The 56,203-nt window shown below is 55.6% G+C and carries 55 protein-coding genes, 1 tRNA gene and 4 pseudogenes (1 of these 60 cut by a window edge); 39 read left to right on the forward strand and 21 right to left on the reverse strand.

Annotation, left to right across the window (positions count from 1 at the left end):
• Positions 1-60 precede the first annotated feature (60 nt).
• Positions 61-749: pseudogene (locus AB1287_RS18980) on the forward strand (IS1 family transposase).
• Here AB1287_RS18980 and AB1287_RS18985 read toward each other — a convergent pair.
• Entirely contained in the window at positions 740-1,108 is a 369-nt protein-coding gene (locus AB1287_RS18985; protein WP_435618764.1) for a hypothetical protein, read from the reverse strand. The pseudogene AB1287_RS18980 and the gene AB1287_RS18985 sit on opposite strands and share 10 nt — an antisense overlap.
• Positions 1,109-1,297: 189 nt before the next feature.
• Here AB1287_RS18985 and AB1287_RS18990 point away from each other — a divergent pair, with 189 nt between their 5' ends.
• The 19 genes and pseudogenes from AB1287_RS18990 (at position 1,298) to AB1287_RS19080 (ending at position 21,085) form a co-directional block, all read left to right on the forward strand.
• Positions 1,298-1,627 (forward strand): RAQPRD family integrative conjugative element protein, encoded by a 330-nt coding sequence (locus AB1287_RS18990; protein WP_435618765.1) that lies wholly within the window; start codon positions 1,298-1,300, stop codon positions 1,625-1,627.
• Complete coding sequence (locus AB1287_RS18995; protein ID WP_435618766.1) at positions 1,627-1,869, forward strand: TIGR03758 family integrating conjugative element protein; 243 nt, start codon at positions 1,627-1,629, stop codon at positions 1,867-1,869. Before AB1287_RS18990 ends, AB1287_RS18995 begins: the two co-directional genes overlap by 1 nt.
• Positions 1,870-1,932: 63 nt before the next feature.
• Positions 1,933-2,298: a TIGR03745 family integrating conjugative element membrane protein gene (locus tag AB1287_RS19000; RefSeq protein ID WP_435618767.1), complete on the forward strand. Its 366-nt coding sequence runs from the start codon at positions 1,933-1,935 to the stop codon at positions 2,296-2,298.
• An 11-nt stretch (positions 2,299-2,309) separates the two neighbouring features.
• Positions 2,310-2,675 (forward strand): TIGR03750 family conjugal transfer protein, encoded by a 366-nt coding sequence (locus AB1287_RS19005; RefSeq protein ID WP_435618768.1) that lies wholly within the window; start codon positions 2,310-2,312, stop codon positions 2,673-2,675.
• A complete protein-coding gene (locus tag AB1287_RS19010) occupies positions 2,672-3,343 on the forward strand; it encodes a PFL_4703 family integrating conjugative element protein (RefSeq protein WP_435618769.1) in 672 nt (223 codons plus the stop codon). The genes AB1287_RS19005 and AB1287_RS19010 overlap by 4 nt, the downstream gene beginning before the upstream one ends.
• Positions 3,340-4,248, forward strand: coding sequence for a TIGR03749 family integrating conjugative element protein (locus AB1287_RS19015; protein ID WP_435618770.1), 909 nt, complete (start codon positions 3,340-3,342; stop codon positions 4,246-4,248). The genes AB1287_RS19010 and AB1287_RS19015 overlap by 4 nt, the downstream gene beginning before the upstream one ends.
• Positions 4,241-5,737, forward strand: a pseudogene (locus tag AB1287_RS19020) (TIGR03752 family integrating conjugative element protein). The gene AB1287_RS19015 and the pseudogene AB1287_RS19020 overlap by 8 nt, the downstream one beginning before the upstream one ends.
• Positions 5,738-5,886: 149 nt before the next feature.
• Positions 5,887-6,312: a TIGR03751 family conjugal transfer lipoprotein gene (locus tag AB1287_RS19025; RefSeq protein ID WP_435618771.1), complete on the forward strand. Its 426-nt coding sequence runs from the start codon at positions 5,887-5,889 to the stop codon at positions 6,310-6,312.
• A pseudogene (locus tag AB1287_RS19030) lies at positions 6,312-9,169 on the forward strand (conjugative transfer ATPase). The gene AB1287_RS19025 and the pseudogene AB1287_RS19030 overlap by 1 nt, the downstream one beginning before the upstream one ends.
• On the forward strand, positions 9,166-9,576 hold the full coding sequence (locus AB1287_RS19035) for an acetyltransferase (protein ID WP_435618772.1): 411 nt from the start codon (positions 9,166-9,168) through the stop codon (positions 9,574-9,576). Before AB1287_RS19030 ends, AB1287_RS19035 begins: the two are co-directional and overlap by 4 nt.
• 159 nt (positions 9,577-9,735) lie before the next feature.
• Entirely contained in the window at positions 9,736-10,026 is a 291-nt protein-coding gene (locus AB1287_RS19040) for a hypothetical protein (RefSeq protein ID WP_435618773.1), read from the forward strand.
• A 417-nt stretch (positions 10,027-10,443) separates the two neighbouring features.
• Entirely contained in the window at positions 10,444-13,692 is a 3,249-nt protein-coding gene (locus AB1287_RS19045) for a hypothetical protein (RefSeq protein ID WP_435618774.1), read from the forward strand.
• A 186-nt stretch (positions 13,693-13,878) separates the two neighbouring features.
• Positions 13,879-14,268, forward strand: a pseudogene (locus AB1287_RS19050) (TIGR03757 family integrating conjugative element protein); the annotation flags it as partial.
• An 84-nt stretch (positions 14,269-14,352) separates the two neighbouring features.
• Complete coding sequence (locus tag AB1287_RS19055) at positions 14,353-15,288, forward strand: TIGR03756 family integrating conjugative element protein (RefSeq protein WP_435618804.1); 936 nt, start codon at positions 14,353-14,355, stop codon at positions 15,286-15,288.
• A 10-nt stretch (positions 15,289-15,298) separates the two neighbouring features.
• A complete protein-coding gene (locus AB1287_RS19060; protein WP_435618805.1) occupies positions 15,299-16,777 on the forward strand; it encodes an integrating conjugative element protein in 1,479 nt (492 codons plus the stop codon).
• Positions 16,778-16,793: 16 nt separating this feature from the next.
• Positions 16,794-17,165: a hypothetical protein gene (locus tag AB1287_RS19065; protein WP_435618775.1), complete on the forward strand. Its 372-nt coding sequence runs from the start codon at positions 16,794-16,796 to the stop codon at positions 17,163-17,165.
• Complete coding sequence (locus AB1287_RS19070) at positions 17,162-18,523, forward strand: conjugal transfer protein TraG N-terminal domain-containing protein (RefSeq protein WP_435618776.1); 1,362 nt, start codon at positions 17,162-17,164, stop codon at positions 18,521-18,523. Before AB1287_RS19065 ends, AB1287_RS19070 begins: the two co-directional genes overlap by 4 nt.
• Positions 18,409-20,004 carry a TraI domain-containing protein gene (locus AB1287_RS19075; protein ID WP_435618806.1) on the forward strand — a complete coding sequence of 532 codons (1,596 nt, stop codon included), beginning with the start codon at positions 18,409-18,411 and terminating at the stop codon, positions 20,002-20,004. The genes AB1287_RS19070 and AB1287_RS19075 overlap by 115 nt, the downstream gene beginning before the upstream one ends.
• Positions 20,005-20,071: 67 nt before the next feature.
• Positions 20,072-21,085, forward strand: a complete 1,014-nt coding sequence (locus tag AB1287_RS19080; protein ID WP_435618777.1) for a tyrosine-type recombinase/integrase — start codon at positions 20,072-20,074, stop codon at positions 21,083-21,085.
• A gap of 197 nt (positions 21,086-21,282) precedes the next feature.
• On the opposite strand, the gene AB1287_RS19085 is transcribed toward AB1287_RS19080, so the two are convergent.
• Positions 21,283-21,358, reverse strand: a tRNA-Phe gene (locus tag AB1287_RS19085).
• A gap of 536 nt (positions 21,359-21,894) precedes the next feature.
• On the opposite strand from AB1287_RS19085, the gene AB1287_RS19090 reads away from it, so the two are divergent.
• On the forward strand, positions 21,895-24,030 hold the full coding sequence (locus AB1287_RS19090) for an ornithine decarboxylase (RefSeq protein ID WP_435618778.1): 2,136 nt from the start codon (positions 21,895-21,897) through the stop codon (positions 24,028-24,030).
• Positions 24,031-24,121: 91 nt separating this feature from the next.
• On the opposite strand, the gene AB1287_RS19095 is transcribed toward AB1287_RS19090, so the two are convergent.
• The 4 genes from AB1287_RS19095 to mutY form a co-directional block, all read right to left on the reverse strand.
• Positions 24,122-25,384: a nucleoside permease gene (locus AB1287_RS19095; RefSeq protein WP_435618779.1), complete on the reverse strand. Its 1,263-nt coding sequence runs from the start codon at positions 25,382-25,384 to the stop codon at positions 24,122-24,124.
• 225 nt (positions 25,385-25,609) lie between these two features.
• Positions 25,610-26,689: a membrane-bound lytic murein transglycosylase MltC gene (gene mltC / locus AB1287_RS19100; RefSeq protein WP_312630012.1), complete on the reverse strand. Its 1,080-nt coding sequence runs from the start codon at positions 26,687-26,689 to the stop codon at positions 25,610-25,612.
• A 112-nt stretch (positions 26,690-26,801) separates the two neighbouring features.
• Positions 26,802-27,077: an oxidative damage protection protein gene (locus tag AB1287_RS19105; RefSeq protein WP_312630008.1), complete on the reverse strand. Its 276-nt coding sequence runs from the start codon at positions 27,075-27,077 to the stop codon at positions 26,802-26,804.
• A gap of 25 nt (positions 27,078-27,102) precedes the next feature.
• Positions 27,103-28,155: an A/G-specific adenine glycosylase gene (gene mutY / locus AB1287_RS19110; RefSeq protein ID WP_435618780.1), complete on the reverse strand. Its 1,053-nt coding sequence runs from the start codon at positions 28,153-28,155 to the stop codon at positions 27,103-27,105.
• Between the two features lie 143 nt (positions 28,156-28,298).
• Between mutY and trmB the strand changes: the two genes are divergently transcribed.
• From trmB to AB1287_RS19125, 3 genes are read left to right on the forward strand one after another with little or no spacing between them, the layout of a single operon-like run.
• Positions 28,299-29,018 carry a tRNA (guanosine(46)-N7)-methyltransferase TrmB gene (gene trmB / locus AB1287_RS19115; RefSeq protein ID WP_312630011.1) on the forward strand — a complete coding sequence of 240 codons (720 nt, stop codon included), beginning with the start codon at positions 28,299-28,301 and terminating at the stop codon, positions 29,016-29,018.
• Complete coding sequence (locus AB1287_RS19120) at positions 29,018-29,344, forward strand: YggL family protein (RefSeq protein WP_312629924.1); 327 nt, start codon at positions 29,018-29,020, stop codon at positions 29,342-29,344. The genes trmB and AB1287_RS19120 overlap by 1 nt, the downstream gene beginning before the upstream one ends.
• Before the next feature lie 54 nt (positions 29,345-29,398).
• The gene (locus tag AB1287_RS19125; RefSeq protein ID WP_435618781.1) at positions 29,399-30,118 is read left to right on the forward strand and encodes a DUF2884 domain-containing protein; all 720 of its coding nucleotides are present in this window, start codon (positions 29,399-29,401) and stop codon (positions 30,116-30,118) included.
• 201 nt (positions 30,119-30,319) lie between these two features.
• Here the strand turns inward: AB1287_RS19125 and AB1287_RS19130 are convergent, their stop codons facing one another.
• From AB1287_RS19130 to AB1287_RS19155, 6 genes are all read right to left on the reverse strand, one after another.
• Positions 30,320-30,658 carry an endonuclease domain-containing protein gene (locus AB1287_RS19130; protein ID WP_435618782.1) on the reverse strand — a complete coding sequence of 113 codons (339 nt, stop codon included), beginning with the start codon at positions 30,656-30,658 and terminating at the stop codon, positions 30,320-30,322.
• A 71-nt stretch (positions 30,659-30,729) separates the two neighbouring features.
• Complete coding sequence (hemW, locus tag AB1287_RS19135) at positions 30,730-31,866, reverse strand: radical SAM family heme chaperone HemW (protein ID WP_435618783.1); 1,137 nt, start codon at positions 31,864-31,866, stop codon at positions 30,730-30,732.
• Complete coding sequence (locus AB1287_RS19140; RefSeq protein ID WP_435618784.1) at positions 31,866-32,453, reverse strand: XTP/dITP diphosphatase; 588 nt, start codon at positions 32,451-32,453, stop codon at positions 31,866-31,868. The genes hemW and AB1287_RS19140 overlap by 1 nt, the downstream gene beginning before the upstream one ends.
• A complete protein-coding gene (gene yggU / locus AB1287_RS19145) occupies positions 32,441-32,752 on the reverse strand; it encodes a DUF167 family protein YggU (protein WP_312629932.1) in 312 nt (103 codons plus the stop codon). The genes AB1287_RS19140 and yggU overlap by 13 nt, the downstream gene beginning before the upstream one ends.
• Positions 32,749-33,315, reverse strand: coding sequence for a YggT family protein (locus AB1287_RS19150; protein ID WP_312629933.1), 567 nt, complete (start codon positions 33,313-33,315; stop codon positions 32,749-32,751). Before AB1287_RS19150 ends, yggU begins: the two co-directional genes overlap by 4 nt.
• 22 nt (positions 33,316-33,337) lie before the next feature.
• The gene (locus AB1287_RS19155) at positions 33,338-34,042 is read right to left on the reverse strand and encodes a YggS family pyridoxal phosphate-dependent enzyme (protein WP_435618807.1); all 705 of its coding nucleotides are present in this window, start codon (positions 34,040-34,042) and stop codon (positions 33,338-33,340) included.
• Positions 34,043-34,057: 15 nt separating this feature from the next.
• On the opposite strand from AB1287_RS19155, the gene AB1287_RS19160 reads away from it, so the two are divergent.
• Positions 34,058-35,038, forward strand: coding sequence for a type IV pilus twitching motility protein PilT (locus AB1287_RS19160; protein ID WP_312629934.1), 981 nt, complete (start codon positions 34,058-34,060; stop codon positions 35,036-35,038).
• Between the two features lie 573 nt (positions 35,039-35,611).
• Entirely contained in the window at positions 35,612-36,265 is a 654-nt protein-coding gene (locus AB1287_RS19165; protein WP_435618785.1) for a LuxR C-terminal-related transcriptional regulator, read from the forward strand.
• A 40-nt stretch (positions 36,266-36,305) separates the two neighbouring features.
• On the opposite strand, the gene ruvX is transcribed toward AB1287_RS19165, so the two are convergent.
• From ruvX to metK, 8 genes are all read right to left on the reverse strand, one after another.
• Entirely contained in the window at positions 36,306-36,722 is a 417-nt protein-coding gene (ruvX, locus tag AB1287_RS19170; protein WP_312629936.1) for a Holliday junction resolvase RuvX, read from the reverse strand.
• On the reverse strand, positions 36,722-37,285 hold the full coding sequence (locus AB1287_RS19175) for a YqgE/AlgH family protein (RefSeq protein ID WP_312629937.1): 564 nt from the start codon (positions 37,283-37,285) through the stop codon (positions 36,722-36,724). Before AB1287_RS19175 ends, ruvX begins: the two co-directional genes overlap by 1 nt.
• A gap of 103 nt (positions 37,286-37,388) precedes the next feature.
• Entirely contained in the window at positions 37,389-38,336 is a 948-nt protein-coding gene (gene gshB, locus AB1287_RS19180) for a glutathione synthase (protein ID WP_435618786.1), read from the reverse strand.
• A gap of 24 nt (positions 38,337-38,360) precedes the next feature.
• Complete coding sequence (gene rsmE, locus AB1287_RS19185; protein ID WP_435618787.1) at positions 38,361-39,092, reverse strand: 16S rRNA (uracil(1498)-N(3))-methyltransferase; 732 nt, start codon at positions 39,090-39,092, stop codon at positions 38,361-38,363.
• A gap of 20 nt (positions 39,093-39,112) precedes the next feature.
• Complete coding sequence (gene endA, locus AB1287_RS19190) at positions 39,113-39,847, reverse strand: deoxyribonuclease I (protein ID WP_435618788.1); 735 nt, start codon at positions 39,845-39,847, stop codon at positions 39,113-39,115.
• Between the two features lie 94 nt (positions 39,848-39,941).
• A complete protein-coding gene (locus tag AB1287_RS19195) occupies positions 39,942-40,442 on the reverse strand; it encodes a SprT family zinc-dependent metalloprotease (protein ID WP_312629943.1) in 501 nt (166 codons plus the stop codon).
• Positions 40,443-40,580: 138 nt separating this feature from the next.
• A complete protein-coding gene (locus tag AB1287_RS19200) occupies positions 40,581-41,996 on the reverse strand; it encodes a sugar porter family MFS transporter (protein ID WP_312629955.1) in 1,416 nt (471 codons plus the stop codon).
• 382 nt (positions 41,997-42,378) lie between these two features.
• On the reverse strand, positions 42,379-43,533 hold the full coding sequence (gene metK, locus AB1287_RS19205; protein WP_312629945.1) for a methionine adenosyltransferase: 1,155 nt from the start codon (positions 43,531-43,533) through the stop codon (positions 42,379-42,381).
• Between the two features lie 436 nt (positions 43,534-43,969).
• On the opposite strand from metK, the gene AB1287_RS22490 reads away from it, so the two are divergent.
• The 4 genes from AB1287_RS22490 to speB all read left to right on the forward strand — a co-directional run bounded on the left by AB1287_RS22490 (position 43,970) and on the right by speB (position 47,389).
• Positions 43,970-44,113: a hypothetical protein gene (locus tag AB1287_RS22490; RefSeq protein WP_436799854.1), complete on the forward strand. Its 144-nt coding sequence runs from the start codon at positions 43,970-43,972 to the stop codon at positions 44,111-44,113.
• A gap of 89 nt (positions 44,114-44,202) precedes the next feature.
• Positions 44,203-44,349, forward strand: coding sequence for an acid stress response protein YqgB (gene yqgB, locus AB1287_RS19210; protein WP_312629956.1), 147 nt, complete (start codon positions 44,203-44,205; stop codon positions 44,347-44,349).
• Entirely contained in the window at positions 44,342-46,318 is a 1,977-nt protein-coding gene (gene speA / locus AB1287_RS19215; protein ID WP_435618789.1) for a biosynthetic arginine decarboxylase, read from the forward strand. The genes yqgB and speA overlap by 8 nt, the downstream gene beginning before the upstream one ends.
• A 150-nt stretch (positions 46,319-46,468) precedes the next feature.
• A complete protein-coding gene (gene speB / locus AB1287_RS19220; RefSeq protein WP_312629947.1) occupies positions 46,469-47,389 on the forward strand; it encodes an agmatinase in 921 nt (306 codons plus the stop codon).
• A 3-nt stretch (positions 47,390-47,392) separates the two neighbouring features.
• Here the strand turns inward: speB and AB1287_RS19225 are convergent, their stop codons facing one another.
• On the reverse strand, positions 47,393-48,604 hold the full coding sequence (locus AB1287_RS19225) for an MFS transporter (protein WP_312629958.1): 1,212 nt from the start codon (positions 48,602-48,604) through the stop codon (positions 47,393-47,395).
• A 414-nt stretch (positions 48,605-49,018) separates the two neighbouring features.
• Here AB1287_RS19225 and AB1287_RS19230 point away from each other — a divergent pair, with 414 nt between their 5' ends.
• The 9 genes from AB1287_RS19230 to AB1287_RS19270 all read left to right on the forward strand — a co-directional run.
• On the forward strand, positions 49,019-49,342 hold the full coding sequence (locus AB1287_RS19230; RefSeq protein ID WP_013098654.1) for a Rieske (2Fe-2S) protein: 324 nt from the start codon (positions 49,019-49,021) through the stop codon (positions 49,340-49,342).
• Complete coding sequence (locus AB1287_RS19235; RefSeq protein WP_312629949.1) at positions 49,339-49,647, forward strand: recombinase-like helix-turn-helix domain-containing protein; 309 nt, start codon at positions 49,339-49,341, stop codon at positions 49,645-49,647. The genes AB1287_RS19230 and AB1287_RS19235 overlap by 4 nt, the downstream gene beginning before the upstream one ends.
• 10 nt (positions 49,648-49,657) lie before the next feature.
• The gene (locus tag AB1287_RS19240; protein ID WP_435618790.1) at positions 49,658-50,680 is read left to right on the forward strand and encodes a Rieske 2Fe-2S domain-containing protein; all 1,023 of its coding nucleotides are present in this window, start codon (positions 49,658-49,660) and stop codon (positions 50,678-50,680) included.
• Positions 50,680-51,429, forward strand: a complete 750-nt coding sequence (locus AB1287_RS19245) for an SDR family oxidoreductase (protein ID WP_435618791.1) — start codon at positions 50,680-50,682, stop codon at positions 51,427-51,429. Before AB1287_RS19240 ends, AB1287_RS19245 begins: the two co-directional genes overlap by 1 nt.
• A gap of 14 nt (positions 51,430-51,443) precedes the next feature.
• Positions 51,444-52,232: an IclR family transcriptional regulator gene (locus AB1287_RS19250; protein ID WP_435618792.1), complete on the forward strand. Its 789-nt coding sequence runs from the start codon at positions 51,444-51,446 to the stop codon at positions 52,230-52,232.
• A 78-nt stretch (positions 52,233-52,310) separates the two neighbouring features.
• Positions 52,311-53,237 (forward strand): VOC family protein, encoded by a 927-nt coding sequence (locus tag AB1287_RS19255; RefSeq protein WP_435618793.1) that lies wholly within the window; start codon positions 52,311-52,313, stop codon positions 53,235-53,237.
• Positions 53,234-54,421, forward strand: coding sequence for an NAD(P)/FAD-dependent oxidoreductase (locus AB1287_RS19260; RefSeq protein ID WP_435618794.1), 1,188 nt, complete (start codon positions 53,234-53,236; stop codon positions 54,419-54,421). Before AB1287_RS19255 ends, AB1287_RS19260 begins: the two co-directional genes overlap by 4 nt.
• A gap of 25 nt (positions 54,422-54,446) precedes the next feature.
• On the forward strand, positions 54,447-55,703 hold the full coding sequence (locus AB1287_RS19265) for an MFS transporter (protein ID WP_435618795.1): 1,257 nt from the start codon (positions 54,447-54,449) through the stop codon (positions 55,701-55,703).
• A 10-nt stretch (positions 55,704-55,713) separates the two neighbouring features.
• Positions 55,714-56,203, forward strand: the 5' portion of a protein-coding gene (locus AB1287_RS19270) for a cupin domain-containing protein (RefSeq protein WP_435618796.1). The gene runs 41 nt beyond the window's last position; 490 of the gene's 531 nt are visible here — the first part of the coding sequence; its start codon is at positions 55,714-55,716; its stop codon lies beyond the right edge, outside the window.

Here is a 56,203-nt window from a genome sequence, read left to right on the forward strand (position 1 = left end):
GGTCATGTATTCAATGAGTTGATCGTGGTGTAAAATCCCCGTTTTTCTTTGAGGGATATGATGGCTAAAGTTGATGTAAGGTGTCCGTTCTGTGGGTTGACTGGCCCCGTGAGGAAACACGGTTACGGTAAAGGTAAGCATCAGCGTTACCGGTGCCAGACGTGCACACGCACTTTCCAGCTCGATTACACGTATCGTGCCTGCCTGCACGGTATGAAAGTGCAGATCGTCGGCCTTGCCATGAATAATGCCGGTATCCGCGATACCGCGCGTGCACTGAATATCAGCATTAACGCTGTTGTCCGCACCTTAAAAAACTCTCGCCGCGGAGTGTAACCACACTGCCACTGGATAATCTGCAGGTTCACCTGATTTGCGAAGTGGATGAGATGTGGTCGTTTACCGGCAGTAAGAAGCGCCAGCGCTGGTTATGGTATGCATGGGAGCCGCGACTGAAACGGATTGTGGCGCATGTTTTTGGTTCCCGGAGCAGGAAGACACTGCGCCGGTTACTGAAACGACTGTCGGGATTCAGGGTGGCCTTCTGGTGCACGGATGGCTACAGGGCTTATAACAGCGAGTTGCCTGGTACGGAGCACATTGTCGGTAAGCTGTATACACAACGGATTGAACGCGAAAATCTGACGCTGCGTAACCGGCTCAACCGTAAAACGCTGGGGTATTAAAAGTCACCTGAAATGCACGACAGAATTATCGGTACTTTCATTGAGCGTGAGTATTATGTTTGATAGCTGATTAACTCATTGAATACATGACCGCCCTTTTCCCTTTTAGGGCGCTCTGTTTGATCCCCCGTATTTTTCTTAGAATAAGGACACCATTCATAAGCATCGCGATCATAGATCCCCACACCTGGAATAGGGCGACCAAAGTGTTTCCCATAGGGGTTCGGTGTATTAGCCAGTTTTTTGTAAAAACCGATAATTTGCACAGGATTATTACACGCTGGGCAGATGGCAAAATATTGGGGGGTTCCATTATCGCTGGTTTTATACCAGGGCGGTCTGCGAGCGGTACGTTTCTCGTAATCTGTGATATCAATGGGATAGTATGCTTGTGATTTCAGCTCAACCTTGTAGACATTCATGAATACTCTCTCCTTTAGTATAGGGTTAATATTGCAAAACCTGTTTTTGGGATCAAGGTCTCCAGCCTTGCATATAGCCCTCCTCACTGAGCCGAAAATTATCAAAATTCCATAAAGAGTTATCCGCTGACCTCCCGCCCCATCTGTCGCACCCTGAGAGCACCCTAAATCATCAAGGAGTGCTTGTGTATGCCTATCCCTGTTGTTCGTGGTCTCGGCGCCGGCTGTGTGCTGGGGCTGACTTTGCTGACCGCACTGCCTGCCTTTTCCGCTGAAAAAGATGAGCTGGCTTCTGCCCAGCGCATGCTGATCCAGGTACAGGCAGCGCTTGAACGTGCACGTGTTGCCGCCGTTCAGGCTGACCCGTCGGAGCGCGGTCGTTTCTTCTTCGACTATGCCCGCGCTACCGCCGATCTCAAGACCATCAATACCGGTATCGATCGTTACCTCGAGCCTTCACGCGCGCAACCACGTGATGGCAGTGCGGTGGCCGGCAACTACCGTCGGGAGCGCCCCTGATGGCCATGACCGGTGCGCAGGAGCAGGCCTTCAAGGCGGCCAGCGGCGGCGTTGAAGTCAATATCCTGTCGCTGATTTGCATCGGTGGGTTGCTCGCGGTGCTGTTTGTCTGGGCCGCCTGGGCGCTGACCGATATCTGGAAGGGATGGAGCAACGAAAAGCTTCGCAACGCAGCGATGGTGCAGTTTGCCGTCAGGCTCGTGTTGTTGCTGCTCGTTGTTACCTGGATGTTTGCCAGATGACCCCGGTGAGACGCTGGACCGTTTTTCACGTTATTAATTTCACTCTGCAAAAAGGAATGCTTTATGAATGCTGTAGCTCGTTTTTTCCGTCATTTTTCTGCGCGTGTCGCGGTAGCGACTTCTCTGGCTTATGCCGCCAGTCAACCGGCGCAGGCTGCACTGCCGAGCGTTGAGCCGCCGTCTTCCGGCGGTGGCGGTGGACTGATGGATATCCTCAAAGGTTACATTCAGGACGGCATCGTCATCCTGGGGCTGGTCGCTGCCGCCGTGGCGTTTCTTGTGGTAGCAAACTCTGCAATCTCCACCTTCCATGAGGTGCGCGAAGGTAAATCCAACTGGGGTAAGTTCGGCGCCATCATCGTGGTCGGTATTGTGCTGCTGGTTGCGGTTATCTGGCTGGTTGGCAAGTCCGCCGAGATCCTGTTCTAAGGTGGCCCGCCATGCAGACTATCCGATTCTTACCTGACCGTCTTAACGCAGAGCCTGTCGTCTTCCGGGGGTTTACCACCCCGGAGATGGGACTGGCGGCGTTAGCCGGCGTGGGACTCGGTCTGCTCGTGTCGTTGCCGTTTCTTCCCCTTGCCGGCTGGGTCGTGATACCCACCGGCATGCTGGTGACCCCTCTCCTCGTTATCTGGTTTGGTGGCAGCCGGCTGACGCGCCTTAAGCGCGGTAAACCGGAGAATTATATCTGGCAGCGCCTCGGGGCGCGTAAACGTCGCATGGGGTGGGGGGATCCCACCCTGATTATCGACAAACAGGGCTGGTCGTTGCGTCGCAGCCGCGTTGTTAAGAGGTCCATATGAGCCGTTTCAGACATGCGGTTAAAAACCGAGATCAGCATATTCTCACGTTGCGTGTTGCCTGCGGTGTGCTGGTCGTTTTCCTTCTGGTGGCCAGCATCGGCTGGATGCGGGCGCCGGCTAACCTGACTATCCATAATCCCCCCGACCTGCGCAGCGGCTCTACCCGTGCCTGGTGGGAGGTGCCTCCGTCCACGGTCTACAGCTTCGGTTTTTATATCTTCCAGCAACTCAATGCCTGGCCTAAGAACGGTGATGTCGATTACCCGGCCAAAATTGCCGCGCTGTCCCCTTATCTGACGGACTCCTGCGCACGTTTCCTGAAGGCGGATGCCAAAAAGCGCAGCGAAAGCGGTGAACTTGCTGGCAGAACACGTGTGGTGTTCGAAATCCCTGAGCATGGCTACAACGGCCGCTATAACCAGAGCCCGGTGACGGTCAAAGGCCGTGATAACTGGGTAGTGCGTCTTGACCTGGTGGCGGATGAGTCCTTTGCCGGCGAACCGGTGAAACGCGCACTAACACGTTACCCACTGAAAGTGGTGCGCGCAGAAGGGGATCCGGAACGTAATGAGTTTGGTCTGGCACTGGATTGTTACGACAGCGTGCCACAGCGTCTGGCTGCGGCGCCGGCGGAACCCGCGCCTGAGAAAAAAGGAGTATTCCAATGATGAAAGCACGTGTTCTGGCGCTTTCCCTGAGTGTACTTCCCCTGACGGCGACGTTCACCGTGCCGGTTACCCAGGCGGAAGAGCTGATGAAATGGGAGCGTATCCCGTTGCAAATTCCGCTGGCCGTCGGTAAGGAGCGGGTGCTGTTTGCCGATAAAAATGTCCGCGTCGGCTTCCCGCCGTCACTGAACGGCAAGCTGCGGGTACAAAGCAGTGGCGGTGCGGTCTATCTGAAAGCGGATGCCGCTTTCCCGCCAACGCGTCTGCAGCTGCAGGACGTCGAAAATGGGGAAGTTATTCTCCTTGATGTGACGGCATCGGACAAAGGCTCGGCCGAACCGGTGCGTATTGTTTACAGCGGTGACGTGACATCGGTCAGCAGCAGTAATGACACGCCTGCTGCTTCAGGGGGAAATAACGTCGCCCCCGGCGCGGATAATGGCACTCAGGCGAAGCGTAAAAAAGTCAAATACAACGCCCCGCTGCCGGTGGTGCTGACACGCTACGCGGCACAAAGTCTGTACGGTCCGGTGCGCACGGTTGAAGCGGTACCCGGCATTCACCCTGTTAATCCGCACCTGCCGAAACGTATCACTACCCTGTACCCGTCAGAGCCGGTGGCCATCACGCCGCTGGGCGGCTGGGGCATTGGCTGTCGCAACGTGGTGGCGCTAAAAGTGCAGAACACCGCCAGCCGTAAAATCACACTAGACCCGCGGGTGCTACAGGGGCAATTTGTGACGGCGACCTTCCAGCACCGCTATCTCGGTCCGGTGGGAACCCCGGAGGACACCACCACGCTGTACCTGGTCACTGCCGGTCGCCCGGACGGGGCGTTTGTTGCGGAGCCGTCAGTGGTTCGCAAAGCCGTAAAAGCAGCGAAGAAGGGGGCAAACCATGGCTGATGTGAAATCCAACATGCTGCCGAAGGTGATTGTGTTCGGCGTGCTGGCTGCATCCATTGTCGTCGGGCTCAAAGCCTGCAGCGGCGGTAAAACACAGGAGGAGACTCAGCAGGCGCATAACGTGCTGGCCAGCATGTCGCCGGAGGAGTTGCGTGCCCTGGGCGTGGAAGGCGATACCCCGGAGGACACGCTGCGTACCCTGGTGGGCACCCTGCGTACCACCCGAACCCAGCAGGCCGAACTGCAAAGCAACATCGACAAGGTGTTGAAAGAAAACGAAGCGCTGCGCAAGCGTAATACCAATGTGTCCGGGCAGGTCAATGAGGCCGTGGCCGGCTTCCAGAAGCAGGCCGAGCAGCGCCAGCAGCAGCTTCAGCAGGAGCAGCAAACGCTGATGGGAAAAATTCAGACGCTGACCGAACAGCTGACTGCGAACAAGGACAAGGCAAAAAGCGACAGTGATATTCCGCTGGGGCTGGGACTGGATGGCATGGGCGCCGGGGACGGTGGTGCAGCCCCTGGTCAGGATGGCTTGATGTGGGTCGGTCCGAAGGACATGAAAGAACCCGACCCGCGCAATTCGAACAGCGCCAAAGACGGCCCGCAGTTCCCGACGTCGTTCCTGTCCGACAATGCCATCACGCGCCAGAAAGCTGCCTATGAGCGGCAGGTGAAAGGGCATACCAATGAAAAAGGGGCGGAGGAGAACGCCGAGCCGGTGTTTACCCTGCCCGAGTATTCCACCCTAGTGGGCAGCCGTGCCATGACGGCACTGCTGGGCCGCGTGCCGATCAACGGTACGGTGACCGATCCCTATCCCTTCAAGCTGATGATTGGCAAAGACAACCTGACGGCGAACGGCATCGAGTTGCCGGACGTAGAGGGTGCGATTGTCTCCGGGACGGCCAGCGGCGACTGGACGTTGTCGTGCGTGCGTGGTCAGGTCAACAGCATCACCTTTGTGTTTGCGGACGGGACGGTACGCACCTTGCCGCATCCTGACACCAATATGAAGGCCAATAGCAACAACAATAGCGGTAACAATGGCAAAGACGTCAGCACCACCGCCGGTATTGGCTGGATCTCCGATGACAACGGCATCCCGTGCATCGGTGGAGAGCGTAAGTCCAATGCCTCGACCTATCTGCCGACGATTGCCGCCTTGTCGGCCGCCAGCGCCGCCGGGGAAGGGATCAGTCAGGGGCAATACACCACCCAAAACAATGTGAATGGCATCACCTCGACCATGACCGGTAATGCCGGCTAGGCCGTGCTGGGCAAGGCGCTGTCCGGCGGGATGAAAGAGACCGCCGACTGGGTGCGTGAGCGCTACGGCATGATGTTCGACGCCGTGTATGTTCCCCCGGGCCAGAAACTGGCCGTGCACATTACCCGCCAGCTGGCGATCGACTTTGAGACCAAAGGGCGCAAGGTGCGTTACGACTTCAGCCTGCCTGGCGAAGACGGCAGCACCGGCGGACTGGATTAACACGTCATTCAGAGGAGGATAAGCATGCTGTGGCGTCAATGCGAAAGGATGAGTCGCCCACAGAGTTGGGCGCTGGTCTTGCTGTCCTGCAGCGCGTTTTGGTTAGGTGTGCTGCTCCTGCTGTGTTTGCTTATAAGAGAATGATAATCATGAGGAAAAATCTGTTTAACCGAGTCCTGACGACCGCTGTCATTGTCAGCGTCATGGCGTTGGCCGGCTGTTCGACGTCGAAAGAAGAAATGCTGCCGCCAGGCGACAGCTCGATGCTGGAATTGTGGCAGGGTGAAGACGGTGGCGGTTCAGCGCGTAATGCGGTAGCGGCGCGCGACAGCCTGCGCCGGCCGCTCACCGAGAACGAAAGCCAGGCAACAGCCGCAAGCGATCGCAGCTACAGCCGCACGCAGGAAAGCGAAATCAGCCAGCAGTTCCCGCGCCTGCCGAATCCCGACCTGGTGATGTACGTGTTCCCGCACCTGGCGGATGGCAACGCGCCGGTGCCGGGCTACAGCACCGTGTTCCCGTTCTACAGTCAGGTGCAGTATGCGATGCCGGGTGAACGGACGGAGGCCTACTGATGCGATTTTCCCTGTTTGATAAAAAGCGCCTGACGCGCAAGAAGCCGGCAGTGCCGGCAACGGATGTCCAGGACACGGTGATCGCCACCGAGGACGGTGTGCCGCTGTCTGTCGACGGGCGAGAGCCGTTACGGCGCCCGGGCAGGATGACGCTAAAGGATGAGAAGCAGGTGTACCATGCCAATCCGTCCATCATCGATTACCTGCCCTGGGCGGAGTTTCTCGACCGGGAGCAGTGTATTTTGCTCGATGACGGGGTGTCCGTCGGGGCCGTTTTTGATATCACACCGGTGGCCACCGAGGGACGCACTGACGATCGCCTAGAGCAGATGCGTGACACGGTGGAAGATGCCTTGCAGGACTCCTTTGACGAACATGATGAAAACCCCTGGGTCGTGCAGTTCTTTTGCCAGGACGAGAACAACGTCGATGCGTACCTTGACCGGCTGAAAGGGTATATCAAGCCGCATGCGCAGGGTTCTCAGTTGTCTGAGTCATGGCTGAAAGAAACCGAGCGTCATCTGCGCGGGATTGCCCGTCCGGAAGGCCTGTTTAAAGATACGCTGATAACAGACCAGCAATGGCGTGGGCAGCAACGCCGGACCCGCATGGTGGTCTATCGCTGGATTGGCAAGAGCAATCATGATCCGATGCCACCGATCGCCATGCTGAATCAGACCTGTGAGCGCGTGACCGGGGCGCTGGCCGGGGCAGGAGTGGTGTGTGTGCGGCAAAATGGCGGCCGGGTTCACGACTGGCTGCTGCGTCATTTTAACCCCAGCCCGGAGTGGGTGGATAAAGGGGTTCTGTACCGTGACGCCGCCTATTTTGACAGCCGTGATACGCCGGAAGGCGCAATGCCGGTGCAGAATGATTTTGCCGAAACCCTGCTGTTCACCCCGCCCGTGTCCGATCCGGACCAAGGGGTGTGGTGGTTCGATAATCAGGCGCATTGCGCGATCCCGGTCGAGAAGCTGCGCCGCCCGCCAGAGCCCGGCACCATCACCGGAGAGATGAAGCGTGGCGAGAAAAAAATCAACGCGCTGATGGATATGTTTCCGGAAGGGACGATGCTGTGCATGACCATCGTGGTGCAGCCGCAGGACACGCTGGAAAACGATTTTAACAAGCTGTCGAAAAATGCCGTCGGCGAAATACCGAATCCGGGCGAGTGCGTCAGGACGTGGCACAGGTCAAGGAATACCTGGGTAATCGTCACAAGTTGTACCGTGCCGGCATCACCTTCTTGTTGCGTGCCGGCGACCTGACCACGCTCAATCACAAACGTGTCGATCTCACCAACGTGCTGCTCGGCGCGGGCCTGCAACCGGTACGGCCGGAGTTTGATGTGGCGCCGCTAAATACCTACCTGCGGGCGTTGCCGATGTGTTTTAACCCGGAGTCGGACAAGAAACACTGGTACACCCGCCTGACCTGGGTACAGCATCTGGCCGGCCTGTTGCCGGTAACCGGGCGTGAAACGGGGACGGGCAACCCCGGACTGAGTTTTTTCAACCGCGGTGGCGATATTCTGACGGTTGACCCGCTCAACAAGCACGACCGCAGCCAGAATGCGCACATGCTGTATTTTGGTCCGACCGGCGCGGGGAAATCGGCGACGTTGTGTGCCACGCTGACGCAAACCATGGCTGTACATCGCCCACGTCTGTTTGTTGCCGAGGCGGGTAACTCGTTTGGGTTGCTGGCTGATTACTTTGAAAGCCAGGGGCTGACGGTCAATAAAGTCAGCATCAAACCGGGCAGTGGCGTGTCTTTGCCGCCGTTCTCTTTCGCGCATAAGCTTATCGAGGAACTGAGCTCACTGGAATTGGATGAAAGTGAGCTGCGTGATATCGATGCGGATGACGACGATGAGGATAAACGCGATTACCTGGGGGAAATGGAGATCTCGGCGCGCATGATGATCACCGGCGGTGACCAGAAGGAAGAAGCGGAGTTAAAACGGGCTGACCGGGCAATGATCCGTGAAGCCTTGTTGATGGCGGCGAAGAGCGCCTTTGACGAGCAGCGCCAGATGCTACCGTCTGATTTGCAGAACGCCTTGTATGCGATTTCCAACGACACAGCCAACGAAAAGCGCAATCCACAGCGTCGGGCGAAAGCGGCCGAAATGGCGGAAGCGCTGGGCATGTTCACCCAGGCCGGCAGCTTCGAGGCGGAGCTGTTTAACCGTGAGGGCAGCCTGTGGCCAGAGGCAGATGTCACCCTGATTGACCTGGGGCATCTGGCGCGTGAGGGGTATGAGGCGCAGATGGCGCTGACGATGGTGAGCCTGACCAATACCATCAACAACATTGCCGAAAGAGACCAGTACTCGGAGCGGGATATCGTGTTCGCGGTGGATGAGGCGCACATTGTGACGGTGAACCCGCTGCTGGCACCGTACATGACCAAAATCGTCAAAATGTGGCGTAAGCTCGGGGCCTGGCTGTGGCTGGCCACGCAGAACCTGAAAGACTTCCCGGACATTGCCGAGAAGATGCTGAACATGGCGGAGTGGTGGGTCTGTCTGACCATGCCGCCGGAAGAAGTCAACGACATTGCCCGCTTCAAGGCGCTGACCGAGGAGCAAAAGGCGGTGCTATTGTCAGCCAGCAAGCTGTCCGGCTGCTATACCGAAGGTGTGATGCTGTCGAAAAAACTCGAGGCGCTGTTCCGTGCGGTACCGCCGAGCCTGTACCTGGCGCTGGGGATGACCGAGAAAGAAGAGAAAGCCGAGCGCCGCGCGCTGAGGCAGGAGTTTGGCTGCAGCGAGCTCGAGGCGGCGCGCAAGGTGGCACAAAAGCTTGACCGCCTGCGCGGCCTGGCGGCGAACGGGGAGGCAGCGGTAGCATGATGACGCTGAAATACCCGGAACCGGTTGTTCGACCGCATGGCCAGGTCTGTCGTGAGCCGTCGTTATTCACCCTTCCTCCGCAGGGCGTGGCCACCTTAAGCGAAACGGATGCACGGCGACTTGAGACGTTCTGTGCGGCTATCCGCGATCGGCTCTTGGGGCCGGTCCAACTTACGGCCCACCCGCATCGCATCGGGAGTCGTACCAGCGTGGCGTTGCATCTCGAGGGCCGACTGGGGCGTTGCATCGATGTGCTGATCTCGGTGACCGGCAGTACATTGTGGCCCCAGCCGGAGGAGTATGATCACCCGCGCTGGTATGTCACAGTGCCGGACGCGGCGGATGTGGTGTACCTGCTTCTCCACCTGAGCGAGCTGTGTGAGCGATTTAGGGTTACGAAGTTTTAGTCGACTCAGACGTCGGAATATTTTTCTCTCTCTGAAGACAATGCATCGCTTTTTTTCCGGTCTTTTGGCCGGTTTTTTTATGCGCCGGGTATATCAGCAACCTGATGTAGCATCATGTTATACTTGCCTGGTTAAATAATAAGCGAGGTATCATTACATATGAAACTTGACCAGCTAGTTGAGCCAAAGCCTATGCTTGATGAAGAAACTTTGGCCACTATAACTAAAGGTTCGCTAATCAAAATTCAGCTTACCGACGGGATTAGCGATAAATTTAATGAGACCATTATTATGGAAGTGATTAACCGGGACAGCCATGTCATTGAGGCTAAATTTATCAGGCGTCAAACGGGCAGATTTGATGATGCTCACTCGGCATTCGTATCTCCATTTTTAACAGACACGGTGGTGTTTATCAAAGAAGCTGTTTTTGCCGTACTGAACGACTGACTGATTTCAGTGTGGTTTTTCCTTTACACTTTTCTTATGCGATGCTTAAGTCTTCGTTAAGCAAAAGAATTCCGCTGTACCGGATTTCTCGTATTATGCCTTTACCGTAGGCTGCATGTCTCTGCCAGAAGGCTCTCAGCGTCAACGTACTGTTGCCAGCGATGAACGTCCCTCTTTGTGAATACGTCCGTGATGTTCTTTAGCCTGGTGAAGCGCTGGCAGGCTCATTTCCCACAGTTTCAAAGCCCGGGCTCTGAAAGAGGGGAGTCGATGGACGATGCGTTACTACAGCAGGTTCTGGGTTGTTACCTGGCAGCTCGGGATACTAATTAGCTCTGACTATGCATTCAATTCGTTGATTGCTGTGTGAAATATCAGGGAAGGTACGCTACAAAATTACAGGATGAGGTGTTTGTCGTGAAAAATTCAGTGGAGCACGTGGCTTACCGCGAGTTTCGAGCACAAGTCATCAGTGAGTTAAGCCGAAGGGAGCGTCAATTATATGCTTCTGAGCAGATGCATCAGCTCAAAAAACTGCGAGATATCATTACCGCGTTTCGGGAGCATCTGGACTATTACGCCGAGACCATTCTTCAGAGCACTCCTGAAGCAGAAGACCACATACGCAAGGCGTTACGCATCCCGCAGCAGATCCCCCTCCATGTGACGAAAATGATGAAGTTCGGACAGTACCTGATGGGCTTCTTGCCTGATCGGCTTCTGGCTTTCAGGGCAAAAACGTTAATTTGCCCCGTGGGTTCTTACGAAGGCCGGGCTGTCGTCTATCGCCTGAACGCCAAGCGGACATTCTTCCGCGAAGACTACAGCGAAACCTTCGATTTTGCGATAAGGCATCTACCAACGGGCGGAATGTTTAGTGTCGGGCAACGTATGCGACATGTTGACATTCCCTGGATGCGCGTATTTATAAAATTAGGCGTTGAGCGAAAAAAGGTAATCGACCAGTTATACAATGATTTTGGGAACCATCGAGCTAATGGAAAGCTGGTTCTTGCTTTGGTTGAACTGCAAATCATCAGGTCTGTTGATGAGTTGACATTGCTCCCCAGCGACAAAAGCCAGTCCAGATATGCCCAAAAACCATCTTACGATGAGATCCGGGCTTTTCGTGAGGTTGTTACGCTGGTCCGAAATGCCGGTGTTGCCGCGCCGTGGATAGTCAGGCTTATCGAGTTACCTTTGTGGATGTTTGATGTGCAGCGATTGACGGAGAACCTGAACCGACTGAGCTTCAGGGACAATGAACTGTCGATTCTTGTCGAAAATATAGCTGATCAGGTGATGCGCGCTGAGACGGACCGATGGGAATTTCTGATGGAGGCACTGAATGTCCGAAGCGCCCACGATATGGTTCGGTTTAAAACGTTACTCTGGTCTGACAAAAAATGTAGCCATTCCTTTGCCTCCGCCTTATTGCGACATGGTGCTGATATCGATGCCCTGGACGCATGTCAGAAACTCATTCTTCGGGAGGCTGAAGGGGATGATAAATCAGCGCCTGTTTCGAACCTGAATACGTTGCTGGCGAAACCGTACGCGCTTTCTTTTTGCCAGTTGGCTAAAGCAGAGGATTACCTTTTTGCATGCCGTGATCTTGGCGGCTACCTGAGGGTTCTTGACTCTCACGGTTTTGGTCATGCAGGTGCTGTGTTGGCATTTCAATGCTGTTACAGACAGCTATGCGCTGCCAGTCTTGACGCATGGTTGCATATTGCTGCGCAACCCGCAGACGGGCAATCGGTGGACGATATTGCTGAATGGCTCGTGAAGGCGGTAGCGGGGGGATACGTTGACGCTTTCCAGTACTTACTGGCGGCAGGGGAATTACAGACCTTTTCTCATCTCCAGCAAGCCCTGAAGCTTGTGCCACTCGGTCCTGTTTTATTGAAGTATGTCCGTGAGGAGCGCGGTATTACCGGGATGTCATTTCTACTCAACTGGTATTATCACGACGCCATGGGTATCAGGGAAATACGTCTTTGGTACAATAACGATGCCGTCAGCCGCATGTTACTGGATGACGCCTTTGAACGTAAGGATTTTACTTTACTAAAGGGAAATATGGCGTGTGTGGAAAATCTGCTGAGACAGCATGAGACTGATACTCTGGGGAAGTTTCCATTTGATATGAACGACGCGCAGAGAGAAGAATACAGAAGGCAATGCCACCTTGTGCGGCAAAGCATGGAGATACGCCTTGCGCCAAAATTAAAAATCATCCTCGAAATGACCGGAGGAATATTGCTGCACAGTCTGTTGATTCATATTGATGAATCACCGGAGCAGTTGCGCAACAGAATCGCTGAGCTTAATTTGCAACTGGACGGGCTTCTTATGGGGCTCGGGCCAGATAACGCAACGCTGACTCAGCAGGAAGCGGATATGGTGGCACTGGTTTACCATACTGATGCGGGTACCATACAGGCACTCTGGTCAAAGGTGACTGGCAAAACATCGGACATCGTTGGGAACCCCTCAGATTTAACCTACCCAATGGTCTGGCAACAAACAGAGCTTGAGACCCGTGTGGAAATAGATCCGCGGGGGTTGCAGGCGCTGTCCGCTGCGCTGGTGTTTTCCGCGAATTTTAACGCCAGTTTCAGGAATGATATGCACGGAGCCTGTCGTCATCTCAAAGCTGCACGACTGGGTGATAAAGCGGTGGATGTCTGGGGGCTGTCTCAGCATCTTGGCGTTCTGCTGGCAATATCCGGGTGTGGTGCCAGTGTCCGTACATGGTTTTATGGCGATGAAGATCAAAAGTCTGGGGCAGGAGTGGAGGCTCATCAGATGATGGAGTCACTCGTTAACCTGTTTAACCTAGATCTTGGGGATGCACTGGACAAGCGGGTAGCGGAGTTCATTGGCTCCCTTAGTGACGGCTATGCTACTTTTCTGGCCTCGCGGCTGGACCCCGCCAAAAACGTGAAAACAATTACGCCAAAAGAGCGGCTCGCTCAGGCTATTGGACGGACCCGAAGCTTGGTGTTTCAAAGGTATTTACACTGGGCCGTGGGACAGAAAAAACGTTTTGCTCAGACGAAAATGAGTGGAATAAACAGTACGATGCGGGCTGTTGTATCACAATCACCGGCTGCATTCTTTGCTAAACAGGCCGTTGGATTGTGTTCATCGGGAAATACCGAAATGTGGCAGGAAGCGCGTAACGTACATTTACTCATATTTCCATCTGAGGGGAAAAAGCTTGAGGGCATGGCGTTACTTTATTTTGAGAAAGTTTCTCCGTTAAGCCGTGATAAAAATACGTTAATTATACGGGCCATAAACCCTGTAAAGGCGGCGATGGTCTCACATGACATCTCTTCGATTATTGAGTCCTGTTTTGATGTGGCAATTCGTATCGCGCAGGATACCGGGTGCGTTGCTGTTGCATTTCCGGCACCATCAGGTCAGGGGTTCATGTCAAATTATAAGGATATTGAAGACTATATAGAGGATAACTACATCAAATCTTCAGAAGGGAGTTATTACCCTAATACAAAAGAGTGTTTATCGGCGAACCTTCGTCATGTGCCGCAAAAATTAATGGAAACATTTTACTCCTACGAGACCGGAAGTGGATCCGCCGATGCGCTCTACGTTATCTGGCGTGCCGGAAACGCCAAAGGGGCAGAGGCTGCGTAAATGCTCATCATCAGTATGGTCGTTGAACGTCAGTATTTTCTCCTGCAGCAGTGGGACTGCGTCAGCTAAGACGTGAGGCGATGTGTTCTGAAAATAATTATCAAAATTTCATAAAGACTTCTTTGCTGTCTTTCCGACCACGTCGTAGCACCCTGTGTGGATTCTATCCATGCAGGAGTGCACGCCATGAAAATCAGCACGTTGCTGACGTTGTTCCCTCTGCTGATGTCGACATCGGTGCTTGCCGGCACGGTACTGTATACCGATTCCCACCATCCCCCGACGAATAATGATGCCTCCGTGACCGTGATTTATCTTGACGGTCCGGAGCAGTTGCAAACACAACTGTTTGGCGCACTGTCGTCGAACCCGGATGAGGCCGAACGCTAGGCTAGGGCCGTACTGCAGTCACCACAATGGCAGGCGCATGAACAGGAACTGGTCACGGTCTACCGCGCGGTGGTGCGTGCCTGGGAGCTGGGCGTCAAAAAAGTCCCCGCTGTCGTGTTTGACGATCGAGATGTGGTGTATGGCACCGCTGATATCGCCCGGGCTACCGCGTTGCGCGCGAAGTCACTGGCCAGTGATATGCAACGATCTCCCTTGCAGTTGGCGTCTCCCAGACAACCCCGGCTGACATTTAAATCCTTCGGTGTGGCCATGATGCTGTCTGCGGCCGGCGTGCCGGCGGCGAATGCCGCGCTCAACAGCGCGCAGATTGTTGCCAGTGCGGTGTCACAGTCCTGCATCAGCTGGCGCGTCAGCGGCATTTGCTACTGGTTGTTCTGCAGTTGGGGCGGATGCACTGTCCGAACCTCGGTCAAGGTTACCCACTTCATCCCGGAGGCGGTGGTATCAGCGTACAACGCTCAAGGAGGTAACCCGTGGCGTGAGATGTCGATGGTCAGTCAGGCCGCCGGCGGACTCGAAAGCAGTATCACCAGCGCACTGGGCGGTGTTGCTGCCGGCGGTGGCAACAATGAGCTGAAAACCCCCGGGCAGCGTAAAACCAACCTTCACTTCAAGTATGCCGATGCCATTGGCCATCCGGCGACGACCCTGATTGGCGGCAGCATTGCCGGCTATTCGTGCCGCAGTGCGGCGACCCCCTTCGTGCCGTATTTCCTCAGCACGCTGGACAGCCTGGCATGGCGTACTGGCATGCCGGAATCCCTCTATCCCGAAGCATTGGTGCCTGGCCAGCGTGAGGTCGGCAGTCAGGCGGTCGCGAATATGTGGGGCAACGTCTATCCACGTTCGGGATTTGTGACTCAGGTCGATGATGACAAGGCTGGCGCCCTGGTGGCGCAGCGGGTGGCAGACATTATCACCCGTTCTGGCCAGCCCCATGTCTATCAGCCCCTGATGGGCCAGCGCTCAGAAGGGTACTGGCCTCCTGGGCCGGTTAAGGAGAACTCCGGCACCAGCAACCATAAATGGCAACGCCTGGCGCCGCAGCTCAGCCAGTCTTGCGCAGTGTTCCCGGACGGTGAGCATCCGCCGGCCGCGGATGCGAACGCTGCCTTTGCCCTGTGGCAACCCTACAGCTGCTGCCAGCGCCGCGGGCAGCGTTTCCTCTACAGCACAGATTTCTGAGGCATAAATGATGAATAACACGATGAATAAATCCCTCTGGGGACGGCACAGACTGCTGTCTTTGGTGGTTGTCGGCAGCCTGGCGATGGCTGGTGTGAGCGCACACGCTGACGACAATGACGATAACGGCACCCTGTTTGGTATTTCGTTGCCCCAGGTGAATGACAGCAACGTGGGGTACGGAAAGAGCGCCAGCGGCGCGGTCTCGGACAAGTTGTTCTATTCCCTGGGCGGCGGCTCGGTGATATCGCAGCCGGCGACGCGCGGCAATATGCAGCGCCTGGGGATGAACCTCGGCTGGAGCTCGGATTTGATGTGCGGCAACTTCGACCTGAAGAGCACCATCGGTAACCAGCTCAATGGCGTGACTGATGGGTTCAAGAGCCTGATGGGTAATGTTATTCAAGGTGCTACCGGTGCGGTAGCCAGTCTGCCGGCGATGGCTATCCAGCGTGCTAACCCGGGTTTGTATGAAATGCTGACCAACGGGGTATTGCAGGCCAATGTGGCATTCGACAAAGCCCAGCTCAATTGCCAGAACCTCTCCAAACGGATGATGGATATGGTGGATACTGGTGGCTGGAGCCAGGCGGCGGCGATGGAGGAGGCCAAAAGCCTGGTCAACAACGGGGATGCGGATGCGGTGCGGTCGATGAATGCCACGGAGAAAGTGACCGGACAATCTGGCCAGACTTGGATCGGTGGACAGAAGCGCGGCGGCGCCGGTCAGCCGGCGATCAAGCCAACGCACGATCTGGCTGCAGCCGGCTACAACATGATGAATGCGTTGCCGGTCACCAGTACTTCCAGCGTATCCGGCAGCAGCTGTACAGGCGGTGCCTGTACCAAATATGCCAGCAGTGAAGAAGCGGCAGCAGTGGTAAAGGTGTTGGGCGACACCTCGCTGCGCACCTGCAAGGACGCAGCACAATGCACCAGTGGCGAAGGGACCGAGCAGCCAGGCAGCACCGTAGCCGGTACGGGTTTTGCGCCGATGCTGGAAGAAGCAACCAAGGCGAATAACGAGCAGTTGGCCAGGCTGGTCAACGGGGCAGAAAAACCCACCGCGGGCAACCTGGCCAAACTCAAAACGGGCAGTCTGGCGGTGACCGCCGGCGTTATCAAGGCACTGCAGCGCGATCCGGATAATGCCGCCCTGGTTGGGCGCCTGGCCGGTGAACTGGCGATGGCGGATACCATCGAAACCGCCTTTATCATGTGGCGCATGATCACCACCGGGATGTCTGAGCCGAACGCCTCTGCGCAGAAAGTCGCCATGGAAGAAGGTGATCGGCGTATCGAGGCTCTGGATCGCGAAATCACGGCGCTGAAAAACGAGATGGAGATGAAACGCGAGATTTCCCGTAACGCGGTGCTGACCATCATCGATCGCGAGAACAACCGTGCGGAAACCAACCCGCAGCGTCAGTCGGTTGACAGCCCGGATACTAGGTTCAACCAGCTGGCCGTACCGGAAAGCGACCAGTAAGCGAGGGGATGTATCAATGACTGGAACAGAGAAACAAGGTGTGTCGCCCCGCAGGGGCGGCTGGCTCGGCCACCGGGCAAAGCGTGTCCTGCAGATTCTGGGCATGCTGGTGATTGCGATGATAGTGGCGCTGGGCGTGGCCCACTGGGGTGTCAATCCCCCAGGAGAGAGTGCCGCGCTGCGTGACTGGGTGCACAGCACCCGGTATGGCTGGCTGAGCTGGCGCCTGGCGCTTTATGTGGCGCTGGCCTGGGGATTCTGGAAAATCTGGCGCGCGCCGGGCTGCAAACCGGAATACCGGCAGCCCCTCAAGCGCATGGCCATCGCCTGCGCGGTATTTGCCCTGGCATGTGAATACAGCCTCTTCGGCGGAGGGCTGACCTTATGATGACCAACAGCTATCTGGAGTATTTCCTGACGCTGCTCGGCTGGCTGATTAACAACGGCCTGTGGGAGCTGCTGGTCAGTACGGGGCTGTTTGTGCTGCCGCTGCTGTTCAAAGTAGCGGCCATCTGGCTGAAGGTCCGGGAGGAAGGTGAGGATGAGGGCAACAAAGGGATGCTGTCCCTGCCGCGCATCGAGAACCTGCTCTACGGCGCGTTTTTCGTGATGCTTGCCTGTTGCCTGCCGCTGATGAATGTCAGCCTGGATACCCTCAAATATGACAGCAGTCGGGCGGCAACCTGCGGTACCTGGACGCCCAAAAAGCCGGATGAAACCGGGTACGCCAATATCATGTCGAGCATGAACGGCCAAACGGCGAAGGTACCGGTGTGGTGGTTGGTAGTGCATAAGCTGTCGAAGGGGATCTCGTCGGCGGCCGTGGCCACCATTCCGTGCAGGCCTGATCTGCGGCAGGTCCGTTTTGAAGTCCAGCACAGTCGGGTCAACAACCCGGCGCTGGCGAAGGAGCTGCAGGACTTCACCAACGACTGCTACGCGCTGGCATTGTATACCTGGCAGAACCGCGACCAGGGCCAGACGACGGACAAAGCCACCCTGCGTGACATCGAGTGGCTGGGGTCGAAGACCTTCCTGAATGGTGGGCACTATAACAACCTACAGTCCAAAACGCCGCGTACCAGTTTCCCCTGGAATGAGGGGCGGGACAGCGGCCGGCCAAACACCGGACGAGGGGGATATCCAACCTGCAGCGAGTGGTGGTCAGCCGGCGAGACGGGACTGGAGGCTCGCGTGGTGAAACAGGTCGATCCGAGCGTCATGCTGCGGATGTCTGCCGCGCTGAAGATGATGGGGCAACCGGATGCAGATTATAAGGAAGCCGTGGTACGTCGCCTAGTCAGCCCGGATAACCTGACGGTCTCTCAGGGTGGACGCGCTTATGCCGGTTACGGCGGCAATGCTGACTTTACCTTGGACAACTCGGTTAACCGTATTGCCTCGATGGGCGGAACAGCGCTGGGGAGCCTGGCGGCGTATCCGGCATTTGATGCGATGCGCCAGGCGCTGCCGATGGTACAGGCAGTGCTGTTGATGGCGGTGTATATCATGGTGCCGCTCATCCTGGCTTTTGCGGCCTACGAGTATAAGACGGTGATCACCGTGACGTTTGTGGTGTTTGCGCTGAACTTCCTGACGTTCTGGTGGGAACTGGCGCGCTGGCTGGACAGCTGGTTACTGGAGGCATTGTACAGTTCGGACTCGCAAAGCAGTGTTTACAACAGCTGTGGGAAAATAGTGCGCTTCCAAAAGATCTCTATGAACATTTCTATCTGCAACCACTGAAGCAGCTCGTTACGCTGATGCAGGTGCTGCCGGCCACATCCCAGGGGGAGTATGCCAGGGAAGGAGGGCTGGTCGATGTTACCCTGCAGACGGCGACGTATGCGGTCAGACTGGCTAAGGGACACATGTTGCCCCCAGGGGCTGCGCCCGAAGAACAATCAGCCCAGAATGTGCAGTGGAATGTCGTGATGTTTTTTGCAGCGCTATGGTACTACCTGCCGCTGTTGAGTCAACTGCAGGGCGAGTTCGAGAGTGGTCGCGCCTGGTTACCAGGCCTGACGGTGCCGGATGAACCTTACCGTTTTCGCTTCAGGACGACCCCGTTAGCTCCGACCCTGGCAACAAGTCAGAGTGCAATGATTGCGTCGCGGCTGCTGCCTGCAGAACTTATCAAATGGCTATCAACACTGCCGGCAGTTATACATTCGTTGATGATGATAGCTGGCAGGCACCCCAGCACATTACCTGTAATAGACGACATTATCCTGGAGGCGGCCAAACTGGCGCGCGGCGATAGTCTGGCCGTATCACTTTTGCCGACATCCAGCCCCGACATATTGGCAATAGCCTTACCGTCAGTGGCAGCGACGTCAGAAAATATCACCTCTTCAGTACCCGAGATTAATTTGCAAAGCGCATTCACCAGCCCACTCGCTCCGGAGCAACTGTCGACAGTGTCATTAGATCAGCCCAACGGAAATGCACTGTCAGCAACGGAAGTGTTACTAAGCTCGGCTCTGGATGCGCCGGTAAACGATAACCCTTTGGCTGAGATGGTCCTGACGGCAGAAACGGTGACTGATGTGGAAGAAGATATGCTGACTCTGTTGTCTTTAATGACCGTTGGGGTGTCTGCTCCGGTGACCCAGCCAGAACCGGGGTTCGGAGACGCCCCTCACAAAGATGAAGGCTCTGTGACTGCCGATAACTCTGCGCTTACTGCTGAAGTGGCTCAGGTAGTTGAAGCAGCAGAACTAAACCAGGAGTCAGACGCCATTGATGAAATCGCTCCCGAAGCAACATTTTCAACACTCGAATTTTATGTCCCTCAAACTACAGATCTCGCTTCTTCGCAATCGCAGAACCCGAGGATTGAAGACGGTGAGGATATAACTCGCGGCGAAGCCTTCTGGCGTTGGTTAGCCGATGGACTCAATTCTAATCAGATCCTTATCAATACTATAGAGGCGAGGGTTCATCTTGTTTCTGGTTTTGTTTTTATCACTGTGCCTGGGGTTTTTTATTTGTATTTGAAGCAGATGGGATTGGATGGTTCTAAACGAGAGGCTCTCCAGGAAGATTTTGAACGCCTGGATATACATCGACGGATAAAGGGTAAACGATTTTATTTTGCTCATCTGTATGAAACATCAGAACGTACAGGGGCATTTAAACGAACCAAAGGTTACCTCGTTAAAGCAAATTTGTTGTATTGGGGGAAAAAACTACCTGACGACAGTCCGGTGCTGGTGATCCCTTAACAGGGATTAATCGTGTCTTGTGGCCATATTATGTTCGTAGGGCTTTTATTTAATCTAGAGAGATATTATGCATACACCACGTGTAATGGATTGGGAAACTTTGCTCGAAGAGTATTTTTTCTCAAAGGCGTTACGTCCAGAAACTGAAAAGAGTTATCGCCGTGTAGTCGCCGTTTTCAGGAAATTTATTGGATATGACATGTTACCGGATGAAGTTACGAACCGAGAGCTGATTTTGTGGCGTAGAGATATGCTGGGAAGGGGGATTACCACGAGTACCTGGAATAATAAGGTTCGCCATTTGCGTGCGATTTACAATCAGGGAATAAAGAAAAAATGGTTAAATATAGAGGAGAATCCCTTAAACGAAACGCAAGTACCTCCGGGTAGTAAGCGTAAAAAAATACTGAACCGTGATCAGTTGGTCAGGATTAACCTGGTTTTAGAGCAATTTGAAGAGCGTGAAACACGTCAAGTGGGCAAAAATCGCTCTTGTGCACTCTTACCTGTTTGGTACTGGCGGACGGTGATCGATGTTTTGCGCTCGACGGGGATGAGACAAAACCAGTTATTGCATATACGTCTGATGGATGTTGATCTTGAGGCAAACTCGATGTTGCTGTGTAAAGAAGGGAGTAAAACACATCGCGAGTGGTTAGTTCCTGTCGTCACTTTTGTCCGGGAACGCATGCAAATACTCGTTGAGCGCGCGATAGAACAGGGAGCCGAACCGGCTGATTACCTGTTCGATGTGGCGCGATTTGTAACCCCGTCAGGTGAAGTTGGCTCAGAGCCGGCAATACAACCTGTTCGCTCGTTCTTCAACAGACTAACAAAAGAGTGTGGTTTTAAGGTAAGTCCACATCGTTTCAGGCATACCCTGGCGACTGAAATGATGAAGTCACCCGATCGTAATTTGGCAATAGTTAAAGGTTTGCTGGGACACCGGAGTGTCAGTACAACGATGGAGTATGTAGAGCTGGATTTGAAGATTACAGGGCAAACACTTGAGAATGAATTGTCACTGTATATGGATGTCGCGCCCAACGGTGAGGAAGGGCGCAGACATGCCTTGACATAACTTTAACAAGCTGTAAAAATCACCAGTGATCGAGAAAAGGATGCCTGTGCAGCAACACAGGCACCCTTTTTAAGAGGAACCTAATGATTAACATCGAGTGTGCAAATTCGAAAAACACTGCGACATCGACCTGCCAGTTCCTTTGTTCCGCCCGTTAAAGGGTATACCTCTAACCAGCGTGCTTTGATGCAGAATGTTGGTGCCCGGACTCGGAATCGAACCAAGGACACGGGGATTTTCAATCCCCTGCTCTACCGACTGAGCTATCCGGGCAACGGGGCGCATTAAACTAGATTCGACACGCGTCGTCAACGAAATTTGTTTGTTTCGCGACGGACTGCGCAAACTCTCGCCATTTTTACAATAATGCTCAATGTCAGCGTCTATACCGGTATCGATTTATATGCGTGCTAACTGAATTTATAACGGTTTTCATCACGATTTTCCTGCCTTATCCGATGCAGTCATGCATATCGATATCATCTTGCACCCTCTTATAAAAGGTGCAATCATTGCGCGAATTTTCTCCTCTCTCCTTCGGGGCGCCAGTATGTTTATCGTCAAACATCGTTGCCAGACTCACTTCGCGCTGCCGCGAGGGCGTTCCCTTATCCTCGCAGAATCTTCTATGCTCACCATGCGGTGAGGCCAACGCACGCTCACTGCAGGGCAGCAGTAAAATCAGAGACCGTCTGCTTTTACTGATGTCTGGCGGTCGGAGCTGGTTACCAGTCAGACCCGGACAGTTTGTGGGCGCGATAGCTGTCGCGTCCGGGCCTTTTACTCTCCCGATTTGGGTAGTCGCGCTTATGAAATCATTGCACATTGCCGCAAGCCACGAGCTTGTCTCACGTCTTTCCACTCACCGTCGCGTGGTGGCGCTGGACAGCACCGACTTCACCGACGTGGCGGCAGTCGTCATCACTGCTGCGGACAGCCGCAGCGGCATTCTTACTTTGCTAAAGCGCACCGGTTTTAACCTGCCGGTGTACCTGTTCTCTGAGGAACCGTGCGATGTACCTGAGGGCGTGAATGCCGTTATCGGCGGTAGCATGCAGCAGTGGCTGGAGCTGGAGGCTGCTGCCGCGCGCTATGAAGAAACGCTGCTGCCGCCGTTTTTCGATACCCTGACGCAGTACGTTGAGATGGGTAACAGCTCCTTTGCCTGTCCGGGCCATCAGCACGGCGAGTTCTTTAAGAAGCATCCGGCCGGTCGTCAATTTTATGATTTCTTCGGCGAAAACATCTTCCGGGCTGATATGTGCAACGCCGACGTGAAGCTCGGCGATCTGTTAATCCATGAAGGTGCCGCTAAGCGGGCGCAGAAGTTTGCGGCGAAAGTGTTTAACGCCGACAAAACCTGGTTTGTGCTGAACGGCACGTCGGCGGCAAATAAGGTCGTGACGAATGCGCTGCTGACCCGTGGCGATCTGGTGCTGTTTGACCGCAACAACCATAAATCCAACCATCACGGGGCGCTGATCCAGGCGGGTGCTACGCCGGTGTATCTGGAAGCGGCCCGCAATCCGTTTGGCTTTATCGGCGGGATTGATGAGCACTGTTTTGATGATGGCTACCTGCGCGACCTGATTCGGGAAGTGGCACCGGAAAAGGCGGCAGAACCACGCCCGTTCCGCCTGGCGGTGATTCAGCTGGGAACCTATGACGGCACGATTTACAACGCCCGCCAGGTCGTCGACAAAATCGGCCACCTGTGTGATTACATCCTGTTTGATTCGGCGTGGGTAGGCTATGAGCAGTTTATCCCGATGATGGCGGACTGCTCGCCGCTGCTGCTGGACCTCAATGAAAACGATCCGGGCATTTTTGTGACCCAGTCCGTACACAAGCAGCAGGCCGGTTTTTCCCAGACTTCGCAGATCCATAAGAAAGATAACCACATCCGCGGCCAGGCGCGGTTCTGCCCTTATAAGCGGCTGAATAACGCCTATATGCTGCATGCGTCAACCAGCCCGTTTTATCCGCTGTTTGCCGCTCTGGATGTGAACGCGAAGATCCACGAAGGGGAAAGCGGGCGTCGTCTGTGGGCGGAGTGCGTCACGCTGGGTATTGAAGCGCGCAAAGCCATTATCGCCAACTGCAAGATGATCAAACCGTTCGTTCCACCGACGGTGGCTGGCCGTCCGTGGCAGGATCACGCCACCGAAACCATTGCCAAAGAACGGCGGTTCTTCAGCTTCGGCCCGGGCGACCGCTGGCACGGATTTGAGGGCTACGCGCAGGATCAATATTTCGTCGATCCGTGCAAGCTGCTGCTGACCACGCCGGGCATCGATGCGGACAGCGGCGAGTACACAGAGTTTGGCATTCCGGCCACCATCCTTGCGCATTACCTGCGTGAAAACGGTATAGTGCCGGAGAAGTGCGATCTCAACTCCATCCTCTTCCTGCTGACGCCAGCCGAAAGTACGGAGAAGCTGGCCCAGCTGGTGGCGATGCTCGGCCAGTTCGAACAGCATATCGAAGACGATACGCCGCTTGCCGACGTGCTGCCGACCGTCTACAACAAATATCCTGTGCGCTATCGCGATTACACTATTCGTCAGCTATGCCAGGAGATGCATGACCTCTACGTGAGCTTCGATGTGAAGGATCTGCAAAAGGCGATGTTCCGCAAGGCGAGCTTCCCGGCTGTCGTGATGAACCCGCAGGATGCCAATATCGAGTTTATACGCGGCAACGTGGAGCTGGTGCGCCTGAGCGAGGCGGAAGGGCGGATTGCTGCCGAAGGCGCGCTGCCTTACCCGCCGGGCGTGCTGTGCGTGGTGCCGGGTGAAATCTGGGGAGGTGCGGTGCTACGCTATTTCCTCGCGCTGGAAGAGGGCGTCAACCTGCTGCCGGGCTTCTCGCCGGAGCTGCAGGGCGTTTACAGCGAGAAAGATGCCGACGGAATCAAGCGGCTTTATGGCTACGTTTTGAAGTAATGCCTGATGGCGGCGCTGCGCGTCTTATCAGGCCTGTGATGGGGATTTTGTAGGCCCGGCAAGCGGAGCGCCGCCGGGCAAGTCAGAGGGATTAGTGTGCGATGGACTGCGACTGCGTACCGGCAGGAACGCGAACGTGCTTATATTTGAACAGCGCCACGAACGCGAAGGCCAGCACCAGTGAGTAAGCCGCGAAAATCAGCCACACGCTCTTCCAGTCGGTAATGCCGCTGGTGGTGTACATCTCCACTACTTTTCCGCTGACAATCCCGCCGAGAATGCAGCCGAAGCCGTTGGTCATCATCAGGAACATGCCCTGGGCGCTGGCGCGGATTTCCGGGTTCACTTCTTTCTCCACAAACACCGAACCGGAGATGTTGAAGAAGTCGAAGGCGCAGCCGTAGACAATCATCGACAGCACCAGCAGCACGGTGCCGAACGGCGTCGGGTCACCATAGGCAAACAGCCCGAAGCGCAGCATCCACGCGAAGATACTGATAAGCATCACGTTCTTAATACCGTAGCGGCTCAGGAAGAACGGAATCGTCAGGATAAACAGGGTTTCGGAAATCTGCGAAATCGACATCATTACCGAGGCGTGCTGCACGATAAAGCTGCTGGCAAACAGCGGATCTTTATCGAAGCTGTGCAGGAAGGTGTTGCCGAACATGTTGGTGATTTGCAGCTCTGCGCCCAGCATCATGGAGAAGATAAAGAAAATCGCCATGCGCTTGTTTTTGAACAGCGCGAAGGCATCGAGGCCCAGCATGCTGCTCCAGCTCTGGTTTTTCTGCTGATTGGAGACCGGAATGTGCGGCAGCGTCAGGGTGAACAGCGCCAGCAGCAGCGAGAGCGCCGCGCCGATATAGAGCTGCATATGGCTCAGTTCAAAACCGGAGAAGCTCACCGCCCACATGGCGATGATGAAACCAATGGTGCCCCAGATGCGGATCGGCGGGAAGTCCGTGACGATGTCCATGCCTGCGGATTTCAGGCGATAGTAGGAGATAGTGTTCACCAGCCCAAGCGTTGGCATATAGGCCAGCGAGTTCAGGAGGATCACCACAAACATCGCCCCCGGCGTGGTCACGCCCGCGGCCATAAACAGCGTACCTGCGCCGACCAGGTGGCAGAATGCGTATACCCATTTGGCGCTGATCCATTTGTCCGCCACAATCCCCAGCAGCGTTGGCATCAGCACGGCGGCGATCCCCAGCGAACTGTAAACGGCACCGATAGCTGCGCCGTCGAATTTGAGCGTGACGAACATATAGGAGCCGAGGGTGGTCAGCCAGCTCCCCCAGAGGCAGAACTGCAGGAACGACAGTGTTTTAAGCTGCAGCTTAAGGTTCATGTTATTTTCCTCACAAAGTGATGCGGGCTGTGTTGCTGTGGAAACATTTACGGGGTCAATTTGATGCAATTCTATCGTTCAGGCGTCATACGTTTTGTTACCTCCCGCAAATAAATGCAATCTTTTCTTTTTTGCAGAGCAAAAAGGTGACGCGGTTAACGCTTTGGGGCGATCAGAAGGCGGGAAATACGCAGGAAGGCCCGGAAAACCGGGCCTGAGAAGGAATTATTTACGGCGGTAGCTTTTCTGGGTGTTATTCACTTTATACAGATAGCGACGTGACTCCGCTGAAGGATGGCGGGTGGTCAGCGTCTGGTAAACATCGCCCGGCGCCATGCTGTTGATGATGTTGGCAGCCTGAACCTTATCGTTGGAGAACACGCGCAGCACGCTCCCTGCACCACCATTGTAGGCGGTAATCACCGCATAGCGGCGCGACGTCGGGTTATCAATACCGTTCAGATAGACGTTGTTCAGCATTGCCAGATAGGCGGTGCCGGTGTCGATATTGCTGGCCGGATCGAACAGGAAGCTGCGGCTTGGCGTGCCGGATTTCCCCTGCGCCTTGTACACGTCTTTCCCGGCGGTGTGCTGCACGACCTGCATCAGCCCCAGCGCATCGGAATTACTGACCGCATACGGGTTGAACGAGGACTCGGTCTGCATAATGGCAAGAATGAGCGACTCGTCCACGCCGTATTTGCGCGAAGCCTGGCGCACCATGCCCATATATTTATGCGCACGCTTATCGAGGTGGTTCGGCACCAGGTTGATCGTCACGCTGTAGATAATGTGCAGCCCGTTTTTGCGGCTTTGCAGACGGTTCTTCAACAACCAGTCGGCATAATTGGAAGCTCGCCCCTGCCAGCGAATCGGCTGCCCGGTGTTGTCCACTACCTGGCCGTAGAGGAACGGCTCTTTGGAGATCTGGATGTCGTCGGCGTCGGAATAGAGATCGACCGAGCCGGGATCGTCGCCCATCAGCAGGGTTTTGACAATGGTCTGGCGCAGACGACCTGCCGGATCGGTGCCCGCGATGGTTTCAAAGGTAATGGTGCCGGCATCAAAGTTGATGTGGCTACGGGTATAATACTGGTCGGTATACTTGACGTAGTCCTTCGGTCCGGCGACCAGAACCTCGTTGTACCCCCAGATATTTTCGATGTTATGGGCAAACTGCCCCATCAGGATGTCAAAACCGTTGGTGTCCTTCACCCAGGCTTCGTTGTAAGGCGTTCCTTTTTTAGAGCCTGAACACGAAATGAGCAACGGCGCAATCAGGGCTAGCGCTAAATATTTTTTCATCATTCCGGGAGTGCGTGTTGGCTGTTATGTCATGCCGGGCGGCGCTATGCGTACCCGGCCTGCTGACGCTGTACGCCCGTGCAACGAAATACCCGGGCAGCCAGTATCATTTTTACTGTTTTTCTGGCGGCGTATAGCCTTCGATGTGAACGTCTTTACCTTCGAAGAGGAAATTCACCATCTCCTGCTCCAGCAGCTTGCGGTGCTCAGGGTTCATCATGCTGAGTTTTTTCTCGTTGATGAGCATGGTTTGCTTATGCTGCCACTGGGCCCAGGCTTCTTTCGAAATTTCATTATAGATACGCTTGCCGAGATCGCCCGGATAAAGCTGGAAGTCCTGGCCTTCAGCCTCGCGCTGCAGGAAGGTACAAAAAATGGTTCTGCTCATGACTATTCCTCTTGATGACCGTCGCTCAGACCAGAGCACCGGTGCGTAACTGCTGTAACAGGCGCTCTACGGGAGCCGCAAGCCCCACGGAAGGCGGCTGGGCTAAGTTATACCAGAGTGCGCTGCCTTCATCCATGCATCCGGCAACGGACTGCACGTGGAGCCACATTGGCACAATATCGAGGTGGAAATGGCTGAAGGTGTGACGGAATGCGGTTTGCTGCATCATCTTACCCGCGTCAATCTGACGCACCGTAAGCCATTCGCGCAACGCTTCCTCGGTGGCAAACTGCGGGAAGCAGAACAGGCCGCCCCACAGGCCGCTTGGCGGGCGCTGCAATAACAGCACTTCATCTTCGTGCTGCATAATGAGGAAGTACCCCACGCGTTCCGGCAGCGTTTGCTTCGGTTTTTTACCGGGATATTGCGCCCAGCTGTGGCTGACCCAGGCCTTGCAGCCGCTGTTGAGCGGGCAGAGTTCGCATTTCGGCTTTGAACGGGTGCAGACCATCGCGCCTAAATCCATCATTGCCTGGTTAAAGCGCTCCACGCCTTTCGCTGGCGTCACGTCTTCGCTGATTTCCCACAGCTTTTTCTCGACGTCTTTCTTACCCGGCCATCCGTCTATGGCGTAGCAGCGGGCGAGCACACGTTTGACGTTGCCGTCGAGAATAGGGAAGTGTTTACCAAGCGAAAGAGAAAGCACGGCACCGGCGGTTGAACGCCCGACGCCGGGCAAATCGGCTACTTCGTCAAACGTTTCCGGAAATTTACCGTTGTGCAGCGTAGCGACCTGCTGCGCCGCTTTATGCAGATTGCGGGCGCGGGCGTAGTAGCCAAGGCCGGTCCACAGGTGCAGCACTTCATCAAGCGGTGCATTGGCGAGATCGGTGACGGTCGGAAAGCGCGCCATAAAGCGCTCAAAATAAGGGATGACGGTAGCAACCTGCGTTTGTTGCAACATCACCTCGGAGAGCCATACTTTGTACGGCGTTTTCTCTGTTTGCCAGGGGAGGGTTTTACGCCCGTATTTGTCGTACCAGTCCAGCACCTGGGCTGAAAATTGTGAGGCTTGCATGGCTACCGATTCACTGTATCAGGGACGCAGATTGCAGCACAGCGACACCGGGCTGTAAACCGGATCTTTCCCAGGCTTGCATACTTCGTCTGAGTTTGGATAATGCCCGTTTCCCGAACACTCACCAGGTAGACAGATTTTTTATGAACAACGACGTCATTTCACCGGAATTTGATGAAAACGGTCGCCCGCTGCGCCGTATTCGTAGCTTTGTCCGCCGTCAGGGCCGTCTGACCAAAGGGCAGCAGCACGCGCTGGACAACTATTGGCCGGTGATGGGCGTTGAGTTCAGCGAAGCACCTGTCGATTTCGTCGAGCTGTTTGGCCGCGATGCGCCAACCACGCTGGAGATAGGCTTTGGCATGGGCGCTTCGCTTGTCACCATGGCAAAGGCGAAACCTGAGCAGAACTTCTTAGGTATTGAAGTGCACTCGCCGGGCGTTGGTGCCTGCCTGGCTTCGGCCCACGAAGAGGGCGTGGATAACCTGCGCGTGATGTGTCATGACGCGGTCGAAGTGCTGCACAAAATGATTCCTGACAATTCTTTAACCATGGTTCAGCTCTTTTTCCCTGACCCATGGCATAAAGCACGTCATAATAAACGCCGTATCGTTCAGGCACCTTTTGCGGAGCTGGTAAAAAGCAAACTGAAGCTCGGCGGCGTCTTCCATATGGCGACCGACTGGGAAGCCTATGCGGAGCACATGCTGGAAGTGATGTCGTCGCTCGACGGGTATAAAAATCTCTCCGAAAGCAACGACTACGTACCGCGTCCGGAATCACGTCCGGTAACCAAATTTGAACAGCGTGGCCATCGTCTTGGTCACGGCGTATGGGACTTAATGTTCGAGAGGGTGAAATAATGGCGAAGAACCGTAGCCGTCGTCTGCGTAAGAAAATGCACATCGACGAATTCCAGGAAGTGGGCTTTTCCATCGCGTGGCGTTTCCCGGAAGGCACTGACGTTGAGCAGATTGACAAAACCGTCGATCAGTTCATTGACGAAGTAATTGAGCCAAACAAGCTGGCCTTTGACGGCAGCGGCTATCTGGCATGGGAAGGGCTGGTGTGCCTGCAAGAGACGGGCAAATGCACCGAAGAGCATCAGGCTATCGTGCGTAAATGGCTGGAAGCCAAAAAACTCGAAGAGGTACGCACCAGCGAACTTTTCGACGTTTGGTGGGACTAAACAACCATAAGGGGCCAGCAATCGCTGGCCCGTTTTGTCTTTACAGGAGTTTCTATGATGCGCAAAACGCTGCTGGCAGCGGCCCTTACCGTCACCGCCTTTGCCGCTCAGGCAGATTATCAGTGCAGCGTGACCCCGAAGGATGACGTGATCCTCAGCCCGCAAACCGTGCAGGTGAAAGGGGAGAACGGCAATCTGGTGATTACACCGGATGGCAACGTGATGTTTAACGGCAAGCAGTACACCCTGAGCGCAGCCCAGCGCGAACAGGCGAAAGATTACCAGTCCGACCTGCGCAACGCGCTACCGTGGATTGACGAAGGTGCCCGCTCCCGCGTAGATAAAAGCCGTGCCGCGCTGGATAAGATCATCACCGAACAGGTGGGCGCCAGCAGCAACATGCATGGTCGTCTGACCAAGCTGGATGCGCAACTGAAAGAGCAGATGAACCGCATCATCGAACATCGAACTGATGGCCTGACGTTCCACTACAAAGGCATCGATCAGGTGCGCGCCGACGGCCAGCAACTGGTGAATCAGGCCATGGGTGGCCTGCTGCAGGACAGCATCAATGAAATGGGCGCTAAAGCGGTGACAAAAGGTGGCGGTAATCCGCTTCAGGGGATCTTAGGCAGCATGGGCGGCCTGCAGTCCGCGGTTCAGGACGAATGGAAAAACCAGGAAGCTGATTTCCAGAAATTCGGCAAAGACGTGTGCAGCCGGGTGGTGTCACTGGAAGAAAGCCGTAAAGCGCTGGTGGGATCGTTGAAGTAAGACGTTTGTGCCAGCCCCTCTCCCAAAGGGAGAGGGAGAAAACTAAATCTGGCCCCGTACAGTTCCCTTTCCCTTTGGTAGAGGGGTAGGGAGAGGGTGAAAACCAAATCCGACACCGAACAATCCCCTCTCTCCTCTAAAGGGGATCAGGAAGAAAACTAAATCCGGTTCCAAACAGTTCCCTCTCCCTTTGGGAGAGGGTCAGGGAGAGGGCGTCTCAGAAGTGAGATGTTCGAGAATACTCATCAAAACGGCCTCCTCATTCATCCGGAATTCATTGTTCCAGAATCGAAGAACCCGCCAACCACGGGCACTTAAATATGCCGTTCTTTTAGCATCATTCCCTGCATCATCAGCATGCTGACCGCCATCCAGTTCAACGATCAACCTTCCACGAAAGCAGGCAAAATCTGCAATGTAAGGGCCAACAGGCATTTGCCGTTTGAACTTGTATCCGTAAAAGCGTTTCGCCCTCAACAAATACCACAAACGGTTTTCTTCTGATGTTTGATGGCTACGGAGATATTTATGATTTTCCATCCCCCAATCCTGCCAGCAAAAATCAAAGCCGTCAGAATGGGGGCGGAAAACTGGAAGCGTGCTTCCAGACTTTATTCGGCGAGGAACAGCTCAAGAAGAGAGTTGAGGAACAGCTTGCCGTGTTCCGTAATCTGCCAGTGCGTTTCACTCTCGGTGAGATAATTTTGCGCCAGCGCTTCGTCGAGCTGCGGGCGTATGACTGATTCAGAAAGACCGGTAAACGCGGCGAACTCAGCGCGAGGCGCGGCTTCCAGCAGGCGGAAGCGGTTCATGAAGAACTCGAACGGTTTATCCGCTGCTTCCACATCGTGCTGGCGTTCAAGATATCGACCTTCCATAAATCCGCGCGGGTGGCGGGTTTTAGCCGTGCGCAGAATGCGCCCGTCCGGGAAGGTGATTTTGCCGTGCGCGCCGCAGCCGATGCCGAGGTAATCGCCAAAGCGCCAGTAGTTCAGGTTGTGCTGACACTGATAGCCCGGTTTTGCATAGGCCGAGGTTTCATACTGCTGATAGCCCGCAGCGCTCAGCAGTTTATGGCCCTGCTCAAAGATATCCCACAGTGCGTCGTCGTCCGGCAGCTTCGGCGGACGCGAGCCGAACAGCGTGTTGGGCTCAATGGTGAGCTGATACCACGACAGATGCGGCGGGTTAAGCTCGATCGCCTGGCGCAAATCGTCCAGCGCCTCTTCCAGCGACTGGTCCGGCAGACCGTGCATTAAATCGAGGTTGAAGCTGCGCAGATTCAAACTGGTGGCCAGATGTGCGGCGCGCTTCGCTTCGCCAGCGTCATGAATACGGCCCAGGCGCTTGAGCTTCGGCTCGCTGAAGCTTTGGACGCCAATCGAAATACGGTTCACGCTTGCGCGCTGATAGTCCACGAAACGATCGGCTTCGACCGTGCCAGGGTTCGCTTCCATGGTGATTTCAGCGTCCGCCGCCAGGTTCAGCCGGGCACGCACTCCATTGAGTAAGGTTTGCATTGCCGGGCCTGAAATCAGGCTCGGCGTACCGCCGCCGATAAATATCGTTTTGACATCTCGTCCCTGCGCGTACGGCACGTCGGCATCCAGATCGGCAAGCAAATGCTGCACGTAATCGTCGTGCGGCACTTCGCCCTTCAGCGCGTGCGAATTGAAATCGCAGTACGGGCATTTCTGCACGCACCAGGGAATGTGAATGTAAAGGCTGAGCGGCGGGAGTACGGACATTAACGCAAGGCTTCCAGTAACAGTTTCAGCGCCTGCCCACGGTGGGAGACGGCAATTTTTTCTTCACGGCTAAGCTCTGCCGCCGTTTTACCGGCATCAGGAACAAAGAAAATCGGATCGTAGCCGAAGCCACCGTTGCCCGCGGCTGCGCGGGTAATCACGCCCGGCCAGCTGCCGTGGCACACCAGCGGCGTTGGGTCATCTGCATGACGCATATACACCAGCACGCAGTGGAACTGGGCCTGGCGTTTATCGTCGGGTACGTCTTTCAGCGTATGAAGAAGTTTCTCCAGATTCTGCTGGTCTGTTGCATCCTCGCCGGAATAACGTGCGGAATAGATGCCCGGGGCGCCGCCCAGTACGTCAACAGCCAGGCCAGAGTCATCCGCAATCGCCGGTAAACCGGTGACTTTCGCGGCATGGCGCGCTTTCAGAATCGCGTTCTCAATAAACGTCAGGCCCGTCTCTTCAACGGACTCCACGTTCAGCTCGGTCTGAGCGACCACGTCGAGACCAAAATCGTTTAGCAGCGACGCGAGCTCGCGCACTTTACCGGCGTTACCGGTCGCCAGAACTACTTTTTGCATGGGATGTCCTGCGTGAGGAGCGCTTCAACGCCCGAAGGGATGTGTTGCGGTTGAATGATTTTTACCTGCTTGTGACGGCCAAGTTCGCCTTTCTCAATTATCACCTGACTTTTCGCCACGCGAAACTGTTTGGCGAGAAATTTTACTAAGTGGGCATTGGCCTGACCGTCCACCGGCGGGGCAGTGATGGCGACTTTAAGTTCGTCGCCATGTTCGCCCACAATGCTGTCACGGCTGGCTTTAGGCTGAATGTACAGCCGTAAAACCAGCCCGTTTTCGCGCTGTTCAACAGCACTCATAGCGCCATCCACAGCCCCGGCAGCAGCATATTCCCGGTCGCCTGCAGAAGTTCGGTGATACCCATATTCGCCACGTACAGCAGCAGAACGAGGATCATCGGTGAGAAATCAATGCCGCCCATGGAAGGCAGCATGCTGCGGATTGGGCGCAGCAGCGGGTCGGCGAGCTGCATTAATACAAACTCAACCGGGCTGCGGCCACGGCTGACCCAGCTCATGATGGCCATCAGCATCAGCACCCAGAAAATCAGCAGACCGATGGTTTTCACGAGGATCAGCACCGCAGCAATCCAGATAATCGGCTGGAAGGTGATGACCATAAACAGCACGATGGCCTTCAGCACGCAAAGGACAAAAGCGACCAGCAGAGAGGAGCTATCGAGCGGCCCCATCGCGGGAATCACGCGGCGCAGCGGTCCGACAATCGGCTGAGTGGCTTTCACCACGAACTGCGAAAACGGGTTGTAAAAATCACAGCGGGCCCACTGCATCCAGACGCGAAGCAGCATCACCATGGTGTAAAGCTCAATCACCGTCGAAAGCAGGAAAGTCAACGTCTTCATGGCGTTCCTCAGTTTTCCTTATTTATTGTTGTGTGTAATTGCGCGCGCCAAAAATGGCGGTACCGATGCGCACCATTGTGCTACCCGCCGCAATGGCGGCTTCCATATCGTCCGACATGCCCAGAGAGAGCGTGTCCACGGTCGGATAGTGTGTTTTCAGCCGGGCAAATGCTACCGCCATTTGTTGGGCGACCGCAAACTGCCTTACATATTCTGACTCAGGCGCAGGAATGGCCATCAGGCCGCGCAGGCAGAGGCCGGGTAAGGCGGCTACGGCTTGCGCCAGCGCGCCCACTTCTTCCGGCGCAATTCCTGATTTGCTTGTCTCATCGCTGATGTTGACCTGAATCAGCACGTTCAGCGGCGGCAGATGAGCAGGGCGCTGTTCGCTCAGTCGGCTGGCAATTTTCAGGCGATCGACGGTATGACACCAGTCGAAGTGCTCTGCCACCAGACGGCTCTTATTCGACTGTAATGGGCCAATAAAATGCCACTGCAGGTCGTTTTGCCCCGCCTCCTGAAAATAGCGGATCTTTTCGACCCCTTCCTGAACGTAGTTTTCGCCAAAGGCGCGCTGACCCGCTTTGATGGCTTCTTCGATGGCGCTCGCAGGTTTGGTTTTGCTCACTGCAAGCAACGTCACTTCTTCTGGAGCACGGCCGCAAAGGGCGACAGCGGCTGAGATTTTGTCCCTGACCTGTGCCAGGTTATGCGCAATGTCGTTCATTTTCAGGATGATGATATGGATATGCAGGAAATTGTGGCCCTTAGTGTAAAGCATAACGTCTCGGATCTACACCTGTGCAACGACGGCACGGTGCGCTGGCGACGACGAGGCAGCCTTGAGCCTGCCCCGTTTACAGGGCCGGTGCCGCAAACGCTGTTGCACCAGTGGCTCAGCCAGGCTGCACAGCGGCAGTGGCAAACGGAAAACCAGTGTGACTTTGCTGTGCAGATGGAGGATGGCGCTCGCCTGCGTGCCAGCGTGTTTCACCATGCGGAAGGCATTACGCTTGTGCTGCGCCTGCTGCCGGAACGCAGCCCGCAGCTGTCAGAACTCGGCGTGCCACCCGCCATCAGTGAATTGCTGAATGAGGAGAGCGGGCTCATTCTGGTGACCGGGGCCACCGGCAGCGGTAAGTCGACGACGCTTGCCGCAATGGTGAATCACCTTAATCACCAGCGTGATGGGCATATCCTGACGCTGGAAGATCCGGTTGAATTTGTTCATCACAGCGAGCGTTGCCTGATTCATCAGCGCGAAGTCGGCGTTCACTGTGCGTCATTCCCGGCAGCCCTTCGGGTCGCGTTACGTCAGGATCCTGACGTTATTCTGCTCGGTGAGCTGCGCGACACCGAAACCATCCGCCTGGCGCTAACGGCGGCGGAAACCGGCCATCTGGTATTGTCGACGCTCCATACGCGAGGCGCAGCTCAGGCCATTGAAAGGCTGGTGGACGTCTTCCCTGCCGGAGAAAAGGAGCAGGTTCGCAGTCAGCTTGCCGGAAGCCTTAATGCCGTGCTGGCGCAGAAGCTGTTGCCCGATAAACAAGGCGGTCGGGTGGCGCTGTATGAACTGCTGGTCAACACACCGGCGGTGGGAAGCCTCATTCGTGAAGGAAAAACGCATCAGCTGCCAGGCGTGATGCAAACCGGGCAGCAGGTGGGTATGTTAACGTTCACTCAAAGCTATCAGCAGCGTCAGGCGGCTGGACGGCTTTAGCGCATTTTTCCCTGAAATGGCGCGGAAAGAAAGTTCGGGGTTTCATCTATTATCCGCGTTTCTGACTTTACTTCGTAAATAAGTTGCTAACGAACGGGCTCAAATTTGTGAGCCCGGTCTCGCTATTGGCAAAAAACAGCTGAATATTTGCGGAATAATTCATCTTTACTGAGAATGTTTGGGAAAATTAAACAGAGGTGTTAGCGGAATTAATACTTAACTATCATTAATGTTATATTGATGTTGATATTAAGTCGGGCTAATGCAATTATCTTTTTACACTCTCATGATACTGTATTACGCCTGGTGCGGTAAAAACGACCTTTTTGGAAGATATGTAAAGCAAGTCCGCGTCCTGCATGACATTGTATTGTTATGGCATGGAAAAAAAGGTGATAATCTTTTGACACTTATCAGGCATTCGTTCTATTCTGTTAATGAGAAATAGGATTTTTCTCATGAAACAGTGTTTCGGTTAGTAAGTTAAAATTTTATATATTGATCACGTTGCTTGTGTCTTTTTGACCCATTTAATCACCATGATGGTGAGTCTCAACTATGGAGAGTTTTTAAATGCTTGATGTATCAGAGAGTGTAGGCAAATCTCAACAGCTCCTTCTTATCACTCATCCATCCATTCAGGCGAATGCTTTTGCGAGCTATCTGTCCGATCTGCTTTCCGTTTTTGTCGTTGTGCACAATATTAATAAGCCTCTGGTACAGCGTTTACCGCGCGGTACTGTCGTGCTGTTTGATATTGCGGTCTCCAATAAAAAATTGAACGGGATCTGGCGGGATATTATTCAAACGCAGGTCAAGAGCCCACGTTTGCTTATTATTAATAGCGCACAAAAGTATGAGCTGTACGAAATGGCAAAATGGCCAGCGTTGTATGGGGTATTTCGCCATGACGATGATGAATCGCGCTTAATTGAGGGCGTCAAAGCTGTGCTTCACGGCGAGCAGACGGCTGAATTGAGCGTGATGCACCCTGCAATGTATGCTACGGTTCACACATCCAGCGATTCAGATAATGTTCCCCTAACGGAACGTGAGTGTGAAATTCTTAATGAGTTGCGTCACGGTGCAACCAATATGGATATCGCGCGCGCGTTGTTTATTAGTGAGAATACGGTAAGAACCCACCTGTACAATGTTTTCCGCAAATTAAGCGTCAAAAACAGAACTCAGGCAGTAAGCTGGGCGAACGAGAATCTGCGTCACTGAGGTTGCCTGAAGTCCCTCTCCTGCAAGAGAGAGGGATTGTTCAAAATCCCTGCTCGAAAAAGCTCTCCAGAATCACGACCGCTGAGGCGGAGTCCACTTTTCCTTTGTTCAGCGCCCGATAGCCGCCGTGCTCAAACAAACCTGCCCGGGCTTCTACCGTGCTCAGTCGCTCGTCGTGAAGGATGATTTTCACGCCAAACCGACCATGAATTTTATTGGCGAAATTACGTGCGCGCGAGGTCAGTGGCTGCTCGGTGCCGTCCATATTCAGCGGTAAACCGACCACCACCGCTTCAGGTTGCCACTCTTTGAGTAATTTCTCTATGGCGCTCCAGTCTGGCGTGCCATCCTGTGCCTTCAACGCGCCCAACGGACGCGCCGTACCGGTAACGCGCTGCCCGACGGCAACGCCAATGCTGCGCGTACCAAAGTCAAAACCGATCAGCGTACCGCTCATTATGCATGCCCCGCAACGCCAGGCATGGTCTGGATATCAATACCAATCAGGCGGGCAGCATCGCGCCAGCGGTCGGCAATCGGTGTTTTGAACAAAATATTGAGGTCGGCCGGGGCGGTCAGCCAGGCGTTATCGAGAATTTCCTGTTCAAGCTGGCCCTTCTCCCAGGAGGAGTAGCCCAGAGCCACCAGCACGTCTGCCGGCTGTTCAGCGGTGCCGAGCGTTTCAAGCACGTCGCGGGAGGTGGTGATCACGGTATTGTCAGAAATTCGGATGCTTGATGAAAATGCCGAAGGCGGCGTGTGCAGGATGAAGCCACGATCTTCTGCCAGCGGGCCGCCCATCATCACGGGCTTGTTGAGTCGAATGTCCGGATCGCGCGCTTCCGGGGCGATTTTCAGCTTTTCCAGAATCCCTTCAACCTTCAGATTTTCCATCGGTTTGTTGATGATGATCCCCATTGCGCCGTCGTCATTGTATTCACAAATATAGACAACGGAGCGGCGAAACATCGGGTCCTGGAGAGCAGGCATGGCAATAAGAAAGTGGTGCTGTAAATTCATTGTCAGAGGTTCTGTTTCCTGGTTTAAAAAGCAACAAGGGCCAGTATGCGGGGAAAGCTTGGCGCTGTCGAGAGAAGGCGGGATCCCTCCCGCCCGGTGGCGATTACTTACCGAGACGCTTTTCGATAGCGTCCATCAGCATGCCGGTGATGGAGACAGGGAATTCGGCTTCGATTTCGCGAATGCAGGTAGGGCTGGTGACGTTAATCTCGGTCAGGCGATTGCCGATGATATCAAGGCCAACAAAAATCAGGCCCTTCACCTTAAGCGTTGGCCCGACACGACGGGCAATTTCCCAGTCGCTTTCGGTCAGCGGACGAGGTTCACCGCGGCCACCGGCGGACAGGTTACCGCGAGTTTCTCCGCCCTGCGGAATACGCGCCAGGCAATAAGGAACCGGTTCACCGTCCACCACCAGTACGCGCTTATCACCGTCCTTGATGGCGGGCAGATAGTTCTGCGCCATGCAGTAGCGGGTGCCGAGCTCGGTCAGGGTTTCAGCGATAACGCCAATGTTGGGGTCATCCTGCTTTACGCGGAAGATAGAGGCGCCGCCCATGCCGTCCAGCGGTTTCATAATGATGTCACCGTGCTGCTGCCAGAAGGCTTTCAACTGGGCTTTGCTGCGGGTGACCAGCGTTTCCGGCGTCAGATCAGCAAACCAGGCGGTAAACAGCTTTTCGTTACAGTCGCGCAGGCTCTGGGGCTTGTTGACGATAAGCGTGCCTTTCTCTTCTGCGCGCTCAAGGATATAGGTCGCATAGATGAATTCGGTGTCGAACGGCGGATCTTTGCGCATCAGGATGACGTCGAGGTCGGCAAGCGCAATATCCTGCTCGCCGTTGAAGCTGTACCAGCCGTCGTAGTTCTGCTCGACGCTCAGCAGGCGCGTCTGCGCCCGCGCTTCGCCGTTGATCAGATAGAGATCGTTCATCTCCATATAATGAATCTCGTAACCACGACGCTGCGCTTCCAGCAGCATAGCGAAGCTGGAATCTTTCTTGATATTGATCTTCGCAATGGGGTCCATCACGATGCCGAGCTTGATCATTACTCTTCTCCTGTAACGCGAAGTTTAGCCCAGGTCACCAAAACGCACCTGAAGCGCGGTGATGGCGGTGAGCGCAGTAGTCTCAGTACGCAGAACGCGGGGTCCTAAAAGAATATCCGTGAACGCATAGCGGGCGGTCATGGCAATTTCATCCGCCGATAACCCGCCTTCCGGGCCAATGAGCAAACGTACACGCTCAACGGGCTGCGGCAGCGTATTAATGCTGGCGCTGGCACGTGGGTGAAGATTGAGCTTTAGTCCCCTCTCTTCCTCGGCGCACCAGGCTTCCAGATCCATCGCCGGGCGGATCTCCGGGATCACATTTCGCCCGGATTGTTCACAGGCGGCAATGGCGATTTTTTGCCACTGCGCGAGCTTCTTGTTCAGACGTTCAGCATCCAGTTTAACGCCGCAGCGCTCGGAAAAGAGTGGCGTAATGAGGCTTACACCGAGCTCAATTGACTTCTGGATGGTGAATTCCATCTTTTCACCCCTGGACATGACCTGCCCGAGATGAATGTGCAGCGGAGATTCACGATCGTCGGTCTCGCCGCTCAGCACGCTGACCCGCACGCTCTTTTTGTCGGCCTGTAAAATTTCAGCCTCAAAAACCTGGTTGCTGCCGTCAAACAGCTGAATAGCCTGGCCCGCGCTCATGCGCAGCACGCGGCCTACGTGGTTAGCGGCCTCTTCGCTCAGGGTTATCTGACTGCCAGCGATAATGGGTTCAGGGTGCCAGATGCGGGGAATGCGCATAGTCTCAGGGTTTCCGGATATCAGTTAACAATTGACGCTAGTGTAGGGTAGCTCTTTTGCGCCTGGCAAGCCTGCTGGACGTAAGGGTTATGATTACCCTGGATTCTGGCGATGCGCTCATCGCGCGTGCACTCCCACGCCGTGACCGGATACTGCTTGTTCCACACGGTGAAAAGCTGAGTCTGCTGGCGGGAAAGCGGAAGCTTGTACTGGTCGCGCATATAGAACCAGGTACGGGCAATACTGCCACGGGCGCGTGGCGGTGGTTCTGCGAGCTTGTTCTTAAAATCAATCTTCATGGTGCACTGACCGTACTGGCCCTCACCGCCGTTCCACTGGCTGTACATGAAGTTGTTGCGGTCGCCGTTTACTTCACCGACGGCGGGCTGCAGGTTGTGCATATCGCTTTCGATTTTGCGATAGACAGGATCTTTGGCGCAGTTTTTACGTCCGCCGTCCTGCCAGCACTGCAATAAGTGACCAAACTGCCAGGCGGGCATCACGTGCTCCCATTCGACGCGGCTGGCGCGGGTTTCATTTTTACGCACTTTATAGCCGCACGATTCCAGATCGATAACGCCTTTCTTGCCGTGCCAGCTGATTTTGCAGCCGCAATAGAAATCGCCGGGCACGTCAGAATTGACCTTTACGCCAGCGGTTTTTGCCTGGGAAAAACTGTTGATACCTTCGGCCATGGCCTGGCCTGAAAAAGCAGCGGCCAAAAATGCCAGCGCCAGAACTGATTTACGGGACATCACGAACTCCGTCTCAAAACGAGCCCGCAACGTAGCGAATGCTATTGTCAGATGCAATCAGTCAGATCAGAAAACTTCCTGTTATTTCCGAAGGTTACTTTTCCGCCACCAGCGGATCGCCGCAGTGTACGCAACGATAAACGGCCTCACCGCGCAGGACGCGATTATGGCGCCGTACGGTGAGCTGGTGCTGCTGGCAGCCGCAGCGGTAGGGGAAGGTATTTTTGCGAACGGACGCCAGCTCAAACTGATGTGTCCGGCGGGCGGGAACGCCGAGTACGCTCTCCATCATCCACTTCCATTCTTTGCCGTGGGGTGCTACGCGGCCAAAGCGCTTCCAGACCAGCAGATGCGCCAGTTCGTGCGGCACCACTTCGTCGATAAACGCCTGCTGGTTTTCCATCAGCAGTACGGGGTTGAGGCGAATTTCGTAGTTTTCCAGCCAGGCCGTGCCCGCTGAGGTACCGCGCTGTTGCCAGGTCAGTTTGGGTTCCGGGTAGTCGCGGCCAAGCTTCAGGTTAGCCTGAGCGAGTTTTTCCCGCAGGCTGCGCATAACGGCTTGCTGAATGGCGATGGGAAGGCGAGGGGTTTTCATGGAGCCTGAGAATAAAACGATGGACGGGGGAGTGCAAGAGGCGGTATCGCCCGGCGGTGCTGCGCTTGCCGGGCCTACAAATGTGGGTCTGTAGGCCGGGTTAGCGCAGCGCCACCCGGCACCTACAGCAACTGAAACTTAATTATGCGCGCCAATCTCGCGCAGTGGACGGCCTTTCATCAGGTTACGTTCGATATGTTCCAGCGACACGTGTTTGGTTTCCGGTACCAGCCACAGCGTCAGCACGATGAAGAACAGGTTCAGGCCGCCGTAAACCCAGAAGGTATTGGCGTTGCCGAGCGAGTTCAGCATGGTCAGGAAGGTCGCACCGACGATCATGTTGGCAATCCAGTTGGTGGCGGTCGAACAGGTGATACCGAAATCGCGTCCTTTCAGCGGCTGGATCTCAGAGCACAGGACCCAAATCAGCGGACCGGCGCTCATCGCGAAGCCCACGATAAACATCAGCAGCATGGCGACGGCGAAGTACTGCGCGCCAGGCGTGTGGATGCCGTTATGCATCATGGTGCCGAGTACGCCCATGCCGACGGCCATGACCAGGAAGCCGAGCACCAGCGTCGGTTTACGTCCCCAGCGGTCCACAAGGCCAATCGCGATAAAGGTTGCCAGCACGTTAGTCAGGCCGACGATCACCGTGCCCCACATTTGTTCAGTGGTGTTGGCGTAGCCTGCCAGCTCGAAGATTTTCGGCGCGTAGTACATGATGACGTTCATACCGGTGAACTGTTGCATTACCTGTAACAGCACGCCGAGGAACACCGCGCGGCGGAAGTTGCTGTTCTCTTTAAACAGCGCCCAGCCGGACTGCTTCACCTTCAGGCTTTCACGGATCTCTTCGAGCTCATTTTTTGCTTCGGCGCTGGTGTCACGCAGGCGTTGCAGTACGCGTTCGGCATCATTAAACCGGCGTTTAGCAGCGTACCAGCGTGGGCTGTCCGGCAGGAAGAAGACGCCAATCAGCAGCAGAACGGCAGGGATGATAATTACGCCGAGCATCCAGCGCCATGCGCCGCTGTAGCTAAAAGCGGTATCGGAAAGGTAGGCCGCGAGGATCCCGATAGTGATCATCAGCTGGTACATCGAAATCATGCTGCCGCGAATTTTCTCTGGCGCGATTTCAGACAGGTACAGCGGCGCGGTGTAGGAGGCAACACCGACCGCCAGGCCCAGCAGTACGCGGGATACCAGCAGCACTTCTACGTTCGGCGCGGCGGCGGAGCAAAGCGAGCCCGCCACGAACAGGATCGCGCCGATCATCAGGCTTTTTTTACGGCCAAGACGATAAGAAAGCCAGCCGCTGCCGACGGCACCCACCGCGGCACCGAACATCATCGAGCTGACTACCCATTCCTGGGTGTGTGAGTCAATCTGGAATTCATGGGCGATGAAGGGCAGTGCGCCCGCAATCACGCCAATATCAAGGCCGAACAGCAATCCCGCCAGGGCTGCGAGGAAGCAAACAAAGAACGTAATCGCCTTGTTGGAATACCCCTGTTTTTTATTGACAGGCATTATGCCCTCCAAATGGGTTATCAGTTTTATCAATGTAAAGGGTAGGTTAGGAGGGCGTGAAAAGATGTGAGATAAATCACAATGGTGTAATCGGTTACACAAATGTCAGGTTATGTAATCTTAATAAGATGTTATTTATCAAATAGATATAATTGAATATGCGCACAGATAAATTGCATTTTTGAGACTTACCCGAAACTTGCTGTAACATCACAACAATTGGGTTCTTGCAAAGTAAAAAGTCTCAAAAATGTCCTTGCAGCATTAGTGTAAGCGCTTTCATTGGAAGAATTCAGACAGATTGGCGTGAAGGGGGTTTGCGGGGCGAATGATGGGTTTTTAGCGTAGCAGAAAAGCAAAAGGCCAGCGCGAGGCTGGCCTTTGAAGCAGAAAGCGGCAGGGCTTATTTCAGACCCGCGGCCTCACGCAGCAGGGCGGCTTTGTCGGTTTTTTCCCAAGGGAAATGTTCACGACCAAAGTGACCGTAGGCTGCGGTTTCTTTGTAGATTGGGTGCAGCAGATCCAGCATCTGAATCAGGCCGTACGGACGCAGGTCGAAGAATTCACGCACCAGCAGGGTCAGCTGCTCGGCCGGGACTTTTTCGGTGCCGAAGGTTTCAACCATGATGGACGTCGGTTCTGCCACGCCGATTGCGTAGGAAACCTGAATTTCACAGCGATCGGCCAGGCCTGCCGCAACGATGTTTTTCGCAACATAGCGTGCCGCGTACGCCGCAGAACGGTCAACTTTAGACGGATCTTTACCGGAGAACGCACCGCCGCCGTGACGAGCCATGCCGCCGTAAGTATCCACGATGATCTTACGTCCGGTCAGACCGCAGTCGCCCATTGGGCCACCGATAACGAAACGGCCGGTTGGGTTGATGAAGAATTTGGTGGCGCTGTTCAGCCATTCGGTTGGCAGAACGGGCTTGATGATCTCTTCCATCACTGCTTCCTGCAGGGATTTCTGATCGATATCTTCGGCGTGCTGAGTGGAGAGCACCACGGCATCGATGCCGACGATTTTGCCGTCGTCATACTGGAAGGTCACCTGGCTTTTTGCATCCGGACGCAGCCACGGCAGAGTGCCGTTTTTACGCACTTCAGCCTGACGCTGCACCAGACGGTGTGCGTAGGTGACTGGCGCTGGCATCAGCACGTCGGTTTCGTTAGTGGCATAGCCAAACATCAGGCCCTGGTCGCCCGCGCCCTGCTCCAGCGGATCGGCACGGTCAACGCCCTGGTTGATGTCCGGAGACTGTTTCCCGATTGCGCTCAGTACCGCGCAGGAGTTGGCGTCAAAGCCCATATCGGAATGCACATAGCCAATTTCGCGCACCGTGTTACGGGTGATCTCTTCGATATCCACCCACGCGCTGGTGGTGATTTCACCGCCCACTAAAACCATGCCGGTTTTGACGTAAGTTTCACAGGCTACGCGCGCTTTCGGATCCTGCTCGAGGATAGCGTCAAGTACGGCGTCGGAGATTTGGTCAGCAATTTTGTCTGGATGCCCTTCAGATACGGACTCGGACGTAAAGAGGTGTTTTGCCATGTTTTATTTCACCTGGAAAGAATTCGGTTAGCTCAAACTGTTGTAACTGGATGTTCTGACAGACTTTTAAACCAGAACTTGCCGATAATCACACAAACAGTCTGGGTGTTAATCAGTATAGATGGATTAACATCTGGATGGCTATTTTAGGTCAGAGTTTCGCCCGATTGCCAGTTTTTTTTGAGATGTGTCGCATCTGCGTGCCCGGGAGGCTGGCAATTTTTCCTGACAGCGGTGGAAGCGTGCGCATTAATATTTTGCTTTTTATCCGGGTTCCCGGTATAAAACGCCGCGCGCGGCTCATACCAAAAAAGCGCACGATGCCTGCCTTCGTGTCGCCACTTCCAGCCGGGTTAAGCAGTGTTTTTTTACACGGAAAGTTTGGCTTTGGCTTGTCGCTGGCCCCGGTGGGTTGGTGTGGAGGTGATACGACATAATGAACCATCGTTTTTTGCAGATTCAGTCATGCCGTTCCGGCGTGCATTTATCCCCAGCAGCTTCACTCTCTTCGCATAAAACCTGCCGAAGTTATCCTCATTCGGGCTTATCTCAGGATTCAAGGGCCGGTCAGGCACTCTGATACTGGACAAGGGCGCTCCTGTTGCACAGGGGTTTTCTCGTGGTTTCTCCGGTGGTCCTTCAAACCCCGGGTCTATGTTTTACAATGATATGAACAAGAAACCGGTCGCACAGGCGGGCGTTCAGCATACTCTGCTGAAGCACACGGCTGTTTATGGGTTGTTATCGCTGAGTAACATTGCGATAGTAGTCAACTGTTTTACACTTTTGCCAACATTTGAGGTTCGCTATGTCTGACGACATGTCTTTATTTCCCCTTTCGTCAGCCGGCGAACAGGGTGTACTACGTTCCATGCAGGAGGTGGCAATGAGCTCTCAGGAAGCCAGCAAGATGCTGCGTACTTACAACATTGCCTGGTGGGGCAATAATTATTACGACGTGAACGAGCTGGGTCATATCAGCGTGTGCCCGGATCCCGACGTACCCGAAGCCCGCGTGGATCTCGCTAAGCTGGTGAAAGCTCGTGAAGCGCAAGGACAGCGGCTGCCTGCATTGTTCTGCTTCCCGCAGATCCTGCAACACCGTCTGCGTTCCATTAACGCCGCCTTCAAGCGCGCGCGGGAATCCTACGGCTATAAAGGCGACTACTTCCTCGTTTACCCGATCAAGGTGAACCAGCACCGCCGCGTGATTGAATCCCTGATCCACTCTGGCGAACCGCTGGGCCTTGAAGCCGGTTCGAAAGCCGAGCTGATGGCGGTGCTGGCGCATGCCGGCATGACCCGCAGCGTGATCGTCTGCAACGGCTACAAAGACCGCGAATATATTCGCCTGGCGCTGATCGGCGAGAAGATGGGCCACAAGGTCTATCTGGTTATCGAGAAGATGTCCGAAGTTGCTATCGTGCTCGAAGAAGCTGAACGTCTGAACGTGGTGCCACGCCTTGGCGTACGTGCTCGTCTGGCTTCACAGGGCTCGGGGAAATGGCAGTCCTCCGGCGGTGAAAAATCCAAATTCGGCCTGGCGGCAACCCAGGTGCTGCAGCTGGTGGAGATCCTGCGTAAGCACAATCGTCTGGACAGCATTCAGCTGCTGCATTTCCATCTCGGTTCACAGATGGCGAACATTCGCGATATCGCCACCGGCGTGCGTGAGTCTGCCCGTTTCTACGTCGAGCTGCATAAGCTTGGCGTGAACATTCAGTGCTTTGACGTAGGCGGTGGCCTGGGCGTCGATTATGAAGGCACTCGTTCGCAGTCTGACTGTTCGGTGAACTACGGCCTCAATGAATACGCTAATAACATCATCTGGGCGATTGGCGATGCCTGTGAAGAAAACGGCCTGCCGCATCCTACGGTGATCACGGAATCTGGTCGTGCCGTTACCGCGCACCATACCGTGCTGGTGTCTAACATCATCGGCGTTGAGCGTAACGAATACACCACGCCGTCTGCGCCAGCTGAAGATGCGCCGCGAACGCTGCAAAATATGTGGGAAACCTGGCAGGAGCTTCATGAGCCGGGCGGGCGTCGTTCGCTGCGTGAGTGGCTGCACGACAGCCAGATGGATCTGCACGATGTCCATATCGGCTACTCTTCCGGGGCCTACAGCCTGCAGCAGCGTGCCTGGGCTGAGCAGCTCTATTTGGGGATGTGCCATGAGGTGCAGAAACAGCTCGACCCAAGCAATCGCGCCCATCGCCCAATCATTGATGAACTGCAGGAGCGCATGGCGGACAAAATGTACGTCAACTTCTCGCTGTTCCAGTCAATGCCGGACGCGTGGGGGATCGACCAGCTGTTCCCGGTACTGCCGCTTGAGGGCCTGAATCAGGTGCCGGAGCGCCGCGCGGTGCTGCTGGACATCACCTGTGATTCCGATGGTGCAATCGATCACTACATCGACGGTGACGGCATTGCCACTACCATGCCAATGCCGGAATACGACCCGGAGAACCCGCCAATGCTGGGCTTCTTTATGGTTGGTGCTTACCAGGAAATCCTCGGTAACATGCACAACCTGTTCGGCGATACCGAAGCGGTGGACGTGTTTGTCTTCCCTGACGGCAGCGTGGAAGTGGAGCTTTCCGACGAAGGCGACACCGTGGCGGACATGCTGGAATACGTGCAGCTGGATCCGAAAACGCTGCTCACTCAGTTCCGCGATCAGGTGAAACAGACCGGCCTGGACGACGCGCTGCAGCAGCAGTTCCTCGAAGAGTTTGAAGCGGGTCTGTACGGTTACACTTATCTGGAAGACGAGTAACCCCGGGCGCTTGACCCGGTCAGAATTTTGGCGATAATCGCCTTAACAAGCAGTACACACGAATCGATCCCTTCCTCGTCGGGCCTAACGACGCGGAAGGGATTTTTTTTCATCTGTCATAAACACCCGACGGTATACGAGGTCATTTTTATGAGCACTTTGGGTCATCAGTACGACAACTCTCTGGTATCGAACGCGTTTGGTTTCCTGCGTCTGCCGCTCAACTTCCAGCCATACGACAGCGACGCTGAGTGGGTCATCACCGGCGTGCCGTTTGATGCAGCCACCTCCGGTCGTGCCGGTGGCCGCCACGGCCCGGCGGCGATTCGCCAGGTGTCCACTAACCTCGCGTGGGAACACAATCGCTTCCCGTGGGACTTTGACATGCGCGAGCGCCTGAAAGTCGTGGACTGCGGCGATCTGGTTTATGCGTTTGGCGATGCCCGTGAAATGAGTGAAAAATTGCAGGCGCATGCAGAAAAACTGCTGGCGGCCGGCAAGCGCATGCTCTCTTTCGGCGGTGACCACTTCGTGACGCTGCCGCTGCTGCGCGCTCACGCCAAACACTTCGGCAAAATGGCGCTGGTGCATTTCGATGCGCACACCGACACCTACGCGAACGGCTGTGAATTTGACCACGGCACCATGTTCTTTACCGCGCCGAAGGAAGGCCTGATCGATCCGAACCACTCTGTGCAAATCGGCATTCGTACCGAGTTCGACAAAGACAACGGCTTCACCGTGCTGGATGCGGGTCAGGTAAACGATCGCGGCGTGGACGATATCATCGCTCAGGTTAAGCAGATTGTTGGCGATATGCCGGTGTATCTGACTTTTGATATCGACTGTCTGGATCCGGCGTTTGCACCAGGCACCGGTACGCCGGTCATTGGCGGCCTGACGTCCGATCGCGCCATCAAGCTGGTGCGCGGCCTCAAAGATCTGAACATCGTCGGTATGGACGTGGTCGAAGTGGCCCCGGCGTACGATCAGTCTGAGATCACCGCGCTGGCAGCAGCAACGCTGGCGCTGGAAATGCTTTATATCCAGGCGGCGAAGAAAGGCGAATAAGCCTTACGCGCTGATGGCTGCTGCGCGACGCATGCGCAGCAGCAACATTCCTCCGGCCACCAGGGTCACAACCTGCGACACAACCAGCACCGAAAAGCCGGAGCTGACCGATCCCACCGATTTCATCACCACGCCCATCAGCAGCGGAATAAACGCGGCGCAGATATTCCCGATTCCATTGATGATCCCATAGGCGCTACCGACCGCCTCCCGCGCGGCGTGATGCTGGAGCACGGCAGGAATGGCGGCACCCTGTAGCCCCCAGAAGACGTTAGCGGAAAGCATAAACAGCGCCAGCCACGCAGCCTGATGGCTCAGCATCAGCGCAATCACGGACAGCGCCGTCAGCAGGCCGCCCATCACAAACAGCATTGGTGCCTGTTCCGGGCGCATTTTGTCGAGCAGCACGCCACCCAGAAACTTGGAACCCAGGCTTAGCAGAAAGGGAATAGCCGCCAGCATTCCCGTCGCATGCAGCGAGAAGTGGTGTTCATCGCGAAGCCACGCGGGCAGCCACGCGCTGCTGCCCCACAGATAGCTCAGGGTGGCGATTTCAACCAGCAGGATCCAGCCCAGCAGCGGCGTTTGCCAGGCAAGCGTGAACGTCTGCACCAAACCCGGTTTTTTGCTCTTCGTGACGAGGTGCGGCGCAGGCAGAAAGCGCCAGATAAGTCCGCCACCCAGCAGCAGATTCATCGCCGCCAGCGCATAAAATGACCCCGCCCAACCGAAATGCGCCATCAGCCAGGTGACCAGCGGAAAGCCTACCGCCAGGCCGAGAGAGACGCCGAGCGCGGTAACCGCATTGGGTTTGCCGATTTCCTCCGCGTTGAAGTTATCGCTGATAAAGCGCGTTTTCAGCGAGAAGAGCGGCCCCTCGGCAATGCCCAGAATCACGCGCGCGACGAGCATTCCCATCAGCGAGCCGAGCAGAGGTGAAATAGCGCAAACGAGGGCCCAAATCGCAATGCTGCTTAATAATCCCTGCCGATAATGCAGCTTGCTTTCGATAACCGGCGTTAATAATAAGGCGGAGAAACCATAACCCAGAAGAAAGCAGGTCATGAGCATTCCCTGTAACATTCTGTTTTCATTTAGCTGAAAATGTTCAGCAAAATCCGGGTTTAAAATCATCACAGAGATATTTACCCGGTCGATGTAAGAAATAATAATGAGCAATAACAGTGCTATCGTGCCTTGCCATCTTGCCGTCATCATGCCCACCTTAAGATTTTATCTGGTTATATTTTTATCACAGTGATTGTCACGCAGCTAAAATGATTCACCTGTGAAACTTATTGATTATAAAAAATAAAAATAAATGCTGTTTCACAGGTGAAACTTCATGGCTGCCTTTTCCTTTATTTTTAAGGAACAAAAAGAAAAGAAGTCAATATCTATTTATTAAATTCAAAGGACATCAAAAAAACGTATTCATTCACGCCTGAAAAATGAAAATTTCATATCTCTGCATTTTTTCGTGATCCTTTGCACACTTAGTTAATTAATTGCTGATCGGTTAACAACTTTGTCACATTGGCGCTTGACGAAAGGTTCATCGCTTTTATATTGACCGTATTAAATAAGAAACAGAGTTTCATATATGAAACAAGAGCCTGGAGGATCGCGATGAGCTGGATAGGCGTATGTGACGCAGAGCAAGTACAGGAAGATTTCCCTTTTAGCGGCAACGTCGAAGGTAAAGAGATCGGCGTTTATTTGATTGACGGTGAATATTACGCGCTGGAAGACGTATGCCCGCACGCCTATGCGCTACTGAGCCAGGGCTTCGTGGAAGACGGCAAAGTGGAATGCCCGCTGCATGAAGCGGTGTTCGACGTCAAAACGGGCCAGTGCCTGCACGGCCCCGGCGGCCGCAACCTCAACCGCTACCCGGTTCGGGTATTTGAAAACCAAATCCAGATTACCTTTGTCGAGGAGACCGTGGCATGAGCGATACCCTGAACTTCAACCCGGCGCTGCCGGAAAGCCGCCAGTTTACCCCGCCGGCCGAGGGCGGCAATGGCGCTATCCATAAGCCGGGTGCTTACCAGAATCTGATCTGGCAAACACGCAGCCGCGCGCCGGAAAACTGGGAAGTGAGCCTCATCGCTACGCTGGAAGACCTCTTTGAACAGGGCGCCGAAGCATTACCGGAGCTGGTAAACGGGCTGAACGCGGTGCGCATGCACGATCAGCAGGGCGAGCCGTGGAGCGAGGCCAGCTTCCAGGCATTCTTACAGGTTAACGGGTACTGAGGACAACGCGATGACGACTACCGTACAAAATTATCTCGATAAAGGACTGCGCGGCCTCTGGTATCCGGTGCTGGCCAGTTGGGAAGTGCAGTCTGCTCCTGTGGGCATTACCCGCCTGGGCGAGCAGATTGTGGTCTGGCGCAATAAAGATGGTCAGGTGCAGGCGCTGGAAGACCGCTGCCCGCACCGTGGCGCACGCCTGTCGATGGGCTGGAACCTCGGCGACCGCATCGCCTGCTGGTATCACGGCGTGGAAGTGGCGGGTAACGGCGAGGTGAAAGATGTGCCTGCGGTGGACAAATGCCCGCTGGTCGGCCAGCAGTGCGTGCGTAGCTACAACGTGCAGGAGGCGCACGGGGCCATCTTCCTGTGGTTCGGCGTTACCGCTGACCAACAGCCGGACGAACTGAGCTTCCCGGATGAACTCGCCGACACCGACAATTTCAGCAACTTCCTCTGCACCGCCGCGTGGAAATGTAATTACCAGTACGCGCTGGAAAACGTGATGGACCCGATGCACGGCACCTATTTGCACTCCTCTTCGCACTCGATGGCGGAAGGAGATCGCAAGGCCGACATGGTGCTGCAGCCCACCAAAACCGGCTTCATCTTTGAGAAAAAAGGGCAGAGCGGCGTCAACTTCGACTGGGTGGAGCTGGGCAACAGCGGCGCGTACTGGATGCGCCTCTCCATTCCTTATAAGAAGCGTTTCGGGCCGGGCGGCCACTTCTTTATCGTCGGCATGGTGGTGCCGGAAGATAACGACAACTGCCGCGTCTTCTTCTGGCGTATCCGCCGCGTGCAGGGCTGGCAGCGCGATATGTGGCGCTTTATGTACCGCAACCGTCTGGAAAAGCTGCACTGGGAAGTGCTGGAGCAGGATCGCGTGGTGCTGGAAAGCCTGGCGCCCGATGCCCGCGAACATGAGTACCTCTACCAGCACGACGTCGGCCTTTCACGCCTGCGCCGCATGATGCAAAAAGCGGCGAAAGATCAGCTGTCCGCGCGTGAAGAACAGCAGGGAGCCGCCTGATGAATGGGCTGCTGAGCGGAAAGCGCATTGTCGTCACCGGCGCCGCGCGCGGGCTGGGCTATCACTTTGCCAGAGCCTGCGCGGAGCAGGGAGCGGCGGTGGTGATGTGCGACATCCTTCAGGGGGAACTGGCTGAGCGCGCACACGGCCTGCGTGCACAAGGTTTTACGATCGAATCTCACGTTATCGATCTGGCCGATCCTCAGTCCATTGAGCAGGTGTTCAGCACGATTGGCGAGCGAGGCCAGATTGACGGGTTGGTGAACAACGCGGCGATGGCGACCGGCGTGGGCGGCAAAAATATGCTCGATTACGATCCCGGTCTGTGGGACCGCGTGATGAGCGTGAACGTCAAAGGTACCTGGCTTGTGACCCGCGCCGCTGTTCCGCTGCTGCGCGAAGGGGCAGGGATCGTGAACGTAGCTTCCGATACCGCGCTGTGGGGCGCACCGCGCCTTATGGCCTACGTGGCCAGTAAAGGTGCCGTGATTGCCATGACGCGTTCGATGGCGCGCGAGCTGGGCGAAAAACGCATTCGTATCAACGCCATTGCGCCGGGGTTAACCCGCGTCGAGGCGACGGAATATGTTCCGGCCGAGCGCCATCAGCTTTACGAAAACGGGCGCGCATTAACGGGGGCCCAGCAACCGGAGGACGTCACCGGCAGCGTGGTCTGGCTGTTAAGCGATCTGTCGCGGTTTATCACCGGGCAGCTGATTCCGGTCAACGGCGGTTTTGTCTTTAACTAACGGGTGAAGCGATTATGGCAAACGATCAGGAAGTGAAGTACCTGGTGCCGGGGCTGGAGCGCGGTTTACAGCTGCTTTTGGCCTTCGGCGAGCAGCATCGCGAACTGACCTTTGCCGAGCTGCACCGGCTGGTGGATATGCCGAAGGCCACCGCCTACCGGGTGGTACAGACGCTGGAATATATGGGCTTTCTGGAGCGCAATACGCGCACCAATACCTTCTCGCTAGGCATGAACGTGCTGCGCCTTGGCTTTGAGTACATCGCCTCGCTGGATGTGGCGCAGGTCGGCCAGCCGGTGATCGAACAGCTGCGCGACGTCAGCCAGTGCAGCAGCCATCTGGCGATCCGCGACGGACGCGACATTATTTATATCGCCCGCGTTAGCGCCGCCGGTTCGCGTATCAATCAGGTCAGCATTGGCACCCGTTTACCGGTGCACTGCACCTCGCTGGGCCGCATGCTGTTGACCGATATTTCCCGCGCTGACTTTGAGCAGCTGTTCCCGCACGAGCGCCTGCCGGGCAACATGCCAGGGCAGCTTCACGACCGCGAAGCCCTGTGGCAGATGGTCCAGCAGGACAAAGCCCGCGGGTATGTGATCGGCGAATCCTTCTTCCGCCAGGGCATCTCCTCCATTGTCTATCCGGTGTATGACCGAAGCCATCGCGTGGCGGCGGTGGTGAGCATCCTGGTCCCGTCGGAGGAGATCCCGCAAACCGATCGCGAACGCCTGCAAAACGACGTCCGCCTGGCGGCGGATAAAATATCTGGCTTCTTAGGTTATCTGTCACAGGCCAGTTAAATCAGCAAGTTAACGTCAGGCGCTTCGCTGCGTCGGGCATGTTTTACGCCCAATTTGGGCCAGAAGAGGCAACGAACGATGAGTGTAACCGGAATTGAAAAGCTGGAATTTGGCGTTGAAGACCTGACGCACTGCGCCAAATTTATGCGTGATTTTGGCCTGACGGGCGATGCCAGCGGCCAGCGTTTTACGACCTTAAGCGGCGCGCGCGTGGAGCTGAACCCCATCGACAGCCCCGATCTTCCCCCTGCTTTTGAAGCGGGCAACACGCTGCGACGTATGACCTGGGCGGTCGCCACGCAGGCCGATCTGGATGCGCTACGCCCGAAGCTTGAACAACAGCCCGGCTTTTGTGAAGTGGGCGACGGGCTCGAGTGCCTCGACCCGAACGGCATGACGCTGCGCGTGCAGGTGAGCCAGCAAAGCGACGTGGAGATGAACGTCGAACCCATCAATCAATGGGGCGATGTCCGCCGTATCGATACCCCAAGCCCGGTTTACGACCGCGCGCAGCCGATTAATGTCGGCCACGTGGTGTTCTTCGTGGAAGAGCTGGCGGCGGTGGAAAAATTCTACCGCGAGGTGCTCGGCTTTCAGGTTTCCGACCGCTATATCAACCGCGCCGTGTTCCTGCGCTGCGGCGTGCGCGGCGGCCATCACAACCTGTTTCTGCTGCAACTGCCGAATCGTAAGCGCGGCCTGAACCACGTGGCCTTCACCGTGCGCGATATTCACGAGGTGATTGGCGGCGGTATTGCGATGAATAAAAACGCCTGGAGCACCTTTATTGGGCCAGGCCGTCATCCGGTGTCATCGGCGTACTTCTGGTACGTTAACAGCCCGACCGGCGGCGCGTTCGAGTACTACACCAACGACGACTACCTGACCGAAAACTGGCAGCCGCGTGAACTGGAACACTCTCTGGTCTCCTTCACCGAATGGGCAGTGGAAGGCGGCATCGACCACGATACCCGCCGTCAGCAGAAAAAGCCGGAGGCGGTATGACCTCGCGCATGGTGATTATCGGTGGCGGTCAGGCGGGCGGCTGGGCGGCGAAAACCTTGCGCGACGAGGGCTTCGACGGTGAGATTTGCGTGGTAGCGGAGGAGGCGTGGGATTTCTACGAGCGCCCGCCACTCTCCAAAGCCTCACTCCTGGAGCCAGACGCGCAGCTGCCGCGGCTGTTTTCTGAAGAGGCGCAGCAGGCGCTGAGCCTGACCTGGTTCCGACCGTTGCGAGCAGAACAGATCGATCGCGGCGCGAAAACGGTACGGTTAAGTAACGGCGAGCAGCTGAATTACACCGCTCTTCTCATTGCCACCGGAGGGCGGGCGCGCCTGCCGGGTGAGGCGTGGGCCCGTCACCCGCAGGTCTATACCTTACGCCACTGGCAGGATGCGCAGCGCCTGAAAGGTCGTCTGGCTGAAAGTAAAAAGCTGGCCATTATCGGCGGCGGCTGGATTGGCCTGGAGATTGCCGCCTCGGCACGTAAAAGCGGCGTGGCGGTCACGCTGTTCGAGCAGCAGCCAGCGTTGTGCATGCGCTCGGTCAGCGGCGAGGTTTCTCAACGCTTAGAGGCTCTCCATCGGGAGCAGGGCGTGGACATCCGTACCGGCTGCGGCGTGCTGGAGCTGGAAGATGACGGCGGACTTCCGGTTATTCACTGCGACGGCAAACGTGAAACCTTCGATGCGGTGGTGGTGGGGATCGGCGTCGATCTCAATCTGGAATTGGTGCGCGATGCCGGGCTAAAAACCGAACGTGGGATCGTGGTGGATGCGCAAGGACGCACGTCAGATCCGTTTATCTTCGCTGCGGGCGATGTGGCTCAGCACCACCATTACGGCCTGTGCATCCAGTCCTGGGCCTTTGCCCAGAATCAGGCGGTGGCGACGGCGAAAGCGATGCTCAACTCTGATGCGCCGGGCTACGACGATGCGCCGTGGCTGTGGTCGGATCAATACCAGCACAACATTCAGATCCTCGGCATTCCGCAGCCGGGGAGCACAACGATAGCGCGTGAAGAGTCGCTGTTCTTCTCGCTGGACGAGAACGGGCGGCTGACGCAGCTGGTGGCATTTAACGATGCGCGCACCGTCAAGCTGGCGAAGCGCTGGATGGCGGCCGGACGGGATCTATTTGACGTGCCGCTCGCCGACCCGACTTTTTCACTGATGTCACTGCGATAAAAAACGCGCGCCCGTAGGGGGAGACATGACCACATTCGAGACCAACACCGCGCCCGTTGAGGCAAGCGGTGAGGGCACCCGCACGCCCGAAAAGGCGGTGCGCTGGGCCATTCCGCTGTCGCTGCTGGCCTGCGTACTGCTGGCGTTTTTCGACAAAATCAGCATTGCGGCGCTGTTTTCTGACGGCCATTTCCAGCAGGCGATGGGGATTGATTTTGACACCACGCGCCTCGGCATTCTGATGAGTGCCTTCCTGCTGAGCTATGGTTTTTCGTCGGTCTTTTTAAGCGGTTTAGGCGACAAAATTGCGCCGCTGCGCCTGCTCACCGGGATGATGGCGGTGTGGTGTGTGCTGATGGTGGCGATGGGCTTTACCCATAACTACACGGTGATGATCGTGCTGCGCATTCTGCTTGGCGTGGCGGAAGGGCCGCTGTTCCCGCTGGCGTTCGCTATCGTGCGCCATAACTTCCCGCAGCATCTGCAGGCCCGCGCCACCATGCTCTGGCTGCTGGGAACGCCGGTCGGTGCCGCGGTTGGTTTTCCGCTCTCCCTCTGGCTGCTGAATACTTTCGGCTGGCAGAGCACCTTCTTTGTGATGGCGATGCTGACCGTGCCGGTGCTGCTGTTTGTTCGCATCGGCCTGCGTGGGATCCGTCTGGAGGCGAAACCCGGTGCTTCACAGGCGTCACAGGATGAGCGCCGTGCGGCACGACGCGAGCTGTTTGTCAGCCCGCACTTCTGGATCATCTGCATCTTTAACATCGCCTTTCTTACCTATCTGTGGGGCATTAACGGCTGGCTGCCGGGCTACCTGATTAAAGGCAAAGGCATTCATCTGGAGCACGCGGGCTGGCTGTCGTCGATGCCGTTTATCGCCATGTTGGTGGGCGAAGTGATTGGCGCATGGCTTTCGGACAGGGTCGATAAACGCGCGGCAGCCTGCTTTATCTCAATGGCGGGTGCGGCGGTGGGGCTGGCTGCGGTGATGCACCTTACTACTCCGCTGACCATCATCGCGGCGATGAGCTTCAGCACCTTCATGTGGGGCACGGGCGCACCCAACATTTTCGCTCTGCTGGCAAAGGCCACCCATCCACGGGTGAGCGCCACGGCGGGCGGTATTTTCAACGGGCTGGGAAACTTTGCGGGCGCGCTGTCGCCAGCGGTGATGGGCGCTCTAATCGCCTTCACCCACAGCATGGATTCCGGGCTGATTTTTCTGGCGGTGATGGCGGCGGTGGGCTGCGTCCTGTTACTGCCGCTGCTGAGACGTTACTGAGGAGAGTGTTATGACTGATTCAACCGTAACCCATACATCAGGTATCAAGCCTGACCACCTGACCATGGAAGAGTGGATCGAATCGCGCATTGCGCGCTTCGAAGGCCGCAAATATGACTGGAACGCGCTGAAGTTCCAGGCCGATTTCGACCCGAAATACCGTCGCGCACAGATGCGCTATATCGGCACCGGGGCAACGGGCGTGGCGAACGATAGCAATACCGTTCAGGCGGACCATTTTACCTTCTCCACCATGGTGCTGCCGTCGAAGTGTGAAGGGCCGCTGCACCTGCATGACGACGTGGAAGAGGTGTTCTTCATGCTCAAAGGGCAAATCACGCTGATGATTCAGGACGGCGACAGCTATACCGAAACCGTGCTGCGCGAGCGTGACCTGATCTCCGTACCTGCGGGTATTTATCGCGGCCTGTTTAACCACGGTGAAGAAGAGGCGCTGATGTGCGTCATGCTGGGGACCAACAAGCCGGAAATCCCGACCT

This window comes from Scandinavium sp. UTDF21-P1B, assembly GCF_040750395.1.
GTDB lineage: Bacteria > Pseudomonadota > Gammaproteobacteria > Enterobacterales > Enterobacteriaceae > Scandinavium.

Bases quoted from the DNA above. Each gene is read 5' to 3' on its own strand.
- AB1287_RS18985 (WP_435618764.1), bottom strand. From the start codon at position 1,108: ATGAATGTCTACAAGGTTGAGCTGAAATCACAAGCATACTATCCCATT.
- AB1287_RS18990 (WP_435618765.1), top strand. From the start codon at position 1,298: ATGCCTATCCCTGTTGTTCGTGGTCTCGGCGCCGGCTGTGTGCTGGGG.
- AB1287_RS18995 (WP_435618766.1), top strand. From the start codon at position 1,627: ATGGCCATGACCGGTGCGCAGGAGCAGGCCTTCAAGGCGGCCAGCGGC.
- AB1287_RS19000 (WP_435618767.1), top strand. From the start codon at position 1,933: ATGAATGCTGTAGCTCGTTTTTTCCGTCATTTTTCTGCGCGTGTCGCG.
- AB1287_RS19005 (WP_435618768.1), top strand. From the start codon at position 2,310: ATGCAGACTATCCGATTCTTACCTGACCGTCTTAACGCAGAGCCTGTC.
- AB1287_RS19010 (WP_435618769.1), top strand. From the start codon at position 2,672: ATGAGCCGTTTCAGACATGCGGTTAAAAACCGAGATCAGCATATTCTC.
- AB1287_RS19015 (WP_435618770.1), top strand. From the start codon at position 3,340: ATGATGAAAGCACGTGTTCTGGCGCTTTCCCTGAGTGTACTTCCCCTG.
- AB1287_RS19025 (WP_435618771.1), top strand. From the start codon at position 5,887: ATGAGGAAAAATCTGTTTAACCGAGTCCTGACGACCGCTGTCATTGTC.
- AB1287_RS19035 (WP_435618772.1), top strand. From the start codon at position 9,166: ATGATGACGCTGAAATACCCGGAACCGGTTGTTCGACCGCATGGCCAG.
- AB1287_RS19040 (WP_435618773.1), top strand. From the start codon at position 9,736: ATGAAACTTGACCAGCTAGTTGAGCCAAAGCCTATGCTTGATGAAGAA.
- AB1287_RS19055 (WP_435618804.1), top strand. From the start codon at position 14,353: ATGATGCTGTCTGCGGCCGGCGTGCCGGCGGCGAATGCCGCGCTCAAC.
- AB1287_RS19060 (WP_435618805.1), top strand. From the start codon at position 15,299: ATGAATAACACGATGAATAAATCCCTCTGGGGACGGCACAGACTGCTG.
- AB1287_RS19065 (WP_435618775.1), top strand. From the start codon at position 16,794: ATGACTGGAACAGAGAAACAAGGTGTGTCGCCCCGCAGGGGCGGCTGG.
- AB1287_RS19070 (WP_435618776.1), top strand. From the start codon at position 17,162: ATGATGACCAACAGCTATCTGGAGTATTTCCTGACGCTGCTCGGCTGG.
- AB1287_RS19080 (WP_435618777.1), top strand. From the start codon at position 20,072: ATGCATACACCACGTGTAATGGATTGGGAAACTTTGCTCGAAGAGTAT.
- AB1287_RS19090 (WP_435618778.1), top strand. From the start codon at position 21,895: ATGAAATCATTGCACATTGCCGCAAGCCACGAGCTTGTCTCACGTCTT.
- AB1287_RS19095 (WP_435618779.1), bottom strand. From the start codon at position 25,384: ATGAACCTTAAGCTGCAGCTTAAAACACTGTCGTTCCTGCAGTTCTGC.
- mltC (WP_312630012.1), bottom strand. From the start codon at position 26,689: ATGAAAAAATATTTAGCGCTAGCCCTGATTGCGCCGTTGCTCATTTCG.
- AB1287_RS19105 (WP_312630008.1), bottom strand. From the start codon at position 27,077: ATGAGCAGAACCATTTTTTGTACCTTCCTGCAGCGCGAGGCTGAAGGC.
- mutY (WP_435618780.1), bottom strand. From the start codon at position 28,155: ATGCAAGCCTCACAATTTTCAGCCCAGGTGCTGGACTGGTACGACAAA.
- trmB (WP_312630011.1), top strand. From the start codon at position 28,299: ATGAACAACGACGTCATTTCACCGGAATTTGATGAAAACGGTCGCCCG.
- AB1287_RS19120 (WP_312629924.1), top strand. From the start codon at position 29,018: ATGGCGAAGAACCGTAGCCGTCGTCTGCGTAAGAAAATGCACATCGAC.
- AB1287_RS19125 (WP_435618781.1), top strand. From the start codon at position 29,399: ATGATGCGCAAAACGCTGCTGGCAGCGGCCCTTACCGTCACCGCCTTT.
- AB1287_RS19130 (WP_435618782.1), bottom strand. From the start codon at position 30,658: ATGGAAAATCATAAATATCTCCGTAGCCATCAAACATCAGAAGAAAAC.
- hemW (WP_435618783.1), bottom strand. From the start codon at position 31,866: ATGTCCGTACTCCCGCCGCTCAGCCTTTACATTCACATTCCCTGGTGC.
- AB1287_RS19140 (WP_435618784.1), bottom strand. From the start codon at position 32,453: ATGCAAAAAGTAGTTCTGGCGACCGGTAACGCCGGTAAAGTGCGCGAG.
- yggU (WP_312629932.1), bottom strand. From the start codon at position 32,752: ATGAGTGCTGTTGAACAGCGCGAAAACGGGCTGGTTTTACGGCTGTAC.
- AB1287_RS19150 (WP_312629933.1), bottom strand. From the start codon at position 33,315: ATGAAGACGTTGACTTTCCTGCTTTCGACGGTGATTGAGCTTTACACC.
- AB1287_RS19155 (WP_435618807.1), bottom strand. From the start codon at position 34,042: ATGAACGACATTGCGCATAACCTGGCACAGGTCAGGGACAAAATCTCA.
- AB1287_RS19160 (WP_312629934.1), top strand. From the start codon at position 34,058: ATGGATATGCAGGAAATTGTGGCCCTTAGTGTAAAGCATAACGTCTCG.
- AB1287_RS19165 (WP_435618785.1), top strand. From the start codon at position 35,612: ATGCTTGATGTATCAGAGAGTGTAGGCAAATCTCAACAGCTCCTTCTT.
- ruvX (WP_312629936.1), bottom strand. From the start codon at position 36,722: ATGAGCGGTACGCTGATCGGTTTTGACTTTGGTACGCGCAGCATTGGC.
- AB1287_RS19175 (WP_312629937.1), bottom strand. From the start codon at position 37,285: ATGAATTTACAGCACCACTTTCTTATTGCCATGCCTGCTCTCCAGGAC.
- gshB (WP_435618786.1), bottom strand. From the start codon at position 38,336: ATGATCAAGCTCGGCATCGTGATGGACCCCATTGCGAAGATCAATATC.
- rsmE (WP_435618787.1), bottom strand. From the start codon at position 39,092: ATGCGCATTCCCCGCATCTGGCACCCTGAACCCATTATCGCTGGCAGT.
- endA (WP_435618788.1), bottom strand. From the start codon at position 39,847: ATGTCCCGTAAATCAGTTCTGGCGCTGGCATTTTTGGCCGCTGCTTTT.
- AB1287_RS19195 (WP_312629943.1), bottom strand. From the start codon at position 40,442: ATGAAAACCCCTCGCCTTCCCATCGCCATTCAGCAAGCCGTTATGCGC.
- metK (WP_312629945.1), bottom strand. From the start codon at position 43,533: ATGGCAAAACACCTCTTTACGTCCGAGTCCGTATCTGAAGGGCATCCA.
- AB1287_RS22490 (WP_436799854.1), top strand. From the start codon at position 43,970: ATGAACCATCGTTTTTTGCAGATTCAGTCATGCCGTTCCGGCGTGCAT.
- yqgB (WP_312629956.1), top strand. From the start codon at position 44,203: ATGAACAAGAAACCGGTCGCACAGGCGGGCGTTCAGCATACTCTGCTG.
- speA (WP_435618789.1), top strand. From the start codon at position 44,342: ATGTCTGACGACATGTCTTTATTTCCCCTTTCGTCAGCCGGCGAACAG.
- speB (WP_312629947.1), top strand. From the start codon at position 46,469: ATGAGCACTTTGGGTCATCAGTACGACAACTCTCTGGTATCGAACGCG.
- AB1287_RS19225 (WP_312629958.1), bottom strand. From the start codon at position 48,604: ATGACGGCAAGATGGCAAGGCACGATAGCACTGTTATTGCTCATTATT.
- AB1287_RS19230 (WP_013098654.1), top strand. From the start codon at position 49,019: ATGAGCTGGATAGGCGTATGTGACGCAGAGCAAGTACAGGAAGATTTC.
- AB1287_RS19235 (WP_312629949.1), top strand. From the start codon at position 49,339: ATGAGCGATACCCTGAACTTCAACCCGGCGCTGCCGGAAAGCCGCCAG.
- AB1287_RS19240 (WP_435618790.1), top strand. From the start codon at position 49,658: ATGACGACTACCGTACAAAATTATCTCGATAAAGGACTGCGCGGCCTC.
- AB1287_RS19245 (WP_435618791.1), top strand. From the start codon at position 50,680: ATGAATGGGCTGCTGAGCGGAAAGCGCATTGTCGTCACCGGCGCCGCG.
- AB1287_RS19250 (WP_435618792.1), top strand. From the start codon at position 51,444: ATGGCAAACGATCAGGAAGTGAAGTACCTGGTGCCGGGGCTGGAGCGC.
- AB1287_RS19255 (WP_435618793.1), top strand. From the start codon at position 52,311: ATGAGTGTAACCGGAATTGAAAAGCTGGAATTTGGCGTTGAAGACCTG.
- AB1287_RS19260 (WP_435618794.1), top strand. From the start codon at position 53,234: ATGACCTCGCGCATGGTGATTATCGGTGGCGGTCAGGCGGGCGGCTGG.
- AB1287_RS19265 (WP_435618795.1), top strand. From the start codon at position 54,447: ATGACCACATTCGAGACCAACACCGCGCCCGTTGAGGCAAGCGGTGAG.